This window comes from Halobacillus rhizosphaerae (assembly GCF_046719735.1).
Taxonomy (GTDB): domain Bacteria; phylum Bacillota; class Bacilli; order Bacillales; family Halobacillaceae; genus Halobacillus_B; species Halobacillus_B rhizosphaerae.
On sequence record NZ_JAUTWQ010000008.1, the window covers coordinates 57,672 to 112,261 of the forward strand.

At 42.0% G+C, this 54,590-nt stretch carries 71 protein-coding genes (2 of these 71 cut by a window edge); 59 read left to right on the forward strand and 12 right to left on the reverse strand.

Features of this window, described 5'->3' with window-relative positions; all coding sequences use genetic code 11:
* The 3 genes from mngB to Q7A53_RS09970 all read left to right on the forward strand — a co-directional run.
* A protein-coding gene (gene mngB, locus Q7A53_RS09960) for a mannosylglycerate hydrolase (RefSeq protein WP_411789012.1) crosses the window boundary here: on the forward strand, positions 1-1,134 show its final stretch. The gene continues 1,476 nt to the left of window position 1, outside the view; the window shows 1,134 of its 2,610 coding nt (coding positions 1,477-2,610); its start codon lies off the left edge, out of view; the stop codon is at positions 1,132-1,134.
* A gap of 173 nt (positions 1,135-1,307) precedes the next feature.
* On the forward strand, positions 1,308-2,099 hold the full coding sequence (locus tag Q7A53_RS09965) for a DnaD domain-containing protein (RefSeq protein ID WP_411789013.1): 792 nt from the start codon (positions 1,308-1,310) through the stop codon (positions 2,097-2,099).
* Between the two features lie 106 nt (positions 2,100-2,205).
* Positions 2,206-2,391 (forward strand): hypothetical protein, encoded by a 186-nt coding sequence (locus tag Q7A53_RS09970; protein WP_411789014.1) that lies wholly within the window; start codon positions 2,206-2,208, stop codon positions 2,389-2,391.
* Between the two features lie 82 nt (positions 2,392-2,473).
* Here the strand turns inward: Q7A53_RS09970 and Q7A53_RS09975 are convergent, their stop codons facing one another.
* Positions 2,474-2,698 (reverse strand): hypothetical protein, encoded by a 225-nt coding sequence (locus Q7A53_RS09975; RefSeq protein ID WP_411789015.1) that lies wholly within the window; start codon positions 2,696-2,698, stop codon positions 2,474-2,476.
* A gap of 346 nt (positions 2,699-3,044) precedes the next feature.
* On the opposite strand from Q7A53_RS09975, the gene Q7A53_RS09980 reads away from it, so the two are divergent.
* The 9 genes from Q7A53_RS09980 (at position 3,045) to Q7A53_RS10020 (ending at position 11,963) form a co-directional block, all read left to right on the forward strand.
* Positions 3,045-3,701, forward strand: a complete 657-nt coding sequence (locus tag Q7A53_RS09980; RefSeq protein ID WP_411789016.1) for a response regulator transcription factor — start codon at positions 3,045-3,047, stop codon at positions 3,699-3,701.
* A 1-nt stretch (position 3,702) separates the two neighbouring features.
* A complete protein-coding gene (locus tag Q7A53_RS09985) occupies positions 3,703-4,809 on the forward strand; it encodes a sensor histidine kinase (protein ID WP_411789017.1) in 1,107 nt (368 codons plus the stop codon).
* Positions 4,810-4,941: 132 nt separating this feature from the next.
* Entirely contained in the window at positions 4,942-5,877 is a 936-nt protein-coding gene (locus tag Q7A53_RS09990) for an ABC transporter ATP-binding protein (RefSeq protein ID WP_411789018.1), read from the forward strand.
* A gap of 21 nt (positions 5,878-5,898) precedes the next feature.
* Positions 5,899-7,017, forward strand: a complete 1,119-nt coding sequence (locus tag Q7A53_RS09995; protein WP_411789019.1) for an ABC transporter permease — start codon at positions 5,899-5,901, stop codon at positions 7,015-7,017.
* Positions 7,017-8,162, forward strand: coding sequence for an ABC transporter permease (locus Q7A53_RS10000; RefSeq protein WP_411789020.1), 1,146 nt, complete (start codon positions 7,017-7,019; stop codon positions 8,160-8,162). Before Q7A53_RS09995 ends, Q7A53_RS10000 begins: the two co-directional genes overlap by 1 nt.
* A 377-nt stretch (positions 8,163-8,539) precedes the next feature.
* Positions 8,540-9,580: a lactonase family protein gene (locus Q7A53_RS10005; protein ID WP_411789021.1), complete on the forward strand. Its 1,041-nt coding sequence runs from the start codon at positions 8,540-8,542 to the stop codon at positions 9,578-9,580.
* A 209-nt stretch (positions 9,581-9,789) separates the two neighbouring features.
* Positions 9,790-10,035 carry a hypothetical protein gene (locus Q7A53_RS10010; protein ID WP_411789022.1) on the forward strand — a complete coding sequence of 82 codons (246 nt, stop codon included), beginning with the start codon at positions 9,790-9,792 and terminating at the stop codon, positions 10,033-10,035.
* A 297-nt stretch (positions 10,036-10,332) separates the two neighbouring features.
* On the forward strand, positions 10,333-11,490 hold the full coding sequence (locus Q7A53_RS10015) for an FtsW/RodA/SpoVE family cell cycle protein (RefSeq protein ID WP_411789023.1): 1,158 nt from the start codon (positions 10,333-10,335) through the stop codon (positions 11,488-11,490).
* A 311-nt stretch (positions 11,491-11,801) separates the two neighbouring features.
* Positions 11,802-11,963 (forward strand): hypothetical protein, encoded by a 162-nt coding sequence (locus Q7A53_RS10020; protein ID WP_411789024.1) that lies wholly within the window; start codon positions 11,802-11,804, stop codon positions 11,961-11,963.
* 175 nt (positions 11,964-12,138) lie between these two features.
* Here Q7A53_RS10020 and Q7A53_RS10025 read toward each other — a convergent pair whose 3' ends face one another.
* Complete coding sequence (locus Q7A53_RS10025; RefSeq protein WP_411789025.1) at positions 12,139-12,483, reverse strand: DnaJ family domain-containing protein; 345 nt, start codon at positions 12,481-12,483, stop codon at positions 12,139-12,141.
* Between the two features lie 201 nt (positions 12,484-12,684).
* Here Q7A53_RS10025 and Q7A53_RS10030 point away from each other — a divergent pair, with 201 nt between their 5' ends.
* From Q7A53_RS10030 to Q7A53_RS10065, 8 genes are all read left to right on the forward strand, one after another.
* Positions 12,685-12,987, forward strand: a complete 303-nt coding sequence (locus tag Q7A53_RS10030; RefSeq protein WP_411789026.1) for a hypothetical protein — start codon at positions 12,685-12,687, stop codon at positions 12,985-12,987.
* Positions 12,988-13,537: 550 nt separating this feature from the next.
* Complete coding sequence (locus Q7A53_RS10035) at positions 13,538-14,557, forward strand: family 43 glycosylhydrolase (protein ID WP_411789027.1); 1,020 nt, start codon at positions 13,538-13,540, stop codon at positions 14,555-14,557.
* A gap of 40 nt (positions 14,558-14,597) precedes the next feature.
* Complete coding sequence (locus Q7A53_RS10040) at positions 14,598-15,680, forward strand: M24 family metallopeptidase (protein ID WP_411789028.1); 1,083 nt, start codon at positions 14,598-14,600, stop codon at positions 15,678-15,680.
* A gap of 97 nt (positions 15,681-15,777) precedes the next feature.
* Positions 15,778-17,040 (forward strand): ABC transporter substrate-binding protein, encoded by a 1,263-nt coding sequence (locus tag Q7A53_RS10045; RefSeq protein WP_411789029.1) that lies wholly within the window; start codon positions 15,778-15,780, stop codon positions 17,038-17,040.
* Between the two features lie 77 nt (positions 17,041-17,117).
* Complete coding sequence (locus tag Q7A53_RS10050) at positions 17,118-18,017, forward strand: carbohydrate ABC transporter permease (RefSeq protein WP_411789030.1); 900 nt, start codon at positions 17,118-17,120, stop codon at positions 18,015-18,017.
* Positions 18,017-18,850 carry a carbohydrate ABC transporter permease gene (locus Q7A53_RS10055; RefSeq protein ID WP_411789031.1) on the forward strand — a complete coding sequence of 278 codons (834 nt, stop codon included), beginning with the start codon at positions 18,017-18,019 and terminating at the stop codon, positions 18,848-18,850. The genes Q7A53_RS10050 and Q7A53_RS10055 overlap by 1 nt, the downstream gene beginning before the upstream one ends.
* A 16-nt stretch (positions 18,851-18,866) precedes the next feature.
* Positions 18,867-20,618 (forward strand): glycoside hydrolase family 2 protein, encoded by a 1,752-nt coding sequence (locus tag Q7A53_RS10060; RefSeq protein WP_411789032.1) that lies wholly within the window; start codon positions 18,867-18,869, stop codon positions 20,616-20,618.
* Between the two features lie 187 nt (positions 20,619-20,805).
* Positions 20,806-21,843: a YARHG domain-containing protein gene (locus Q7A53_RS10065; protein WP_411789033.1), complete on the forward strand. Its 1,038-nt coding sequence runs from the start codon at positions 20,806-20,808 to the stop codon at positions 21,841-21,843.
* Positions 21,844-21,940: 97 nt separating this feature from the next.
* On the opposite strand, the gene Q7A53_RS10070 is transcribed toward Q7A53_RS10065, so the two are convergent.
* A complete protein-coding gene (locus Q7A53_RS10070; RefSeq protein WP_411789034.1) occupies positions 21,941-22,372 on the reverse strand; it encodes a hypothetical protein in 432 nt (143 codons plus the stop codon).
* A 49-nt stretch (positions 22,373-22,421) separates the two neighbouring features.
* Positions 22,422-22,652 (reverse strand): hypothetical protein, encoded by a 231-nt coding sequence (locus Q7A53_RS10075; RefSeq protein ID WP_411789035.1) that lies wholly within the window; start codon positions 22,650-22,652, stop codon positions 22,422-22,424.
* Positions 22,653-22,985: 333 nt separating this feature from the next.
* On the opposite strand from Q7A53_RS10075, the gene Q7A53_RS10080 reads away from it, so the two are divergent.
* The 4 genes from Q7A53_RS10080 (at position 22,986) to Q7A53_RS10095 (ending at position 25,482) form a co-directional block, all read left to right on the forward strand.
* On the forward strand, positions 22,986-24,167 hold the full coding sequence (locus Q7A53_RS10080; RefSeq protein ID WP_411789256.1) for a multidrug effflux MFS transporter: 1,182 nt from the start codon (positions 22,986-22,988) through the stop codon (positions 24,165-24,167).
* 268 nt (positions 24,168-24,435) lie between these two features.
* Positions 24,436-24,807 carry a DUF2089 domain-containing protein gene (locus Q7A53_RS10085; RefSeq protein ID WP_411789036.1) on the forward strand — a complete coding sequence of 124 codons (372 nt, stop codon included), beginning with the start codon at positions 24,436-24,438 and terminating at the stop codon, positions 24,805-24,807.
* Positions 24,808-25,197, forward strand: coding sequence for an SHOCT-like domain-containing protein (locus Q7A53_RS10090; RefSeq protein WP_411789037.1), 390 nt, complete (start codon positions 24,808-24,810; stop codon positions 25,195-25,197). It begins immediately after the preceding gene.
* Positions 25,198-25,200: 3 nt separating this feature from the next.
* Positions 25,201-25,482 (forward strand): hypothetical protein, encoded by a 282-nt coding sequence (locus tag Q7A53_RS10095; RefSeq protein WP_411789038.1) that lies wholly within the window; start codon positions 25,201-25,203, stop codon positions 25,480-25,482.
* Positions 25,483-25,608: 126 nt separating this feature from the next.
* On the opposite strand, the gene Q7A53_RS10100 is transcribed toward Q7A53_RS10095, so the two are convergent.
* The 3 genes from Q7A53_RS10100 to Q7A53_RS10110 all read right to left on the reverse strand — a co-directional run bounded on the left by Q7A53_RS10100 (position 25,609) and on the right by Q7A53_RS10110 (position 28,377).
* Positions 25,609-26,562, reverse strand: coding sequence for a sugar kinase (locus Q7A53_RS10100; RefSeq protein WP_411789039.1), 954 nt, complete (start codon positions 26,560-26,562; stop codon positions 25,609-25,611).
* 147 nt (positions 26,563-26,709) lie between these two features.
* On the reverse strand, positions 26,710-27,387 hold the full coding sequence (gene rpiA, locus Q7A53_RS10105; RefSeq protein WP_411789040.1) for a ribose-5-phosphate isomerase RpiA: 678 nt from the start codon (positions 27,385-27,387) through the stop codon (positions 26,710-26,712).
* A gap of 15 nt (positions 27,388-27,402) precedes the next feature.
* Positions 27,403-28,377: a C-terminal binding protein gene (locus tag Q7A53_RS10110; RefSeq protein ID WP_411789041.1), complete on the reverse strand. Its 975-nt coding sequence runs from the start codon at positions 28,375-28,377 to the stop codon at positions 27,403-27,405.
* A gap of 360 nt (positions 28,378-28,737) precedes the next feature.
* Between Q7A53_RS10110 and Q7A53_RS10115 the strand changes: the two genes are divergently transcribed.
* From Q7A53_RS10115 to Q7A53_RS10150, 8 genes are all read left to right on the forward strand, one after another.
* The gene (locus Q7A53_RS10115) at positions 28,738-29,094 is read left to right on the forward strand and encodes a YobA family protein (RefSeq protein WP_411789042.1); all 357 of its coding nucleotides are present in this window, start codon (positions 28,738-28,740) and stop codon (positions 29,092-29,094) included.
* Between the two features lie 46 nt (positions 29,095-29,140).
* Positions 29,141-29,644, forward strand: a complete 504-nt coding sequence (locus Q7A53_RS10120) for a hypothetical protein (protein ID WP_411789043.1) — start codon at positions 29,141-29,143, stop codon at positions 29,642-29,644.
* Positions 29,645-29,757: 113 nt separating this feature from the next.
* Positions 29,758-30,210, forward strand: coding sequence for a hypothetical protein (locus Q7A53_RS10125; RefSeq protein WP_411789044.1), 453 nt, complete (start codon positions 29,758-29,760; stop codon positions 30,208-30,210).
* A gap of 155 nt (positions 30,211-30,365) precedes the next feature.
* Complete coding sequence (locus Q7A53_RS10130) at positions 30,366-30,659, forward strand: hypothetical protein (RefSeq protein ID WP_411789045.1); 294 nt, start codon at positions 30,366-30,368, stop codon at positions 30,657-30,659.
* 173 nt (positions 30,660-30,832) lie between these two features.
* Positions 30,833-31,708 carry a hypothetical protein gene (locus tag Q7A53_RS10135; RefSeq protein ID WP_411789046.1) on the forward strand — a complete coding sequence of 292 codons (876 nt, stop codon included), beginning with the start codon at positions 30,833-30,835 and terminating at the stop codon, positions 31,706-31,708.
* A gap of 367 nt (positions 31,709-32,075) precedes the next feature.
* On the forward strand, positions 32,076-32,633 hold the full coding sequence (locus Q7A53_RS10140; protein WP_411789047.1) for a DNA-3-methyladenine glycosylase I: 558 nt from the start codon (positions 32,076-32,078) through the stop codon (positions 32,631-32,633).
* A gap of 126 nt (positions 32,634-32,759) precedes the next feature.
* Positions 32,760-33,263, forward strand: coding sequence for a GNAT family N-acetyltransferase (locus tag Q7A53_RS10145; RefSeq protein ID WP_411789048.1), 504 nt, complete (start codon positions 32,760-32,762; stop codon positions 33,261-33,263).
* A 47-nt stretch (positions 33,264-33,310) separates the two neighbouring features.
* Positions 33,311-33,832, forward strand: a complete 522-nt coding sequence (locus Q7A53_RS10150; protein ID WP_411789049.1) for a hypothetical protein — start codon at positions 33,311-33,313, stop codon at positions 33,830-33,832.
* A gap of 278 nt (positions 33,833-34,110) precedes the next feature.
* Here Q7A53_RS10150 and Q7A53_RS10155 read toward each other — a convergent pair whose 3' ends face one another.
* Positions 34,111-34,479, reverse strand: coding sequence for a winged helix-turn-helix transcriptional regulator (locus Q7A53_RS10155; RefSeq protein ID WP_411789050.1), 369 nt, complete (start codon positions 34,477-34,479; stop codon positions 34,111-34,113).
* A gap of 129 nt (positions 34,480-34,608) precedes the next feature.
* Between Q7A53_RS10155 and Q7A53_RS10160 the strand changes: the two genes are divergently transcribed.
* The 20 genes from Q7A53_RS10160 (at position 34,609) to Q7A53_RS10255 (ending at position 47,729) form a co-directional block, all read left to right on the forward strand.
* A complete protein-coding gene (locus tag Q7A53_RS10160) occupies positions 34,609-35,280 on the forward strand; it encodes an MBL fold metallo-hydrolase (RefSeq protein ID WP_411789051.1) in 672 nt (223 codons plus the stop codon).
* A gap of 98 nt (positions 35,281-35,378) precedes the next feature.
* Positions 35,379-36,137 (forward strand): transposase, encoded by a 759-nt coding sequence (locus Q7A53_RS10165; protein ID WP_411789052.1) that lies wholly within the window; start codon positions 35,379-35,381, stop codon positions 36,135-36,137.
* A gap of 413 nt (positions 36,138-36,550) precedes the next feature.
* Entirely contained in the window at positions 36,551-37,456 is a 906-nt protein-coding gene (locus Q7A53_RS10170; RefSeq protein WP_411789053.1) for an ABC transporter ATP-binding protein, read from the forward strand.
* Positions 37,449-38,198, forward strand: coding sequence for an ABC transporter permease (locus Q7A53_RS10175; protein WP_411789054.1), 750 nt, complete (start codon positions 37,449-37,451; stop codon positions 38,196-38,198). The genes Q7A53_RS10170 and Q7A53_RS10175 overlap by 8 nt, the downstream gene beginning before the upstream one ends.
* A gap of 190 nt (positions 38,199-38,388) precedes the next feature.
* Complete coding sequence (locus Q7A53_RS10180; RefSeq protein ID WP_411789055.1) at positions 38,389-38,709, forward strand: hypothetical protein; 321 nt, start codon at positions 38,389-38,391, stop codon at positions 38,707-38,709.
* 142 nt (positions 38,710-38,851) lie between these two features.
* A complete protein-coding gene (locus Q7A53_RS10185; protein ID WP_411789056.1) occupies positions 38,852-39,115 on the forward strand; it encodes a hypothetical protein in 264 nt (87 codons plus the stop codon).
* Between the two features lie 134 nt (positions 39,116-39,249).
* On the forward strand, positions 39,250-39,729 hold the full coding sequence (locus Q7A53_RS10190; protein ID WP_411789057.1) for a DinB family protein: 480 nt from the start codon (positions 39,250-39,252) through the stop codon (positions 39,727-39,729).
* 148 nt (positions 39,730-39,877) lie between these two features.
* Positions 39,878-40,291, forward strand: coding sequence for a hypothetical protein (locus tag Q7A53_RS10195; protein ID WP_411789058.1), 414 nt, complete (start codon positions 39,878-39,880; stop codon positions 40,289-40,291).
* A gap of 54 nt (positions 40,292-40,345) precedes the next feature.
* Positions 40,346-40,849 carry a GNAT family N-acetyltransferase gene (locus Q7A53_RS10200; RefSeq protein ID WP_411789059.1) on the forward strand — a complete coding sequence of 168 codons (504 nt, stop codon included), beginning with the start codon at positions 40,346-40,348 and terminating at the stop codon, positions 40,847-40,849.
* A 333-nt stretch (positions 40,850-41,182) separates the two neighbouring features.
* Complete coding sequence (locus tag Q7A53_RS10205; protein WP_411789060.1) at positions 41,183-41,368, forward strand: hypothetical protein; 186 nt, start codon at positions 41,183-41,185, stop codon at positions 41,366-41,368.
* 141 nt (positions 41,369-41,509) lie between these two features.
* Positions 41,510-42,082, forward strand: a complete 573-nt coding sequence (locus Q7A53_RS10210) for a dihydrofolate reductase family protein (protein ID WP_411789061.1) — start codon at positions 41,510-41,512, stop codon at positions 42,080-42,082.
* 257 nt (positions 42,083-42,339) lie between these two features.
* The gene (locus Q7A53_RS10215; RefSeq protein ID WP_411789062.1) at positions 42,340-42,726 is read left to right on the forward strand and encodes a hypothetical protein; all 387 of its coding nucleotides are present in this window, start codon (positions 42,340-42,342) and stop codon (positions 42,724-42,726) included.
* Between the two features lie 41 nt (positions 42,727-42,767).
* Positions 42,768-42,965 carry a hypothetical protein gene (locus Q7A53_RS10220; RefSeq protein ID WP_411789063.1) on the forward strand — a complete coding sequence of 66 codons (198 nt, stop codon included), beginning with the start codon at positions 42,768-42,770 and terminating at the stop codon, positions 42,963-42,965.
* A gap of 108 nt (positions 42,966-43,073) precedes the next feature.
* On the forward strand, positions 43,074-43,601 hold the full coding sequence (locus tag Q7A53_RS10225; protein WP_411789064.1) for an NUDIX hydrolase: 528 nt from the start codon (positions 43,074-43,076) through the stop codon (positions 43,599-43,601).
* A 166-nt stretch (positions 43,602-43,767) separates the two neighbouring features.
* A complete protein-coding gene (locus Q7A53_RS10230) occupies positions 43,768-44,385 on the forward strand; it encodes a chloramphenicol phosphotransferase CPT family protein (protein ID WP_411789065.1) in 618 nt (205 codons plus the stop codon).
* 311 nt (positions 44,386-44,696) lie between these two features.
* Positions 44,697-45,302: a hypothetical protein gene (locus Q7A53_RS10235; RefSeq protein ID WP_411789066.1), complete on the forward strand. Its 606-nt coding sequence runs from the start codon at positions 44,697-44,699 to the stop codon at positions 45,300-45,302.
* Between the two features lie 166 nt (positions 45,303-45,468).
* Positions 45,469-45,726, forward strand: coding sequence for a SunI/YnzG family protein (locus tag Q7A53_RS10240; RefSeq protein WP_411789067.1), 258 nt, complete (start codon positions 45,469-45,471; stop codon positions 45,724-45,726).
* Positions 45,727-45,785: 59 nt separating this feature from the next.
* The gene (locus Q7A53_RS10245) at positions 45,786-46,007 is read left to right on the forward strand and encodes a DUF3953 domain-containing protein (RefSeq protein ID WP_411789068.1); all 222 of its coding nucleotides are present in this window, start codon (positions 45,786-45,788) and stop codon (positions 46,005-46,007) included.
* Positions 46,008-46,633: 626 nt separating this feature from the next.
* Positions 46,634-47,086 (forward strand): VOC family protein, encoded by a 453-nt coding sequence (locus Q7A53_RS10250; protein ID WP_411789069.1) that lies wholly within the window; start codon positions 46,634-46,636, stop codon positions 47,084-47,086.
* A 121-nt stretch (positions 47,087-47,207) separates the two neighbouring features.
* Entirely contained in the window at positions 47,208-47,729 is a 522-nt protein-coding gene (locus Q7A53_RS10255; protein ID WP_411789070.1) for a GNAT family N-acetyltransferase, read from the forward strand.
* A gap of 35 nt (positions 47,730-47,764) precedes the next feature.
* On the opposite strand, the gene Q7A53_RS10260 is transcribed toward Q7A53_RS10255, so the two are convergent.
* Positions 47,765-48,277, reverse strand: coding sequence for a DUF6143 family protein (locus Q7A53_RS10260; RefSeq protein ID WP_411789071.1), 513 nt, complete (start codon positions 48,275-48,277; stop codon positions 47,765-47,767).
* Between the two features lie 202 nt (positions 48,278-48,479).
* On the opposite strand from Q7A53_RS10260, the gene Q7A53_RS10265 reads away from it, so the two are divergent.
* Positions 48,480-48,920, forward strand: coding sequence for a YybH family protein (locus tag Q7A53_RS10265; RefSeq protein ID WP_411789072.1), 441 nt, complete (start codon positions 48,480-48,482; stop codon positions 48,918-48,920).
* 187 nt (positions 48,921-49,107) lie between these two features.
* On the opposite strand, the gene Q7A53_RS10270 is transcribed toward Q7A53_RS10265, so the two are convergent.
* The 3 genes from Q7A53_RS10270 to Q7A53_RS10280 are packed head-to-tail and all read right to left on the reverse strand — an operon-like array spanning position 49,108 to position 50,973.
* Entirely contained in the window at positions 49,108-49,473 is a 366-nt protein-coding gene (locus tag Q7A53_RS10270) for a GntR family transcriptional regulator (protein WP_411789073.1), read from the reverse strand.
* Positions 49,473-50,126: an ABC-2 transporter permease gene (locus Q7A53_RS10275; protein ID WP_411789074.1), complete on the reverse strand. Its 654-nt coding sequence runs from the start codon at positions 50,124-50,126 to the stop codon at positions 49,473-49,475. The genes Q7A53_RS10270 and Q7A53_RS10275 overlap by 1 nt, the downstream gene beginning before the upstream one ends.
* A complete protein-coding gene (locus tag Q7A53_RS10280; RefSeq protein WP_411789075.1) occupies positions 50,119-50,973 on the reverse strand; it encodes an ABC transporter ATP-binding protein in 855 nt (284 codons plus the stop codon). The genes Q7A53_RS10275 and Q7A53_RS10280 overlap by 8 nt, the downstream gene beginning before the upstream one ends.
* A 317-nt stretch (positions 50,974-51,290) precedes the next feature.
* Here Q7A53_RS10280 and Q7A53_RS10285 point away from each other — a divergent pair, with 317 nt between their 5' ends.
* The 6 genes from Q7A53_RS10285 to Q7A53_RS10310 all read left to right on the forward strand — a co-directional run.
* Entirely contained in the window at positions 51,291-51,599 is a 309-nt protein-coding gene (locus tag Q7A53_RS10285) for a DUF2089 family protein (protein ID WP_411789076.1), read from the forward strand.
* Entirely contained in the window at positions 51,592-51,870 is a 279-nt protein-coding gene (locus Q7A53_RS10290) for a hypothetical protein (RefSeq protein WP_411789077.1), read from the forward strand. Before Q7A53_RS10285 ends, Q7A53_RS10290 begins: the two co-directional genes overlap by 8 nt.
* A 27-nt stretch (positions 51,871-51,897) precedes the next feature.
* Positions 51,898-52,587, forward strand: coding sequence for an ABC transporter permease subunit (locus Q7A53_RS10295; RefSeq protein ID WP_411789078.1), 690 nt, complete (start codon positions 51,898-51,900; stop codon positions 52,585-52,587).
* A complete protein-coding gene (locus Q7A53_RS10300) occupies positions 52,587-53,516 on the forward strand; it encodes an ABC transporter ATP-binding protein (RefSeq protein WP_411789079.1) in 930 nt (309 codons plus the stop codon). Before Q7A53_RS10295 ends, Q7A53_RS10300 begins: the two co-directional genes overlap by 1 nt.
* A gap of 80 nt (positions 53,517-53,596) precedes the next feature.
* Entirely contained in the window at positions 53,597-54,052 is a 456-nt protein-coding gene (locus Q7A53_RS10305; RefSeq protein WP_411789080.1) for an NUDIX hydrolase, read from the forward strand.
* A gap of 79 nt (positions 54,053-54,131) precedes the next feature.
* Positions 54,132-54,590, forward strand: the 5' portion of a protein-coding gene (locus tag Q7A53_RS10310; protein ID WP_411789081.1) for a hypothetical protein. It continues 219 nt past the right edge of the window; only the first 459 of its 678 coding nucleotides appear in the window; its start codon is at positions 54,132-54,134; its stop codon lies off the right edge, out of view.

The following is a 54,590-nucleotide window of genomic DNA, read 5'->3' on the forward strand; positions in this document are numbered from 1 at the left end:
AAAACGAATGGAAATGGTACGCTTTCTATTTTTGATAGGCAAACGGAGAAAACGTTTGATCAAGTTCTCCTACTCGAAAATGGTGGTGATGATGGGGATGAATATGATTATTCTCCCCTAGAGAATGAAGACTTGATTTATTCGAATCAGGTGGCAGCTGAGGTTGCCATGACCCAGAACCAGTATGAAGCGGTGATTGATATTTCTTATGATCTTCCAGTGCCAAAGGATATTGAAGAAAGAATTAATGGTGAACATTCGAGTAAGGTGGGGGTTCATTTCGCGGTGACGATCCAAAATCATAAACCAGTGATTAAGGTCACAAGTGAATTGAACAACGAAGCAAAGGATCATCGTCTACGTACTTTAATCCCAACTGGAATTCAGTCTGCCTTTTCTGTGGCTGACACTCAGTTCGGGCATATCCAGCGTGATGTTTATGATTCGGCAATGGATGTGTGGGAAGAAGAGGAATGGAGCGAGCGGCCGGATTCGGTTTATCCGTTCCTTCATTATGTTGATGTCTCGAATGAAGAGTACGGCATGAGTCTGCTTACTAACAGCAGCCGGGAATACGAAATCGTGGATGACTCCATCGCGCTGACCCTGTTCCGAAGCATCGGGCACCTTGGGAAAGCCGACTTAATCCGACGTCCCGGCAGACCGTCCGGCATCAAACTGCCTACTCCTGACTCGCAGATGATCGGACAGATTAAACTGGATTTTGGCTTGTACCCACATGAAGGAAATGCATTTACAGCCAAAACTGCCCGGATAGCAAAGGAATATCTGACACCTGTGGAAACGTACAATAAAATCCCGCACCACGCTATGAAGCTGAACAAAGATCATATCCAGACTCCACTGAATTATCAGCTGATGGAAGAGGGAAATGATGAGGTCGTGCTGAGTACGTTGAAGAAAGCAGAGGACACAGACGCTTTGCTGCTACGCTCGTTTAATCCTTATGAAGAAGAAAAGATTGCTTCTTATCGTTTTACGGGAGAAGTTAAAGAGATTCATGAAACGAACATGAATGAAGTAAAGAAAGAGAAGATTTCTGAAGCAGAGAAATCTTTTGCAGTTCCTATGAAAGTAAACCAATCAAAATCCTTTCTGATAGTGGGACGTTAGGGACAGGAACCTTTGTCCCTTCGAGTGTGGAAGTAGTGAAGAGATTGGGCCAGTTCCGTTTGGGGACTGGTTCTTTTTTTTGAGGAAGAAATTTTTTATAAAAGAGCGACACTTATTCCTCCTTTCATTTCGATTGTGATAGAGAAGAAGTCTATTTAATAGGAGGAAGTCGAATGAATTATATTAAAGAATGCAATATGTTTTTTGACCAGCTCGAATTGAACCAGCTATCCAGCTCATCAGTAAGTCTGTGGTTCATCCTGCTGCAGTACCACAACAAGTCGGGGTGGAAGGACGAATTTTCTGTTCCTGCGTCTGCGTTAAAGTTAAAGGCAGGGTTATCTGAGGGTTCATTCCAACGGGCACGTAAAGAGCTTATGGAAAAAGGATTACTTACATATAAGTCGATGGGTAGAAATCTTGCTGCCGTGTATCAAATGATCTCCAGAGAAGCGCAATTTAGTCAAAGCATGGAAGAACAGAAAACCAGGGAGGTGGACGAAGGAGCGAACCTCAAAGCTGAACCGGTGAGCCAGCAAACAGTGAATATGGAGGAGCAGGCGGAGGAGGTCTCGGTGGAGCAAGTGATGGAGCAGCTGGAGGGTAAGGTGGAGCCTTTATTTAAACAAAAAGAAAGTAAAAAAGAAAAAACAAAACCTCTACATGATTTGGATGCCTGCAGATTTTATGAGACCAACTTCGGGGATCTGACTCCTTTTGTGGGGGATAAAATTATGGGGTGGTGCAGCGAGCTGTCAGAGGAATTAGTAATTGAGGCGATGAAGATCGCACTCCAGCAGAATAAACGCTTCTTTCAATATTGCGAAGGGATCTTAAAACGGTGGCAGGGGCTGGGGATCAAGGGGATTGAAGATACGGAGCTCAATGTACGGCCTAATCTTCCGAAACCGAAAGAAGACGTGTTCGATGTGTTTGAGGAAATTAGAATGGAGCGGGGGTTATGACGTTTAGGAAGCGGCTGAAGTGTCGGATGAAGGGTGATAAGGTATCTATTTGAGCTGTGAATGATACAATAGTCTCAGATCCCACAACATCATGAGGAGGTTGGATATGGAATTAGAGACGAAGTACAGAATCGTGCAAATTATTACGATGGCTATTGTTATTCCTGTGTTTTTCATAGTGAATAGTCATACATATATGGCCAGCGCATTGATGGCCGTTGCTATTTTACTTTCGATTTATCAGAGTATGATTAAGAGAAGGATGAGGAAGCAGGGAGTGAATGGGAGATAAATAAAAGAAGATGGCCCTGACAATTTCCCTGGGCTATCTTCTGGATTCATAATTATACTTTTTACTTACCGCTTCTTATTTATTAACTTTTTCGTTTGATTTGGAATTCAATATATCGTTTAAGTGTGAGGCGATAATGAGAGTCTTCTGGATACGCCCTATCAACCGATGCTATCAAAGAAGGAGTAAGCTCTGTTTCTCCATTATATAGACCTTTGTTAAGTATCCCGTTCCACCGACTAATATAATCCTTTACAGATTTATCTCCCAAATGATAATTCTTTCTTAAATAGTCCTCAAATTCCATACTATCCCGCCTCTCCACTAGTATCTAATATATATTCCCTACAACTTGCCTCTTTTCCTTGTCAAAGGGATCAGAAACATCATTAATAAAGAAGTATAGTGTCTAATGTATAATAGAAGAGTTAATCTTGACCGTTCCCAGAAGAGTGATCTCATTGAAAGTTAATCAATGTTTTATAAAATATTGATTTCACAACTATATTTTTATATATTTACGATACAAAAAGGGACAAAGGTACCTGTCCCCAGTGTCCCAACAAGGGACAGAGGACCGATCCCCTCCAGGCAGGAATTCACCTCCCATATGAAGAAACACTTCAAGAAGACACTAAAATAAGAAAAGGGAAATGACTATGGAAACCATTAAAATATTGCTGGCTGATGACAATTCGTTCATTAGAGAAGGCATGAAAATCATACTGAATACCTATGAAGGCTACGAAGTGGTGGCGACGGTCGACGACGGTCGTGAAGCGCTCGATTATTGTCTAACACATGAAGTAGACATTGCTCTACTCGACGTGCGGATGCCGAACATGAATGGGGTAGAGGCGACGAAGGAGATTTCGACGCGGACGAAAGCGAAGCCGTTGATTTTGACGACGTTCGATGATGATGAATACATTCTGGATGCCATTCGCAACGGGGCGAAGGGCTATTTGCTGAAGAACACGGAGCCTGAGCGGATCCGTGACGCGATTCACAGCGTCTATCATGGCAGTACAGTGATGCAGGACGTGATTCTCGACAAGCTGAAGTCCAATCTGAAGGACAAGGATGACGGTGGCAAAGAAGAAATGAAGATCGATGCTTCGCTTTTCACGGAGCGGGAGCTCGATATTATGCGGCTGATTGCTAAAGGATACTCGAATAAGCCAATTTCAGAAGAGCTGTTCATTTCGGAAGGGACGATCGCGAATTATATTTCGTCGATTCTGCAGAAGACCGGTCTTGAGCACCGGACGCAGATTGCCATTTATTATTTAAAAGGAAGCCTCGACTAACATGGAACTGTGGATGCTGCTGACGAAATTAATTTTCATCTTTTATCTCGGGTACAGCTTTGTCCAGGCGCAGGGGATTGATATCGGCTGGCATGTGTTCGCGCTGCTCGTTTATTTCAGCTTGAATCTGATTTTTTACATATTTAAAAAGCAGGCGTACAAGACGGTGGTGCTGCTAATCTCCGGAGGGCTGATTTTGTATTTACAGGCGGGTCTTGAAGAGATGTTCATCCTGCTTCTGCCGATTTGCCTGTATGAGCTGCTCTCACCACTGTCCAAATCGCGGCCGGTCGTGCTTTTGCTTGCTTTGCTGCCGGTGCTCTTTATCTCTAAGGACTTGCTAGCGCTGTACACCTTTTCCACTCTGATCAGCTTTCTCTTGTTCCAGCTTGCTGACCGCTTTTACAAAAGAAGCGGTGAATATGTCCGGCAGATGGATCAGATGAGACGGGATATGCAGCGGATGACCAGGCATCTCAATGAAAATGAGGCGTATATCAAGCAGTCGGAGTACACCTTGAAGCTTGAGGAGCGCACGCGTCTGTCGCAGGAAATCCATGACAGCATCGGCCATTCTATGACCGGTGCGCTGATCCAAATGGAAGCGGCGAAAAGCGTGATGGCCGCTGATAAAGATCAAGCGGGAGAGCTGCTGCAGAATGCCATTAACATTTCGAAAGACGGCATCGAGCGCATCCGTCTGACGTTGAAAAACATGAAACCGCACACGGAAGAGGTGGGAATCCACCGGTTGAAGCTGCTGATGGATGAGTTTTCCTCGCAGCACAGTATTCCTGCCCCGCTTACCCATCAAGGTGACATCGACAAAATTTCTCCGCTGCAATGGAAGGTGTTGGTGGAAAATACCGGGGAAGCACTGACGAATCTGTTGAAATATTCGGAGGCGACCAAGGTGTCGGTCAATCTCAAAGTGTTTCAGAAGTTCATTCGTCTGGAAATTAAAGATAACGGACGCGGAGCAGAAAAAGTCGAGAAAGGTCTCGGCATCGCGGGAATGGAAGAGCGGACGGCTTCGTTAAACGGCACGCTCATTGTCGACGGCTCGGACGGATTTTCCGTTACCACGCTGCTTCCGGTCCGCTCGTGAGGTTCCTCATCAATAAAAAGTGAATATTCTCATGTGAAAAGGATGAACTTGTGCACTGCCGCAGGTTCATCCTTTCGTCGTATAATGAATGTACAAACAAGATCCGCATGGAAGAAATGAGGAGGGTGACTGATGAAACTATTAGAATTGAAAAATCTGACCCGCAAATTCGGTGACTTTATCGCTGTTGATAATGTGACGCTCGATGTTAAGGAAGGGGAAATCTTCGGCTTTCTCGGTACGAACGGCGCCGGCAAGAGTACGACCATCAACATGATTGCTGGACTGCTGAATATCAGCGATGGCGAGATTAAAATTATGGATAATAACATTAGTAAAAATAAAAAGTTTGCCAAAAGCCACATCGGCATGGTCCCGCAGGAGATCGCCATCTATGAAGATTTGACAGCTTATGAAAATGTTCAGTTTTTCGCGGGGCTGTATGGGCTGAGAGGAGCGGAGCTGAAGGAAAGGACGGAGGAGGCGCTCGGATTTGTCGGTTTAACGGACAAAGCGAAGCACTACCCGAAAACTTTTTCTGGCGGGATGAAGCGGCGGCTGAATATTGCCTGTGCGATCGCTCACCGGCCGAAGCTGATCATCATGGATGAACCGACGGTCGGCATCGATCCCCAGTCGCGGAATTACATCCTGTCTTCGGTCCAGAAGCTGAATGAAATGGGCTGCACGATCATCTACACGAGCCACTATATGGAAGAGGTCGAGGAAATCTGCACCCGTATCGCGATCATCGACCATGGAAAAATTATTGCGGAAGGCACAAAGGAACAGTTAAAGGCGATCATCACCGATACGAAGGATATTTGGATCCACGTGGGGTCCACAGACTACCTCGATCCTGAGGCGCTGAAATCGATCAGCGGCGTCAAGGAAGTCCAGGTGGAAGAAGAAGTGGTCAAAATTAATTCCAGTACGGAAGTTAATAACCTGAATACGATTATCCAGCATTTCATTTCAGCAGGGATCGAAATTCGTGCTCTGGATGAGCAGGCCCCTAACCTTGGGACGGTCTTCCTGACATTGACCGGACGGAATCTGCGCGACTAAACGAAAGGGAGGACAGACGCGATGAACATTTTTAATATGGCGTTAAAAGAAATCAAAACGGACTTCCGGGATCTGCGGACACTGATTTTCCTGCTTGCCTTTCCGGTCATGCTGATGCTGATTCTGGGCACGGCTTTATCCAGTGCTTTCAACTCCACACCGGATGTTGATGACGTGCACATCGTTTATCAAGATACATCGAACGCTGATTTATCTCATGCTTTCCGTTCATTCACCGATAACGTCGATGACGCGGGGATCCATTTTACCAAAATTAAGGACGGGATAAACGGGAAAACAGCGGTCAAGGAAGGCGATTATGACGGCTACATTCAGGTGACCAACAGCGGGATCACCGTTTATGAAAATGAAGATAACACGCTTGCCGGCAATATCATCGAAGGCACGCTGCACGCCTTTACCGATAAATACAAGGTGATGGCTTCAATCTACTCGGTTTCTCCGGATTCTGCAGGAGAGGTCGCTGCCGGCAGCGGAACCGCTGATTATATTAAAGAAACCTCATTAAATGCGGCCAAACAGCCGGGAGCGATGGACTATTATGCCCTCACGATGACGGCCATGATCGCTTTCTTCGGCTCGATATCGGCCACTTCACTGATTAGAAGTGAGCGGACGCTCGGAACCGATGCCCGATTGATTGCCGCTCCGATTACGAAAGCGGAGATTTTCACCGGGAAGATTCTCGGCAGTATCGTGGTGAGCGCTCTTTGTACACTCGTGGTCGTGCTGTTCAGCAAATTCTTATTTCACGCGGACTGGGGCAGTCATCCCTTGATGATTTTCCTTGTGCTCGTCTCAGAAATTATCCTGGCCACAAGCCTCGGTCTCATCGTCAGCTACATCACGAAAACCGCGGCAGCTTCACGAGCGCTTATTATGGTGATTGTCCAGCTGGCGGCCTTCTTCGGTGGTTCTTTTTTCGAAGTGAATCCTACAGAGGGCATGTCTCAGTTGATCAATCTGTCGCCGCTACGCTGGCAGAATGATGCGCTCATCAGCCTGGTCTATTCGAATGAATTATCGACAGCGGTTCAGACGATTCTGTTGAACATCAGCATTGCCGCTCTCTTTTTGCTCGGTTCCATCTTCGCTATGCGTAAACGGGAGGGATTATGATGAAAGACGTTCTCTGGCTCATGAAAAACTTTTTCAAAATTATGTTCAAAAATAAGCGGCGTACCTTGATCACCACAGGGCTGCCGATTCTCGGGATTCTATTCTCCGTGCTGATCTATGGCGGAGGGAATACGGCCGAGCTGAATGTGGGTCTCATCAATAAGGAAAATACTCCTGTAGCGAAAGGGACCGTGTCCTTTATTCGTGATCTGGACCATGTGAATGTGAAAAATGTCAAGGCGTCGGAAGTAGAGCAAGCGGTCAGTGAAGGGGATCTTGATGCTGCGATTACGATCGGAGACGGATTTACGGAGAGCGTGAAAGCAGGACATCCCGATCATGTCGCCATCACTTCCTTAAAAGGGAGGGCGGTCACCGGATTCGTGAAAGCCTACTTGAATCAATACTTGGACAGTCTCGGCACTCTGGGGAAAGCATCTCATGGGGATAACGATACTTTTGATAACCTATACTCCAATTTTTCGGGTTCGGATTTCGATGTGAAGCCTGTCAGCTTGAAAGATAACACAAAGAACAGTTACATGACTTACCAGACGATTGGTTTTCTCATGATGTTCATGATGTTTGCGGCCATCAACCTTTCCGGGGCGATTTCCCTGGAGAAGGAGCAGCGGACTTACTTTCGGATGCTGTCCGCGCCCATCAGCGCGAGAAAGTTTGTGCTGTCGAATGTTCTTGCTAATCTGATCATTATGATCGGGCAGATCGTTGTCACTTTATTCTTCATGGTGGCTGTCTTCCGCATCAGTTTGAACATGCCGCTCTGGGAAATGTTCAGCACGATGGTCCTGTTCGCGCTCGTCGCTGTCGGCCTGTCGCTTGCGATCATCGCTTTTTCCACGAGCAACGGAACGACCAATGCCTTGCAGAATTTAATCGTCACACCGACATGTCTGTTATCTGGCTGCTTTTTCCCAATCAGCGTCATGCCGGACACCCTGAAGCATATCGCTCACTTTCTGCCGCAGACCTGGCTGCTGGACACCATCCAGAAGCTGCAGCAGGGACAAAGCTTTGGCGGAATTTATCTGAACATCCTGATTCTGCTTGCCTTTGCATCCGTCTTCTTCCTGCTCGCCGTCTTCAAATTCAGCCGAAACGACAGCGTCCAGACTTATTTGTAGGGGGACAGTGGGTGGGACAGTGGGGACAGGAACCACTGTCCCTTTTTTTGTCTTGAACTACGGAACTCCTTAACACCAAGATAAAGCTTGCTTCAAATCTTTCTACATATACTGTGTCTTCCATTACAACTGAGGTCTCGCTTTCATCTCTCAGGGACGAAGGTACCTGTCCCTCCTGTCCCCACCTCCCTCCGCTGAAGAAATCTATCAAGAGAAAAACAAACGGGTTTATGAGACAATAAGAACGAGAAAAAGAGTTACATAGCGTTATGGAAGAATAGATGTTGTTCAACACTAGCGGCAGGAGTTTGATCACTAATGACTCTAGGGACAGAGGAACCTGTCCCCATGTCCCTACTCAGGAGAGGAGTTTTTTGATGACGAAGTATTTTGGATATGTGGGAACGTATACGAAACAAGAGAGTAAAGGTGTTTATCAGTTTACGCTGGATACGGAAAAGAAACAGTTAAGTGATGTGAAATTAGCGGCTGAACTAGGAAACCCGACTTATGTGACGGTGAGTGACGATAAGAAGTATCTATATGCTGTCGCAAAAGACGGAGAAAATGGGGGCGTGACCGCTTTCTCCATTAATGAAAAAACGGGCGAGTTAACGAAGTTAAATAGTCAAATGGCGGCGGGTTCTCCTCCGTGCCACGTAAGTGTGGATCACCAGACGAACACCGTGGCAACGGCTAATTATCACACGACGAAAATTGCGACCTATTTAACGAATGAGGATGGCTCCCTGAACCCGGCCTCTTCTGTCATCGAACATGAAGGCACCGGTCCGCACGAGAGACAGGAGAAGCCTCACCTGCATTTTGCCGGTTTTACTCCGGATGAAAAGCATGTAGTGGCGATTGACCTCGGAAGTGACCGGGTGATCAGTTACGCAGTCGATGAAGGAAAATTAGAAGAAACGCAGGTGTTTAAAACAAAAGCAGGTGCAGGACCTAGACATATTACCTTCCACCCTAATAAAAAGTTCGCCTATGTGATGACCGAGTTGAGCTCAGAAGTCATTATGCTTCAGTATCATGAGGAAGATGGAAGTTTTACCGAGAAGCAATCCGTGCCAGCTATCCCGGAGGACTTTAACGAAACGAATGATGCAAGCGCGATCCATATTTCATCTGATGGGCAGTTTGTGTACGCCGGAAACCGCGGACATAACAGCATTGCAGTCTACAAGGTGGACCAGGATACCGGCCGCTTAACGTTTATCGAATGGACGTCAACCGAAGGGAACTGGCCTCGTGATTTTGTCTTGGATCCTACTGAAGATTTTCTAATCGCAACCAATCAGAAGTCGAATACGATGACCTTGTTTGGACGAGATAAATCTACCGGAAAACTTTCCTTGCTGCAGTCCGATGTACCTGTTCCGGAGCCGGTTTGTGTGAAGTTTTTATAAAAGCAAGATCTTATCATACGCCTTCGCAGGGGTACATGGAATGAAATGTACTTCGGCGGAGGTGTTTTTTTAAAGGAAGATGGTATAAGGCAAGGCTATTGCTCCAATCTTTATCTTTCAAAGAATTGTCATGACTATGGGGAATTCTAGCTTGGGCAGAGTGATATACTATAAAGAATAACGCTTATGCAAAGGAGCTTTGGTTAGACATGCTGCAACGTGTAAAAGAACTATTATTTCTCATAGGCTTCATTGGACTAGCTGCCGCCTTGCTAGGAGGAGGGAGCACGAACGTAACTCAAATGGAAAAAACGAACCATGTAGAAACCTCCTCTATTCCAACACTCCCTGGTGACTTAGGAGAAGGTCATGAAAGCTTAGAAAAACTTTTCCAAGCAGCGAAGGAATGGAGAAGTGATCATTCTCCATCTGAAAACCATACTTCCATTTTTTAAAAAGAAAGCGAGCGCCTCCTTCCATCGGAGGAAAGAGGTAAGTATTTATAGAAGAGAGACCATTAACCCGACCCTAAGAAAATGGGGACGGGTTCTATTATTTCCATTTAAGGGTGCGTACTTTAAACTTTTAGGTCTGGAGATCTATTTGTGCCACCAGTGAAGATCAAAACAGCCAAATGTGAGAATGGTCCATTCATCCTTGGACTAAAGATAGATTCCGTTTATAATAGGGTCTGTGCCGTGCAGGCATAGATATGGATGGATTTAGGAAGGCGATAGAAATGAGGAACAAACATGAAATTTGAAGACCGCTTTGATTGGTCGCTGTTCTTTATTCTTTGTTGTTTCGCAGCGGTTAGCTGTGTGGCCTTATTAAGCGCGCAGGAAAGTAACCAATATAGCGACAACTTTGTAGTAAAACAGTTGATTTGGTATGGAGTCGGTGGAGTCGCCATCGGGGTGATGATGCTATTCGATCCTGAGGATTATCGCAAATTAAGCCCGTATCTCTATGGATTCGGTCTCTTGTTATTAGGAGCCTTAATTCTAGCTCCATCTAGTATTGCTCCCATTATTAAAGGACAGAAAAGCTGGTTTGTCCTGCCGGGGCTCGGATCGATGCAGCCGGCCGAACTGGTTAAGATTTTTACCATATTAATGCTCGGGAATATTACTACTCTTCATCATGAAAAGTTTCAAAAAGGCACGGTTAAATTAGATTTTTGGCTGCTATTTAAACTAGTGGGGATCACTGCCTTACCCTTAGCCCTGATCATGCAGCAGCCTGACTTAGGAACAAGCTTAGTATTCATAGCGATTATGTCCGGCATGATCCTGATTTCAGGGATACGCTGGAGAATCATCCTTCCCTTATTCCTAACCATTGCAGGGATTGGAAGCTCGATTCTTTGGCTGGTCATTAAATCTCCTGAACTACTCGATAAATACTTACATGTAAAGCAATATCAGCTCGGAAGAATATATGCCTGGCTTCAGCCGGAAAGATTTCAGGACGCAGCGGGATACCAATTAATTAAAGCTATGAAAGCCATCGGTTCCGGCCAGCTATTAGGAAAAGGATTTGGCGATCGAGAAGTCTATCTTCCAGAGAGCCAGACCGATTTCATCTTTAGTATTATAGGCGAAGAATATGGCTTTTTAGGCTCATGTGTTGTGCTGCTTCTGTTCTTTTTTCTAATTTATCGGTTAACGAATATTGCCAACTCATCCAATGATGATTTCAGCTCTTATGTGATGGTCGGGATCATCAGTATGATTAGTTTCCACGTGTTCCAAAACGTGGGGATGTCGGTGCAATTACTGCCGATCACCGGGATTCCGCTTCCTTTTATTAGCTACGGGGGGAGTGCTTTGCTGGGGAATTTAATTTCCATGGGAATCGCATTCGCTATTTATTTTCACCGGAAAACGTATATGTTTGGTGATGATTAAGCCCATTTAAATCTTTCAAGAGTCTTCCTGTGTTATAGGGAAGGCTCTTTTTTTATGGCTCTGTTAAAGTTTAGTGTTGAAATGACTAACAAAAAAAGAATACATACCTCCGAAGAACGTAGTTAAAAATTCAGTTTACATATTATGGATGTGGGAATAACCTAGTAAACGCCGAGAGCAAAGCTCTCTCTATAGGGGTCATTAACAAGGCACATCTTTATATGAATAGGGTTACATCAGATAATCCATTGATTTAAAGATAATGAACCTACCGTTGTAGATATTCCTTAATCCAAAGGGAGTTATAATTTATGAAAGATACTATCTGGAATATACTTACCATTATATTTTTCCTAATTCTCCAAACTGTAGTATTTTTGATAACACCAAATAATTGGATAAGAGTGGTTGCTATGCCAATAGTTATTGGTGCAATGATTTTTGTGGTAAGTAAAAAATTCGGGATAAGATAGCTTTTAATTAAGCACACCCAATATTAGGGCGTGCTTCGGTTTCTTTTACAGACATCACTCACTTGTATTTGATAACTCTATTACAAAGAAAAACCGCTTTTCTACTACGATGAAAAGCAGTTTCCTAATCGTTTCATTCGTTTTCAAAATACCTCGCTCAACCATCGTCGAACCTTCACCAGAGCTCTCTCGCTTTCGCTACATTCTCTAAGCTGATCAAATTCTTCTGAAGCTGGGAGGGGCATTTGCGGTTGTGCTTCCGAATCTTTTCATTAATCACATCAAGTTCTTCTTCTGTTTCGCACGTTTGCAATAACGCCGCAATTTCTTTCTGCATTCTCAGCCAGTCTGGCAGGTAGCCCGCGTCTTTGGCGACTTTCTGAAAGTTCTGGTACACATCTCTCTCCGTGTAACCCTTCGGCAGGGGCTTGCCTTTGCCTGGTCCGGAATAATTATCCTTCTCTCCCGACTGTTCCAGCATATCGCCAATCAGGTCATTGTGCTTTCGGTCCATTGCCATTCCTCACTTTCTCCTAATGGATCAAACCTTACGTGATGACTTTGATGACTTGATTCAATTATTCCAATTTTAGTGTGGTTTTGCAACTTGTTGTATCAGGTGCAATCCATCCCTATGTAAAAACATTTTGCCTAAAAATGTAAAAAACTTTATACTTTTCATACGGAATCATTTACATAGTATGGAAAGAGGCGAGAGGAAATGAGTTGGGTTTCTGGCGTGTTTTTGGGAGTTTTACTACTGATGATCGTGTTAATTGGGAGCTTGTTAGCTTCTTTGGCTAAGCAAGGAGATGAAAGGAAGAATTTTATTAAACGGAAAACGATGGCGGATTCTTTTGTTCTTGTCGTGGGGATGCTAATGATTGATATTCTCCAATCCTTTTACCAGATTTATATAAAGGGAGGGGAACCCGTCCACCTGAATCCGTTTATGTTGCTCGTATGGATCTCTGTCATTTTTCTTATTGCGATGCTGGTGAATAAAAAGAGATTCGGAAATTGATAAAATACTGTGTTCTTTACTAATAAGGGATGCTGTAGCGTTGTACCCTTAATATATGGAAAACTCCAGAACGTGTGGCCGCACCGTTTCTTAATAGGGTAGCCACATGTTCAGTGATGATTAAACTTTTCATTGTGTTTATTTAAGTAATTGACTGCGGTCATATGCCCTTAGGAAACGATGTTTACGTTACCTTTATCTAATTCTTTTTTGCGGTACCTATTTTTGTATGTGCCGTCTTTAATTTTGTCTAGGATCCTTCTAATTCTGCTTTCTCTTCTTCGCGAATTTTTCCTCATCTTCTCCTGAACTCCTTCTCGCAGCTCTCTTAATTAAAAGCTCTTCCCACTAAATTCCAATTAATCACCTAACTTCAGTTAAATATAGAATGACTGCCACGCGTGTGTTTTTTCTTAAATGGTATAAACTTTTTCTTTACTGATTATATTTTTCGGAAAATTAGAAAAAAGGTTGAATTTTGGTATATATTGTTTTAACATAAAAGATAATTAAATTAATTAATAAAGTCTACAACAAAAAGGAGGCATTCATGAAAAAAGGAATCCTTTTCCTCTTAGTAGCCGTTTGTGTGGCTGGAGTCGGTATTTATTATTTCACTGCCGATCAGAATCAGTATCAGAACCCGGTCTTTGAACCTGTCCTAGCTGATCCATCTATTGTGAAGGGAGAAGATTATTTCTATGCGTATGGAACAGAGGATGCCTGGGGAGAAGATTCAGATACGAAGCTGGTCCCCATCGTGCGCTCCAAGAATCTGACCGATTGGGAGTATGCGGGCGAAGCATTTACAAAGAAACCTTCTTGGAAAGGCGCAGGGTCCATTTGGGCTCCGGATGTGACGAAGTATAAGGGGAAATATTTCTTATTCTATGCCCTGTCGATCTGGGGAGATTCCAACCCGGGTATCGGCGTGGCCACAGCTGAACATCCAGAAGGTCCATTTAAGGACAAAGGCAAACTCTTTGATAGTGAAGAAATAGGTGTCAGCAATTCAATTGATCCCTTTTTCTATCAGCAGGATGATCACCCTTATGTGTTCTGGGGGAGCTTCCACGGAATTTACGGAGTTGAGCTCGGCGAGGACGCACTAGGTGTGAAGGGGGAACCTTTTCAAGTAGCAGGGGATGCCTATGAAGCACCTTATATTATCAAGAGAAATGACTATTATTACTTATTTGTCTCTGAAGGTTCCTGCTGTGAAGGAGCTGATAGTACATACAAGGTGGCTGTCGGCCGATCCAAGGAGTTGAAGGGTCCTTATTTAGATCAAAATGGGAAGAAACTGCTGGATAATGGAGGCACGGTCATCCTTGAAGGAAAGGCAGAAGGTAAGTTCGCTGGCCCTGGACACAATGCGATTGTAGCGGATGACAAAGGTCAGGATTGGATCGTTTATCATGCGATTGTGAAAGAGGATCCGGTGCTGTGGACTGGCGCTTCCAAACGACCGCTGATGATTGATCCTATCGCGTGGAGTGACGGCTGGCCGGTGATCAATGACGGTTATCCTAGTGAACAGGAACAGCCGGGACCCTCAGTAAAGCACTGAATTTTTTATATGAATGACGGAAAAGATGCGGAGGCTGTTGATGAATATTGATAAATTACGCCAATTTCTAACCGAACACGCCTTGGATGGCATTCTATTACGAAAGCGGAATAACTTCTCCTGGGTGACCGAAGGAAAGACCAATTCTATCGTCCAAACGACAGAGCAGGGTGTGGCCGATCTGATCGTGTTTCAGGATCAAGTCTATATCGTAACTCCAGAAATCGAAAGGCGGAGAATTACTGAGGAAGAATGCAGCGATCTTCCTTTCGACGTTGAGGTCCTGTCCGCTGACTGGTTTGAAGGAACGGATGGGCTAATTGCTTCTGTCACAGCCGGAAAAAAGATGGCAGCTGATCTGCCTTATGAGGATTTCATGGTCGTAGAACCGGAGCTTGGGTTGATTCGTTCCGTGCTGGGAGAGACCGAGAGGGAAAGCTATCATGACTTAAGTCAAAAGGCAGCGAAAACTCTTGAACAAACGTGCCGGGAAATACGACCAGGCATGACCGAGAAAGAAATCGAAGCGCAGCTCACTTACAAACTGCTGCAGCAAGGAATTAACGTTCAAGTGGCGTTAGTAGCGACGGATGAACGGATTTATAACTATCGCCATCCGATCCCTACGTTAAAAAAGCTGGATAAATACGCGATGCTCGTTGTCTGTGCGGAACGAGGCGGGCTGGTTGCCAACGCTACTAGATTTGTTCATTTTGGCAGGCTGTCAGATGAGTTAAAAACGAATCAATTAAAAGCGGCAGAAATAGATGCCGTCATGAATGCAGCAACCGTTCCGGGAAAATCAGCGGGAGAAGTTATTAAAGCAGGGATTGAGCAGTATAAGCGGGCAGGTTTTCCTGATGATTGGAAGCGGTTACACCAGGGAGGACTAACAGGTTACGAATCACGGGAGTTTCTGGCTGACACAGCGACACCTCACCTTGTCCAGCGCCATCAAGCGTATACGTGGAACCCTTCGCTGCCGGGTATTAAATCTGAAGATACCATCCTGGTAGGAGAGAACGGAAACACTTTTCTAACTCACACTGGGGATTGGGTTTATCAAGAAGTAGAGGTTAATGGGGGAATTTTTCACCGACCTGGGATTTTAGAAAGAGAATAGGGCAGGAAGTAAATTTAACTATACGATTTCTTATCTACTTTGTTAATTTAATTAATTAATAAACATTTCGATCTACAAAAATTAGGGAGGCAGTAACATGTCAAATTTAAAAAAATGGTTGAGTATTCTGCTTGTCAGCTTGTTAGCCTTTACTCTGGCCGCTTGCTCAGGAAACAGTGAGAGTTCATCAGGAGATTCCAGTGGTTCTGGAACAAAGCTTACCTTCTGGGCTCCATTCTCAGGAGCGGATGGTCCGAAGATGAAGGAGATCGTGGAGAATTACAATAAGTCTCAGGATGATTACAATGTGAAACTGCAGATCGTCCCTCAATCGGAATACTACAAGACGGTGGACCTGGCCATCAATGGCGAGAAAAATATGCCGGATTTCCTTATTATGCACGAGGACCAGCTCCTTACTTATGTGAATAAAGATGTGTTGAAGGACCTTGATGATGTGGTGGGCGATGACATTAAGAAAGAAGACTACCATCCAAAAGCGTGGGAAGGCGCGACAGTGAACGATAAGCTGTATGCGGTTCCGCTGGATATTCACCCGCTGATGCTGTACTGGAACAAGGATATGTTTAAAGAAGCGGGACTTGATCCGGATACGCCTCCTAAAACGAGAGATGAGTTTATTAATTTTGCGAAGAAATTAACTGACAAAGATAAGCGTCAGTACGGCTACGTTGTTCCAACGCTTTGGCCGCAGCAGTTTATTTTCCCATCAATTGTAGCTCAAAATGGCGGTAACCTTATGAAGGATGGCGAATTACAGTATACCACTGACCCAGTAGTTGAAGCGTTACAATTCGAACGTGATTTAATTGATAAATACAAGGTTTCCCCTTCTGATGTTTCGCAGGACGGTGAAGTTACCATGTTCCTTCAAGGGAAGAATGCGATGCAGCTGAATGGTCCATGGATGATGAATCAGTTTGAAGAAGCCGGCATTAACTATGGAGTAGCTCCGGTTCCACAATTAGGCACCGAGAAGCAAGCGGTCTTCGCCAACTCTCATACCTTTGTCATTCCGAAGCAGGTGGAGGATCAGGACAAGATTGATGGCATTACCGATTTCTTAGGCTATGTAAAAGAAAACGGCATGGCCTGGGCAGAATCAGGACAAGCTCCTGCTTCTAAAGCTGTTTATGAAAGCGATGAGTTCCAGAAAATGAAACAGCAGCCGCAAGTAGCCAAGCAGTTTGACGATGTTGTCTTCTCTCCAAGAGTGGAGAACTGGGGACAGATTTCTGAGCCGCTTTACCAGGCAATCAACGAAGTTCTGCTCGGACAGAAGGATGCAAAAGAAGCGTTGAAAGAAGCCCAGCAAAAAGCTCAAGGCTCTCTAAAATAAGAGGATAAGAGGCAGGCTAAATACCTGCCTTTCTTATTTTCTACCTTATTATTATCAGAGAGAGGGAGGGAGAAACCGTGAATAGCAAACGTTCGAAGTTCACATCTGCGCTGTTTGTTTTACCTTATTTCATTATGTTCATGGCCTTTCTAGCCATTCCATTAATCTATGGATTATATATCAGTTTTCATAATTGGGACCTATTATCCAGCAGTCATCCATTTATCGGCTTGAAAAACTATATTGATATCTTCACCCCGAGTTCTTATAAAAACTCACTGTTCTTTGATGGGTTGTGGAATACGCTGCAATTCGTGCTGTATTCTGTCCCGCTGCTGGTGTTCATCGGCCTCGGTCTCGCCTTGTTAGTAAACAGTCTGCCAGCGAAAATCCGCGGATTGTTCCGAACCCTTTATTTCATCCCTTATTCCATTTCCGTATCGGTTATTGCGATTATTTGGTTATGGCTGCTGGATACCAATTCCGGATTAATTAACAACTATCTTCTGCAGATGGGACTGGATCCGATTCCGTGGCTGACGAAAATGCCTTTTGCCTGGATTTCCATTGTGGCAGCGACTGTGTGGTGGACGATCGGCTTTAACATGATTATTTTCATTAATGCGTTAAATGAAGTACCGGAAGATTTGTATGAAGCGGGTGCCCTGGACGGTGCCAGCGCCTGGCAGAAATTTGTGCACATCACTTTGCCGACGATCCGGCCGATCATGCTGTTTGTGGTCATCACCTCTACCATTGCCTCCTTTAACATCTACGGTCAGCCTTATTTAATGACTGGCGGAGGCCCTGGTGACTCCACGGAGGTTCTGCTCATGGGCATTGTTCAGGAAGCGTTCGAACAAAGGCGTCTCGGGTCTGCATCTGCGATGGCGATCGTTATGGCCCTAATCATGGTCGTTATTTCCATTGTGCAATTTAGAATTTCCAATCCAAAGAAAAAAGGCGGTGAATCCTAATGAGTAAACGGACAAAGAATATTTTACTGATTGTACTTGCCTCTATTATTGGGATCATTTTCATTGTGCCGATCTTTTGGATGTTCTCCACCTCATTTAAAAGTGACTTCGAGGCAATTGCCGGGGGCTTAAACTGGCTGCCGAAAAAGTTTACGTTTGAGAACTACTCGTACACGTTGTTTGGGCAAGGCCTGGATGTACCGGTATTAAGATGGATGTTTAACTCGTTATTCGCAGGGATTGCCGGTTCCTTGCTGATTGTATTTATTGATGCCATGGCCGCTTATGCGCTGGCGCGGCTGGACGTTCCGTTTAAGAAGTTTATCTTTCCGATGTTTATCAGCACGTTAATGATTCCCTGGGTCATTACGTTTCTTCCATTATATATGGAGTTTAGTAATGCCGGGCTGCTTAATACGTACGCAGTGCTGATCTTCCCCTACAGCGGTAATGCATTTGGCGTGTTCCTCTTGTATCAGTTCTTTAAATCATTCCCGAAAGAACTGGAAGAAGCGGCACACTTAGACGGCGCCAACAAATGGAAGATCTTCACGAAAGTCGTCGTTCCATCCGCTCGTCCGATTATGTGGACGCTGGGTATCTTCTCATTTATGACGATTTACAACGATTTCTTATGGCCATTGGTCGCGACAAGCTCTCCGGAAATGAGAACGATCACGACCGGTATTGCTATTATGCAGCAGGGAAGCTTCGTGTCTTCTTACGGAAAATTAATGGCGTTAACGTCGATTGCGACGGTTCCAATTATTATCATTTTCTTAATTGGACAGAAACAGTTGATTAAAGGAATTACTCAAACAGGAATTAAATAGAATGGAGGAATGCAGGATGAGCCAAGTGCGCCCAGAGTACCCTCGCCCGCAATTTGTGCGCGAGGATTGGATCAATTTGAACGGAGAATGGAATTTCGCCTTTGATGATCAGCAGGTTGGATTAACAGAAAAGTGGCATCAAAACTTCCCTGAGGACAGGACGATTGTTGTTCCTTTTGCCTATCAGACGGAAAACAGCGGCATTCATGACGCAGCCTTCCATGATGTGGTGTGGTATCAGCGCGATTTTACTATTTCTGAGGAGTGGGCCGGGAAAAATATTCGGCTGAACTTCGGAGCGGTCGATTATCGGGCGTGGGTATATATCAATGGCGAGATGGTCACGTTCCACGAAGGCGGGCACACCCCTTTTTCCGTGGATATTACCCCGTCGATTCAGGTCGGAGAGAATGATGTGGTGGTCCGCGTGGAAGACCCATCGGCGGATGAGACGATTCCCCGGGGCAAGCAGTACTGGCACGAACAACCGGCGTCCATATTTTACACGAGAACGACCGGGATCTGGCAGACGGTCTGGCTGGAAGCGGTGGCTCAGGAGTCGATTGATTCGATTCGCTGGACGCCGCAAGTTGACCGTGGCGATATTGAACTTGAGACGGAAGTGGCGGGGGATGTGGAAGGACTGGAGCTGCACGTGAAGATTTCGTTTAACGGAAAGACGATCCTGTCCGAAACGTCCCAGCTGTTCACCTCTTATGTGAAAAAAAGCTATAACATCCGCAACCGGTTTACTGATCGCAGCAATATCCATCACGGCGGCTGGTACTGGACACCGGAGAACCCGAATCTGTTTGATGCGGAGCTGACGCTGGTCAAGGATGGCCAAGCGGTCGATAAAGTGGAGAGTTATTTTGGTATGCGAAAAGTTTCGATTGATAACGGAACCTTTCAGCTGAATAATCAACCGTATTATCAGAAGCTGGTGCTGGATCAGGGTTATTTTCCGGAAGGGCTGCTCACGGCTCCAACGGATGAAAGCTTAAAAAAGGACATTCTGCTGGCGAAGGAAATGGGCTTTAACGGAGCAAGAAAGCACCAGAAAGTCGAAGATCCCCGGTACTTATATTGGGCGGACAAGCTCGGTTTTCTCGTCTGGGGCGAAATGGCCAATGCCGCGGAGTACAGCGAAGACGCGGTTCAGCGGATCACCGCCGAATGGACCGAAGCGGTAAAACGGGATTACAGCCATCCAAGCCTGGTCGCCTGGGTGCCGCTGAACGAGAGCTGGGGAATTTCCCGCGTTGCGCACGATAAACAACAGCAGCACCATTCTCTTGGCATGTATTATCTCACCAAATCACTGGATACGACGCGGCCGGTCATGTCCAACGAAGGCTGGGAGCATACCATTTCCGATATTTGCGGCGTGCATAATTACCGTCCGGCTGAGGAATTGGCAGAGTATTTTAAGGATATTGAGTCTGCCACCATGATGACCGCCGCGGACCGACCGGTTTATGCAGACGGGTTTAGCTATCAGGGAGAACCGATTATGGTGACCGAATATGGTGGCATTGCTTATGATGTCGGGGAAGAAGGCTGGGGCTATTCTTCCGTTTCCTCCAGTGAAGCTCTGGTAGAGGAATACCGGAAGCAGACCGAAGCACTGCTTCAATCCCCAGTGCTCCAAGGCTTCTGCTATACCCAATTGACGGATGTTGAACAGGAAATTAATGGCCTGTTGTCGTATGACCGCAAACCGAAATGTGAGCTTGCTCTGATTAAGAAAATAAATGATCAAAGATAAGGGACATGGGGGACAGGAACCTCTGTCCCTTTTCCTTTCTTTTCATTGAGTGCCTGTTCTCCACTTCTCCGATATTTTATCGGGGATGGGGGCAGGTGCTTTTTTGGGTCCTTTGTGGGACAGAGAAACCTGTCCCTAGTGTCCCATTCATTTCTTGAGTCTTGTACGCATATTCATAATCAAGCGAATGATACATACAAGGGAGAGTGGACAGGTGGGGGTTTGCAAGAATTGTGGGACATCCTTGAATGATACGCAGGCGTTTTGTATGGAATGCGGAGCTAAGGTGGAACGAAACCGTCCTGTTGTGACGAGCAGACGGAAAAACAGGAAGAAGAAATCGCAGCTTCAGATGAAATGGCTCGTCATCATTTTAATTACTGCACTAGTGGGAGCTTACGTCTCTTTCCTCATGCAAGGCGATACTCTGGAGGAAGAATTAACAATTAGTGGAACCACAAAAGAATCATCAACGCCGAATGAAGAATTGGAAACGGGAGCGGGGCATGACAAGCAGGAGGGGGAGGAGAAACCTGACGATCTGATTTCCACCTATCAAGAAAGGTTAGCCGATATCAAAATCATTAGTGGGGAGGAGTCTTACAGTTTAGGAGATTGGCAGATTCAAGAGGCAGCCAGCGGCTTGGTCGTAACGGCAAACAAGATTCCGAGTGAGGAGTTGCAGGGAATCTTTTCTCTCTATGACGACGGCGATTTAGAACCATTACTTAGGTGGGCAAAGCAGGTGTATGGGGCAGTGGAAGAGCTGGCGGACCATCAGGGACTGGCGTTTTCCATCCAGGCAGGAAATGATTGCGCCAAAGACTATCCGAAAGAGCTACCCGATTCCGTCGTAATGGAATATTCCGGGTCCTGCGGATATTCGGTTCCATTACTGAGCGGATCGGATAAAGAAAGTCTGGCCTTAGTGGTGGACACGTTCGTGTTCGCCCACCAGGATTTTACCGCCGATCGCTCCGATGAATATTTGCTTGCGGATAGTGCAACGAGAGTCCTGACGGCGGGTGATATGAAAGGGTTTTCGAAAGAGAATCTGCGTTTAGCCCGCAATGAAATTTTTGCACGGCACGGATATGTATTTAAGTCTGAAGAGCTGCAAGCCTATTTTCTGCAGCAGCCTTGGTATAAACCAGCGCTCGCTTATACAGGGGAGCTAACAGACATTGAAAAACAAAATGTAGCGATGATCAAAGCGCTGGAATAGGGACATTGGGGACAGGAACCGGTGTCCCTTTTCTTTTAGGAGAGCAGGTATTGCGATGCTCTTCTTCCTATGTATTTTCTGCTTTTTGCAGAAACTATCACTCATCCTTTGTGAAAAATTCGAATTCAGGATCTTCTGCATCTAAAACTTCAAACAACAAGCCTTCTTCGATAAAGATATAACTCGTTAAGTCTTCCGCTTTAGAAGCGTTATCCGTATTAGCATACCATTGAGCAAATTCAGAGTTAGGAATCTTCCGCACGGGCCAAACATAATGTGTTCCTAATTCATGATGATGTTCATCACGAACGGGAGAATAAATTAAATCTGTCCTATGCGCCTCATCTGAATAGCGCCCACCTAAAGGATTTTTAAATGTAAAAGTTACATATTTTCCAGTGAGGGCAGCTTTATTCATTAATTCAAACGTGAGTTCTAATTTTCTGGCCGTTTGTTTGAATTGTTCAAGCCCTAGATGAGTCGTCATTTTCATACTTGGATTCCATTTAAACTGAATTTGTTTCTTCATAATGACTCACCTTTCATGAAAATGTATTTGAAAAACCTTATGTGGTTGATCACTGAATATAATCCCCCGGCTGGTTAATAAAGTCGATCAAGTCAATGACGCCAGCCGTGATAAGGATAAGCGATAATCCAAGGAAAATCACTCGTATGATTTTATGGCTTAATTTCTCGTTTTTGAAATTCTTGATACCTTGTAAGGGGAAAAATAATAAACATAACCCAAACAGGAGAGTAAAGACAAACACAGGCAGCACCTCCGTAGAATTAACGCCTCTCCTCACATACGAATCACCTCCCTAAAGGTTTCCAAAAATCATAAGAAATGGACAGTGGGGACAGGAACCGTTGTCCCTTTTTTTATGGAGTGACATCCCGCATTTATGTACTTGGCTGGGACAGTGGAACCTGTCCCTGTGTCCCATTGGAGCAGATAGCTGGAATTATTATGTCGCCTCACTTACACTAGGTTTCATATTCTAATTCGAAAAAACACCAGGTAATAGAGGTATTCTTCTTACTTTCTTTAAGAGGAAGCAGAGGGACAGGTGTGGAAGTAAGGAAGGGGTAGGAAGATGCAAGCGAAAGCGTTGGAGCAGAATCACTCTCCATTAAATATGGACAAAAAATCAGTGCGGTTGGGGATGGCTTTATTACTAGGGGTGTTGACCGCCCTTGGTCCATTATCGATTGATATGTATTTACCCGCACTGCCGACATTGACCGATGATTTACATACCTCCACTTCACTCGGTCAGGCTAGTTTAACGGCGTGTTTGTTTGGACTCGCAATCGGTCAGGTGATCTTCGGGGCACTCAGTGATGCCAAAGGACGGCGTATGCCGCTGGTGTTCACGCTTATCTGCTATGCGGCGGTATCGGCGCTGAGTGGATTTTCGCCTTCCATCTGGGTGTTAATTGGGATGCGGTTCCTGCAAGGGATGATGGGAGCAGCAGGAGTGGTGATCTCTCGTGCGGTCGTGCGCGATTTGTTTGAGGGTTCTGATATGACCAAGTTTTTCTCCTTGTTGATGATGGTTACTGGAGCAGCTCCAGTATTTGCACCAATTATCGGCGGACAGATTTTACGAGTGACCGGCTGGAACGGTATTTTCTTTGTGCTTGGAGCGGTTGGTTTAGTACTATTCTTAATCATTATGCTGGCGTTTCCTGAAACGCTGCCATTGGAAAAGCGGAATGCGCTCGGGCTTCGAGAAACGGCTCGCACGTTTGGCAAGCTATTGACGGATCGTACGTTTATGGGCTATGTGCTATCTCAGTCTTTCATTTTTGCGATGATGTTTGCTTACATCTCTGGAGGCTCGTATGTGATCGAAGGAGTATTTGGCGCCTCGCCGCAAATGTTCAGTGTGGTTTTTGCAGTGAATGGTGCTGGGATTGTACTGGCGACCCAGGTGACTGGTTTTCTCTCCGGACGCATTACGGACAGAAGACTGTTAATCTCTGGCTTTACGTTAGCGATTATCAGCAGTCTTTGTTTGCTGGGAGTGATCCTTGCTGACACCGGACTAACGCTTGTATGGATCTTCCTATTCTTTGTGGTATCCAGTATGGGGATCGTGAACACGGCAGGCTTCTCGTTAGCCATGCAGGATCAATCCCAAAATGCAGGGAGCGCTTCTGCCTTGCTCGGCGTGGTCCGGTTTGCATGCGCCGGAATTGTCGCGCCCTTCGTCGGCATTGCCGGCAGTAACACCGCGGTACCGATGGGAGTTTTGATCGCCCTATGCGCGTTACTCGGTACAGGATTTTACTTTGGAATGGTCCGCCAGAAATAGAGGTGGGACGGTGGGGACAGGAACCCTTGTCCCTCACCTCGCATATGATCGAGTGCCTGAACCCAGTGGCGGGGGCAGGCACTTTTTTTAGTCTCTGCCAGGACGTTAGGGACAGTGGCACCTGTCCCTAACGTCCCTGATGTTGATAAAATTAATTAATGTTTAAATATATTCAATAATAATCAATTATAAAATTAACTTTATTAATTTAATTATTCCATTTATGAAATTATGGTGTATAATAGTACATATAGGAAGGGAGAGAGTTATGGCTTATCCACTTATCTCAGAGTGTCCTGTCTGCAGCAAGCAATTAAAAATTACTAAGCTGGAATGTACGCACTGTCACACCACGATTGAAAATGAATTTGAGCTCTCCACGTTTGCCAATCTAAGTAAAGATCAGCTGACCTTTATCGAAGTGTTCATGAAGTGCCGTGGGAATATTAAGGAAGTCGAGAAAGAACTCGGAGTTTCCTATCCCACTGTTCGAGGCAAGTTGGATGATGTTGTGGCTTCGCTTGGATATTCGCCTTCCAAGAAGGTTAAAACCGATCGAAACCAAGTTATTCTCATGTTGGAAAAGGGCGAAATTACCGCCGAAGAAGCAATCTCTAAACTAAATGGGGAGGAATCTTAAATGAATGAGGAAATTTCCAGAATCCTAACAATGGTAGAGGAAGGCAAGCTGGACAAAGAGAAGGCAGCTGAACTGATTGACTTAATGCAGGACAAAGGGGGATCTATTCAACAAGAAAAGCATTCTTCCACCCCTTACTTAGATAAAGTCATGAAAATCCGTGCGGCATCAGAAGGCGGAGATGATGTAAAAGTGAACGTTCCAATTAAACTCCTCAAAGCTGTACTAGGTGTAGGCATGAACATTGCCGAAAAAGTACCCGAAGCAGCGAAATACATCAAGGATGTGGATGTAAATCTTTTAATTGAAGCGATCGAAAATGAATTGGACGGTCAAATCGTCGATATTACCTCAGCAACCGGCGATAAAGTATCGGTTATCATTGAATAGGCAATGGTTAAACTAAAGATCAGAACAAGCCCAACAAGCAGGAACTATCTGATCCCAATTCCTTATCCTCTTTTACATTTGGCCATTGGGATCGCCACATCCAGGTGGCTCCGTGCCATCATTAACCGTTCCATTCGCGATCGTGAGGAAGGCGAGAAATTTCAAATCCCCGACATCAGCCGGCAAGATTTGAAACCATTGTTAAAACAGCTGAAAAAGCACAAAGGCTTAAAGCTGGTGGATATCGTCTCAGAAGATGGATCAGAAGTTTCCATAAAGCTGTAAATGAGGTGGGACATTGGGGACAGGAACCGATGTCCCTTTTAGTTGCGAACGATTAACTTTCAATTAAGGGGGCAGTACTTTCTTAAACCCCTATGGGACAGTGGAACCTGTCCCCACCGTCCCGAATTAGCGATCCACTCTTTCTTTTTCCTCTAAATCCAGCAACACATCCTCAAGAAACGGCAGACCTTCATTATCTCCCTTCACACTAACCACCTTAGAACCAATCAAGTTGGCAAAATGGAGCGTTTTTTCAAGCGGCCAACTATGGATGATTCCGTAGAGAATACCAGCGTTAAAACCATCGCCAGCGCCTACCGTGTCCACAACCTGACTCGGCGGGATCGGAGGAGCCTCAACCATTTCACCGTCGTGATAACCGACTGAGCCAGCTGCACCTTTCTTAATCGCTACATAGGAAATCCCCAGTTCTTTGGCTTGTGAGATAATCTCATTCGCATCCTTCGTCCCAAGAATGATTTCCATTTCTTCATCGCCGGCCAGTAGAATATCAACGTCCGGCAAGAGTGCGGAAAGGTGAGTTCGTGCTTCATCTTTTGTCCATAATTTCAGACGAATATTCGGATCAAAAGAGACCTTCACGCCGTGCTTCTTCGCAAGGCTGATGGCTTGTTTAATAATCGGAATATTATGTTCTGCATCCACCCCAGGCAGCAGCCCGGTAATGTGCAGAATCCTGCTTGATTTGATGTAGTCTTCGTTTAAGTCCTCAGGAGAAAGCGCTAAGAACGGAGAAGGGTGACGGTAGTAAGTAGTGTTAATCCTGCCGTCCCCACGGAATTCTTTGAAGTTCAAAGAAGTGGGATACGCCTCGGTAAAAGTAACTTCTGAAACATCTACACCTTCCCCGCGGGCAAAATTGTGAATGTAGCGGCCAAACTCATCTTTTCCTAACGCGCTGATCCAGCCAGACTGCAGCCCGAGCCTAGCACAGCCAATGGCTGTATTCAGCTCCGCCCCGCCGACTTTTCTCTCAAACGTAGAGACAAACCGCATCGGTCCTTGAGTGGCGGGGTTAAAGGCAACCATCGCGTCGCCAATCGTGATCACATCTCTCATCTATAAACCCCCTTTGGGACATGGGGGACAGGTACCCTTGTCCCTTTTCTTCATTTAAGTGGCTTTGAGTCCTGATGGGACAGAGGAACCTGTCCCTCCGTCCCAGCTTTGACTCCTGATGGGACAAAGGAACCTGTCCCCCCGTCCCTATTCTAAGATCACGCGGTCGGCTAAGCCGATGAATAGTCCGGTTTCGACGACGCCTGGAAGCTGAGACAGTGTGGCGTGGAGAGAAGCTGGATCAGAAATGAGCTCAAACTGGCAATCTAGTATGTAGTTGCCGTTATCGGAGATGAATGGCTGTTCCTGTTTCTCTCGTAACGTAATCTCGGCTCCGCATTGGGCAATTCGCTGCGCGGTGACTTCCCAGCCAAATGGAACGACCTCAATCGGCAGTGCTCGTTTTCCAAGCTGCGTGACCTGTTTCGATTTGTCGGCGATAATGATCACAGAGTCAGCGGCTGCGTTCACGATTTTTTCGCGAACGAGAGATCCGCCGCCTCCTTTAAGGAGATTAAGATTCTCATCAATTTCATCCGCCCCGTCAATCGCGAGATCAAGTTCCTGTACATCGTGAAAAGTGGTCAGCGGAATGCCAAATTCCTTGGCCCAATTTTCCGTCCGCGTCGAAGAAGGTACGCCTTTGACATTCAACCCTTGCTTTACGCGTTCTCCAAGCTTCTTAAGAGCCCAATACACGGTAGAGCCCGAGCCTAACCCGAGCGTCATCCCGTCTTTTACGTAGTCGACGGCCTTTTCACCGGCTGCTTTTTTTCCGCGGTCGCTTGCCGTGGATAGTTTTTCGTAATTGCTTTGTTCAGACATAAGTTCCCTCTCTTTCTAGGCGTGGACGACGTCCTGATTTACGAGGTAAACTGGTACTTTACCAGATATCGCATCGGCCACGTTCTGCGCCGTTTTCTGCTTTAATTCTAGTTCGGATTCTACGGAATAGTAGGCTGAGTGCGGGTTGATGATCACATTAGACATGGAAAGCAAAGGGCTGTCTTGCGCGATCGGCTCCGTTTCAAGCACATCGAGTCCGGCGCCGGCAATTTCATTCTCTTCAAGCGCCCGGATTAACGCCGCTTCATCAATCACCGCCCCGCGAGAAGTGTTAATAATATAGGCTGTTTCTTTCATCGCCTTAAATTGGTTGTCACTGATCATACCCTCTGTATGTTTGTTCAGCGGTGGATGCACGGAAATGTAATCGGACTCCGCACACAGCTCATCTAGTTCCACAAGCTTCACGCCTAGTTCTTTTGCTAAGTCAGTCGATACAAATGGATCATAAGCGAGAATGTTGAGCCCGAACGCTTTTGCCTTAACAGCGAGGGATTGTGGAATATTACCTAAACCAATTAACCCGAGGGTCTGTCCGTTAAGCCGGTAAATCGGCTTGGCTATTTTCGAATCCCACGTGCCATTTTGCACGGATTCATGCAGCTGAACAACTTTTCGAGCACAAGCCATTAAGAGAGCGAACGCATGGTTCGAGACTTCATCAAGGCAGTAGTCCGTCACATTGGTGACCATGATGCCTTTTTCCGTAGCGGCGGGAACGTCTATCGTGTCAAAACCAACCCCGTAACGGGCCACAATTTTACAGTTGTCCAACTGGTCAATCACTTTTTTCGTAATCGGAGCATACTGGCAGATGATTCCGTCTACTCCCTGGGCCGCTTCAATGACATCTTCTTCGGTACGGCACTGGGCCGTGATCATTTCGGCGTCTGCGGTTTCGAGAATCTTCTGTTCAGGCTCTAACGTACTATAAGTGTAATCGGCGATCAAAACTTTAAATTTACTCAAGATTATCTCTCCTTATAGGGATGTGTAGGTTTTTCTATGGCAGGCAGGTGGTTCAGAAGTTAAAAAAAATCTCATTCAACTGTAAGCGGATACAAAAAATGGTGTAATTAAACAAAGTTCATTTACGTTTATAGCTGAGAACTATCTTTTACTTAATTTTTGAAAAATTATTTCTTCTTAGTTTGTATTATACATAAATATTTTTTCTTGTGAAAGCAGAAAGGACTTTCAGCGGCAAACGGGGCTTAGTGATCAAGTACTATATTACATAAGGTTCGCTTGAGTATCTGTAAATAATTTGAAATAATTAGGGGAGAGGAAAGTATGAAATGATCGAGCTCTATTAAGGGATGGTTTTTTATGAAGAAAGTCCTTCTTATTGCCTCATTAGTAGTCCTCTCTTTTTCTGGATGCGAGCAAAGTAGCTCGTCCTATGCAGAACCTCCGACGATAGAAGGCTACATTATTACCGTAAATGATCATGACCTTTTAGTTTCTGGTAATGTTTCAAAGCAGCAGGCAATAACGATGACGCTCGATGACCTGCGTCAATCCAAGCTTAACGAATGTGATGCCATCATCTTTCATCCAAACGGTATGTTCGATTCTTTCTCAAACTATAAGGAAGGTCAACGAGTTAAAGTGTGGGGGGAAAACGGACTTAATGATTCTTGTCCAGCCCAGGATACAGCGGGAAAGATAGAATTAATCGAATAGAAATCATCGGGTAAGGCTGGCGTACATGAAAGTAAGGTGATTTTAGATGAAAAGAATTCTTTTGCTCAGCGCTGTTTTGCTGTTCTTTTTCCTTAGTACAGGCTGCTCGAATACAAATACTTTAAACATTACAGATCAGAGCAAGGTGGTCCTTATTCCTGATGGAAAAGGGGGACAAGCCCTAACGTTTTCCACCTTTATAAAAAATCATTCACCCAAGTCTTCTGAACCTTTTTATATAGAATTCGAGATTAATAGCAGCCAACTGCAATCCAAGCTGGAAACTTCTAAAAGTAAAATGATTGTGGGTGAAAATACTTCTGGGAATGCTCCAGGAGAGATCTATGAAGTAAAACCACATACGGTTCTGCAAGCTGGCAGTACAATTCGGGTGGAAGGAAAAGGAGAGGAAGTGGCGCTGGAGAAGTTGATAACTCAGAGTAACGCGGTAAAAGTAAGGCTCTTAAACAAAGAGCACAAAATTATAACATCAAGTTCTATAACTAGTTTCGGCAAGGATCTAACTGCCGATGGAATAGATAATTCTTAAGCGTAAGACCTTCAAGAGATTAAGCTTTGTTATTGATAAAGTGTAAATTTATCATAGTTAGTACTAACTTATATTGGTAAATTGCTTACAATTGAAATTATTAAAAGGAGAAGATGACTATTAAAAAGTTCATCAGTTATTTTTGTTACACATTAGTAATGATAGGTGCTTTAATCGTTTTTTTACTTATCTATAAATCACTAAATAAGCAAGCGGAAATGAATTATAACTTTATACCTGTCGTGACTTTTAGTTTGTTATATCCAATACTATTGGGGGTTCTATTTGCGCTGCCTGGTTTGTTGAAACGGGTCAGGAAAGATAACGCAAAAGGATTTAATCTTGGGAAATTTTTAGGAGTTGGAATTCCAGCTGTTTATGTGATGGTCGCTCCACTATTAAGTTTCACTAATATTATTTCTATAGATTTACCTCTCACCCATGTACTGTTAAGCCAATATACAGGGGGAGTAATGATTTTCAGCTTTGTGTTTGGATACATAACCATTGACTGTATTAGAAGGGACAGAGGGGACAGGGAACCTGTCCCCAACGTCCAGTCGTAGTATAAATAGTAGCTTTAATTTTGTGATGGATATCCAAAATAACGTGGAAGGGAGAGACGGGTGAATGGAAGTTTTTTTCTAATTATCAGGAAGTTATTTAACATAGTACATAGACATCAATGTAAACTCATGTAATTGAAGGAGAAGGGGATCTAATGAAAAAATGGAAAATCATTTCTCTAACATTTATACTCACTGCCGTTCTTATGTTAATTCTTTCTCTATTCTCTCCATATAATTTTATTATGGATATAAACCCCGCAACGATATTAAATGAAAAAGGAATCAAAGCAGAAATTTCTAAAGAGGACGTGCAGTCAGTAGAGTATAAAGGAGATCATACCTATATCATTAAAACAAGTAATGAAGACTATGTAGTTGTGAAAGATTATTACACATTTATGAACTACAAATTAAAGATCTATAAGCTTGATAAAGAATGGGGCTAACATGCAGGTGGGACAGCGGGGACAGGTTCCCTGTCCCCGCTGCTTAATCGTAATTTATACCAAAATGGATCTAGAAAATAAGGACATCTTTTATCTAATATTCTGCCATGTCTCTCACTACCCCTGGGGACAGAGGTACCTGTCCCTAGTGTCCCATGAAAGGATCTATAATCATGAAAAATTTAAAGCATATTCTTCTATATTTTCTTATGCTTCCCGCTATTTTAATAGGAACTCTTGCCATGATTTCGTATGGAGTTCCTGTTAGTATTTGGATTCAGAACCTATTCATCTGGCTAATAGGAACTGTTGTGTGTTCTATTCTTTTAATTAAGAACAAGAAGAACGCAAGGAAAGCTCGCGTTTATCCGGCTTTGGTGATCGCAGCTTTATTAATTTTACCCTTTTGTTTTGAGGGGATAGACGGCGTCCATCGGTGGCTATCGTTTGGACCGCTTACTTTTTACATAGCAAGTATCCTTCTGCCTTTGCTGATTATTCAATTAGGGAGATTATCAAGGAGCCATCACCCGGGTTATCTCATTGGAATCATCTTATTCACGTTTATCATTTTGTTACTTCAACCAGATGCTGGCCAATTAACGTCATTTGCCTGTGGGATGGCCATCATTCTGGTGAAACAGGTGAGTAATAGTTTTATAAAATTATTAAGTCTTACCCTTACCGCAGTATTCGTGATCCTGTCGTGGATTTTTCTTGATGACTTAGCTCCCGTTCCTTATGTTGAACGGATTATCTTTTTAGTTGGAGATATGGGGGAGTTCTGGCTGGTCGCAGGAATTGTGTCTCTTATTTTGTTATTCATTCCCTTTGTTATTAGAAGAAATATGATCTCCTATTCATTGGGAGTTTATTTCCTAATGACTATAATTGTAACGTTCATGGGTAATTTCCCGGTGCCTATTATGGGGTATGGAACCTCCCCTATCATAGGGTACTTCATTGCCGTCACTTGGATTAACAGGGACAGGTACTCTGTCCCAGTTTCCAGGGACAGTAGGGACAGGAACCCTGTCCCTACTTCCTGAAAAAAGTAATTTTGAACCTACTGGTTTCGGTTTCAAGTGTATGTAAACTATCCATTGTGCCTTATTCTTCACTGGGTATCTGTGGGGACGGAGGTGCCTGTCCCCAATGTCCCATCTATATTCAACGCTGGATTACTTACTCAAAAATTCATTTCCCATAACAAGTAAGCAGCTGCTGTATGTACGATTTAGGAGTTTAAAGGGACAACAGGGACAGGTTCCCTGTCCCATTTTTGAGTTTATATCGTTTCGTTTTCAAAAGAACACAAACAAAGTCGATGCTCTTATCAAACTACAAATGTATACTTGGTACATGAAGGGACAGTGGTACCTGTCCCCAGTGTCCCATAAAGGAGAAGTGGAGTAAGTGAGTACATGTTTATGGCCTGGTAATAATGAACGTATGCGAGAATATCACGATAAGGAATGGGGCGTCCCTTCCTATGATGATCGTTATCTATTTGAAATGCTCACCTTGGAAGGCGCTCAAGCAGGCTTATCGTGGAGTATTGTTCTGTCTAAAAGAGACAGCTACAAAGAAGCATTTAATAACTTCGATATCAGCTATTGTTCGTCATTAAACGAAACAGAGTTAGAAGATATCAAAGAAAATTATCAAGTGATCAAGCATATGGCAAAAATTCGATCCGTGAAAAATAATGCGAACTGCGTCTTAGAAATACAAAAGGAATTTGGGAGTTTTTCTAATTATTTATGGGATTACGTTGATTTTAAACCGATCATCAATGACTGGGAAATGAATGACTCTCTCCCAGCCCAAACAGATTTATCCACACAATTAAGTAAAGACCTGAAAAAACGAGGGTTCAAATTTGTCGGTCCCGTAACAATCTATTCTTTTATGCAAGCGGTTGGAATGGTTGATGACCATATTAACAGCTGTTTTCGTCACACAACTATATAGGAGAGGGACAGTGGGGACAGGTACCACTGTCTCTTTTTTGTTCCGCTCTAGTAATCCTTGTTATGTTTACAACAGGTTTCTCTAAGGAATTGATATAATTAGAAAAAAATGGATGGAGGAAAGTATATGGTTGATATTAGACGAGCATCCGTAAAAGATATTGAGGGAATTTCCAGAGTATGCTGTGAAGGTTGTTTAGATACCTATGAAGGAATCCGAAACATACAAAACATAAAAAGAAATAACCAGCGCTTTTATAATTATGAGCGTATTTCTACAGAGTTGGATGAAGCTGATGGCTGGGATGGATATATCGTAGCCGTTGATGGAACCGATGTCGTCGGTGCAATCGGTGGAGGCATGATTGAAGATGACAAGAGTGAAGTATTTGTTTTATATCTGGACCCTGACCGACGTGGCGAAGGTATAGGGACGAAACTCTTGAATTTTTTAACGGATATTCAGCGGGATAAAGGTGCGGAAGAACAATGGGTATCGGTACAAAAAGGGAATAGGAAGGGGATTCCTTTTTATGAGAAAAGAGGCTTTAAGAAGGTAGCCGAGAAACTTGCCTATTCTAATACTGAAGAAGAAAATTACATCTCCTTAAGATATTCACGGAAAATATAAACCTAAAAAAACTGGGGTTTTTACTTGTTATTAAGGAGGCAGGAACAATGAAAAAAACACTATATGTGCTGCTGTTGTTATTATTAGCTGCCTGCCAATCTAATAGTAGCAACGAGGCAGCGGATCAAGAGCCATTAAGTAACGATTCTTCAAATCAATCTACCAGCCTCAGTGAGTTAAAAGAAAAGCCGGAGATTATTCTGAAAGCAGGTGGAGAAAAAATAAATAAGCAAATCATATCGGAGTGCTGGGCCGAACAATGCAGCGAAGATTCCTCTTTTCCTAGAGGAACAGTAGACATTAATGAAGATACACAAGGTATTCAGCCCGTCCGTGTAACTTCTCAACAAGATATCTATATAAAAATAAAAGGGAAATCACCGGATAAAGTTAGTTATATGATGTTAAAGAATGGTTCAAGCATTGTAGATGCCACGGTGGATAAGGATACGATTCCAGTCCATGGGCATGGCACTCATAAGATTTTACTTAGTGCTCATTGGTATAGCCAGGGAGGCACGTTTCTTGGCTCGAAAACAATAGGGTTAGTTATAAATATCAAAAAATAGGGACGATTCCCCGATGTCCCACCAGGAAAGGAGTTTGTTTAAATGAATCCACTCGTTTCCATACTCCTATGTTTAGGAGCCGTTTCAATCCCTCTTGTAGGATATTTTTATCCTTATTGGAGAAGTACACAAGGCAAACCTTTATCAGAAGGTCAGTTATATGCCGTGAGAGCATTAGGCATAGGTATATTGATCGTAGTATTTATCCTCTGCAAACTTATAATTTAAAAGCGGGCGTAGGGAGAAGCATCGTCGTATTCCCTTATTCTGTGGCATTTTTAGTTCAAATCGAGGTCAATGTTCGAATCTAAATAACGAGTCCCCCAATTCCTCATCCCTTCAATGACAGGGAATAAAGCTTTCCCTTGTTCTGTTAATGAATACTCCACTTTTCTTGGAACCGTGTATTCGACATCTCTATTTACAATGCCATCTTCCTCTAGTTCCTTTAATTGTAAAGTTAATATTCGTTGAGTAATGCCTGGAATCAATCGCTTTAATTCATTAAATCGAACTGCTTGCTCCGACAAAATAGAAATGATAATCCCCTTCCATTTCCCCTTGAGAATACTTAAGGTGGTTTCAATAGGACAAGCTTTCTTTACTTCGATACTACAAACCTCGAATTTAGTCACTCGATTTCCCATTCATCACGCCTCTTTTCATAGAGTTACAAAATTGTGCCTACTATTAAACTCTCTTATTTTATTCTATAGTATCAATAACTTCGAAATGAAGCTCGAATACGGCTTGAGAATTTAAAGAGGAGGGATCGCATGAATCTAGTCCAATTAACGAAAAATGTATATAAAGTTGAATCCTTTATAGAATTGCCGGTAAATAACATCAAATTCCCTGTAAACACCTGGCTTATTAAAAATGGAAGGGATATTTATATTGTGGATACTGGTGTGGACAGCTTAGTAGAAAATCAAATGAAAGCAGCTGAATCGCTGGGCAGTCCAAAAGCTGTTTTCTTAACCCACGGTCATAGTGATCATATTCAAGGTGCTTGGAAGTGGGTGGAAACCTACAATCTACCAATCTATGCTCATCAAGATGAACTCATTTATATTAATGGCCAGGCTCCTTATCCCAATAAAGATCATCTTGAACAAAATCGTGTAGCAAATATCGTTCAACCCTTAACGAACGCTATACTAAATAAAAGTGGACTCAGCTATTATCTAACACCCGGTCACTCCCCAGGTCATGTTATTTTTCATCATGAAAAGGATAATGTGGTTTTGTGTGGGGATCTTTTTATTACGAGTAAAGATGGGCTGCATCCACCGATTCGAAAATTCAGTGTGGATATGAATGAAAATATAGATAGTGGTCTCCTTATTGATGAGATTGAACCCAACATCCTGAGTTCATCCCACGGAGAGGACCTACATTATCATCCGGACCTGTACAAAAAATATGTATTCCTGTATAGGGATTAGGGACAGGTATTCTGTCAATTATTTGCAGGAAAATCAAAGTGAAAAGAGAAGTAATGATAGTGTCACAAAAAAAGTTTGTAAGGAGGTGAACTCGATCGTTGGTAAGAAAACCAAGAGTGAAAAGCGCAAACGGTATTTATCACATTGTAATGAGAGGAATCAACAAACAGACGATTTTTGAAATGGAAGAAGACAAGCACAAGTTCCTCGAAACACTGCTCAGGTATAAGCAAGTAAGCAGGTTCGAACTGTATAGTTTTTGTCTGATGGATAATCATGTGCATCTTCTTCTAAAAGAGTCTCACGAGACAGTGTCTCAATTCATGAAGCGGATCTGCTCGAGCTATGTGTACTGGTATAACCAGAAATATGACCGCTGCGGACACCTTTTTCAGGAGCGGTATTACAGCGACTGTGTCCAAACGCTTTCTTCATTTTTCGCCGTTCTGCGTTACATTCATCAAAATCCTTTAAAAGCAGGAGTAGTAGAGGATGTATGGGAGAGCAAATGGACAAGTATCCATGATTATCTAGAGAATGGAAATCGAATTGACAAGGAAAAGGTGCTGAAATTGTTTTCGACAGAGAGGAAGGTGGCTATTGAAAAGTACTTGGCCCTTATGGAAGAAACGAAGTCTGAGCCGAAAATTAGGTATGAAAAGCCTGTGAAGCTCACAGATGATGAAGTTAGAAATCGTCTCCTGCTTCAAGGGATCCCAAACAGCAGCATGCTTCAGCGGATGGAGAAACGGAAAAGGAACCAGTTGCTCGTTGATTTAAAAGGAGTGGAAGGAGTGTCCATCCGGCAAATAGCAAGGATTACGGGTCTATCAAAAAGTCTTATTGGTCGTTTGTAGGAATCTTCAAGAAATCTCCCCTCAACTATCGTATCCCTCTTTATAGTTTCCCCACCCATTAATATATTTCATCACTCGAAGGGACAGAAGTTCCTGTCCCCCCAGCCCCCACTCCAATGAAATTATCTGAATCTTTTTCAAAACTCACTCGTAAAGATAATCAGAGGCAAAGGAACATACATCAGCAGAGAATGAATTACTATGGGAAGGAACACGTCTTGCTTACAATATTAGTGGCGCATACCCTAACACAGTTGAATCCTGCAAAACGACAGTATTGAGGCGCAGGGATCGTCTTTACTATGGATGTATTTCGATATCCGAAGGGACAGAGGTTCCTGTCCCTCCTGTCCAACCCCTATAAAAATGTGGGACATAGGGAACGGTCCCCTGTCCCGGATAAGGAGATTGCCATGCTGAAAGTTGAAAAGCTGAATAAATATTTTGGTGCGTTTCACGTGTTAAAAGACATTTCCCTGGAGATCGAGCAAGGAGAAATCGTTGCTTTAATCGGTCACAACGGAGCGGGAAAGAGTACCTTGATTCATTGTTTAACTCAGGTTCACGGAATTGACAGCGGGGAAATTGTTTATGATTTCGACCGGAAGAAAATCTATGATCATATTAGCGTACAGTTTCAAGAAAACTATTACGAAGACAACGGCAAAGTCTATGACATTTGCAAACTGTATAAAAAGCTGACGAAAAGCAAGAAAAATATCGATGAGGTACTTTCCCAATTTGACCTATACGAAAAACGCAATCTCCTGGTGAAGCATTTATCCGGGGGTCAGAAGCAGCGCTTGTCGATTCTGCTTACGTTGTTTAACAGTCCGAAAATCATTTTCTTTGATGAACTCACGACAGGTTTAGATCCCGTCGCAAGAAGAGAAATCTGGGCGATGATCCGGAAGATCAACAAGGAAGAGAACGTCACGATTTTCTTGACGAGTCACTTTCTGGATGAAGTGGAGTTCCTCGCTGATCGTCTTTTTGTGATCAAGCATGGCGAAATCGTTCTCGAAGGAAGAATCAAAGACTTGCTGGACCAATACTCCAAGGATGACAAGTGGATAGAAATTGAAGTGACAAGCGGTGCGGACAAACTGAAATTCCTCCCTTTTGAACGCGTTTCAGAAAAAGGAGACGTCCACCGTTTTAAAGTAGAAGCCGATCGAGAATACGCTTTTTTCGAATTTCTAGTCCAAAATCATATCGTTTTTCAAAATGTGAAAATTAAGCAGATGACGCTCGAGGAAATCTTCATCCAAATTGGCGGATACGCGATGAATGATGAGGGGGATATCGTGAATGGGTAATATGATGGCGTTAGCCAGCTACCAATTTCGGCTGTTTCGCAGAGACTTCCTGACGTTATTTTTTGCGCTTGCCTTTCCCGTTTTGATGTTTATTATTTTCAGTAATTTATTTGGCAGTCAGGAGGCAACAGGGGGCGTGGCCATTCAGCAGTACCTCGTTCCTTCCTATATTCCAATTATTATCATCAATACTCTGTTCATGAGCTTCGGATTATTGATGGTTACTTACAAGGAACACGGCTATTTCTTAAAATATAAAGTCATGGGGCTGAATCCGATTCAAGTGGCCATCTCCATTTTTCTAGCTGTGATTATTCTGCAACTGTTTGGAATTGGTCTGCTTGCGGTAATGGCTGTCATTACCAAAGGCATTACGATCCCCTTTGGCAACATGGTGAATGTAACGTTAACGATTGTGCTAATTAATCTGTTCGAATTCGCTATCGCCTTTTTCCTGAGCGCCTTATTTTTAAAAGCACGGACCTATCAGGCACTTGCTCTCATCCTCTTTTATTTCCAAATGTTCCTCGGAGGCTTAACGTTCCCGCCGGAAATGTTCGGCAATGTGCTGCGGAGCGTGATGGAGATTATCAACCCAGTCATTTATGGCTTGTATATGATGCGAGGTGTCTGGGTGGAAGGAGCTTCATTCATTTCTTATGGAAAAGAAATTCTAATCTTAACCGCCATTAGTGTAGTCTTCATTGCAGCAGGAACAAAACTATTTCGCTGGAATGGGTGAGGGACAGGTTCTCTGTCCCTTTTCACTATGCCCCCCTATTTCACTTATAGGCGGGGGCACGCTCTTCCGTGCTCCTCGAGACAATGGTACCTGTCCTTCATGTCCCACTTGTCTTGATCCTGTATGAAACTGGCTATGGCAGCGGTTCAGGGGCATCCAATTACAAATTTTCACTGGGAGGCGGTCTACAGTGGCACATGCAGCTAATATCATCATCTTTTTACTCCTGTTTTCCGCTATCGTTTACGTATTTTATGTCGTATTACAAGGCTATGGAAAAGGCCGCATTGTAATCGACCTAGATCAAAGGTATCGAGATTATAAAGCATATATGCAAGCCATCAAGGTAGAGCTGGAGGAACAAGGCAGAGAAGTCAGCTATGTAGGAAATCAAGAATTCATTATCGATGGGAAGAAGTATGTGTTTATTGAAAGAAATGTAGTTATGGGAGGAGCCCCTCTGCAGAAAACGATTTTAAAGCCTAAAAAAGACAAGAGAAGCAATGAATGACCTGATCTTTACGGTGCTTTTTATAAAGGGAGCTGACAATGATTCTATTTAGGAGGGACGAGCCATAAAGCTTTTATCGGTGATTTCAACGTTACTTATCTTGCTTGTATGTGGGTGCTCCCCAGGGTCCCATCAAGGCGGAATGTTGTCAAAAAGTCAGGTATTAACGATGAATCCTCATGCTGACCTTATCGAATTAGAGGATGGATCCGTCTATGTCCATGGTATAGATTGGATAGAAGAAAAAGAATATGAAAAAGGAGAAAAGATAGGCGAAGTTAAAAAAGGAATGGCAACGAAGGCGCCCCGTGGTGCTGAAATCTATCAAACAAAAGAAAAATCTCCTATCCTAATCGTGCAGCATAATGGGATTTCAAAGAGGTATTTAGTAGCAATGGGCGAATGATGAAACGCTGCTTCTCCCGGACAATTCGAAGATATCAGGGCCCGGATGACTTTTTAAAGAAGGAGAATGGCACTTTTTATGGAAGTATAAGGAGTACTATGAATAACCTTAACTTCTAGAGGGAGAGTGTGAAAATGGATCAATTCGCAATCCAATATGACTGGATCAAACGCACAAGAGAAACTTTATTTGAATACTGTGAAACGATGTCACCATCCGATTATGTAAAAGAGCTTGAAAGTTTTGCGGGAGATTCCATTTGCAGTCTTCATGCTCATGTAGCCGGTTGTTATCGTGTCTGGATGGGGAAGCGTGCCCTTGGAAAATCCCTTCCCAAAATAACGCCAGAGTCCATTACCACTGTTCAGGACATGCGCGAGCTGTTTAAAGAAACGGATGAACTCGTCGAAGAATTCCTGAATGAATTTGAAGGCAATTGGGATCAAACCGTTCAAGTATCCTTTGCAAGTGGTCATAGCATGCAGTTCACCTCCTTATGGCTTTTCACCCATCCGATTACCCACGAATTTCATCACAAAGGACAAATCGTCAAGATAGGCAGACAGCTTGGGTATGTCCCGCCTGAAACGGATCTCATTGAGCTTGATGAATGAAATCTTAAAGCATCTGAAGATAGGAGTGGAAAGCGGCTCATTTCTTTCCATTCACAAGTGCTGTTACGTAAAGAAAACAACCTAACCCCTGATTCGTCAGGGGTTAGGTTGTTTTCCATATCGAAGTTTGAGACCTTTCCTATTTTTAATGGTAGAACTGCCTTTGACACTTCGGGGAGGGATAGCGATTAAAAAATTTATTCTCTCAATACTTAGCATTTTATGGATTATTATTTTGGTTGGTTGTTCACAGCAAGGAGAATCCAGTAATAGTTGGGCGTATGACTTTGTTAAGTGGAAAGGGGAAAGTTATGTAGTTACTGAATCCGAACAGGTGGAAAAACAAGATATCGGTAAACCCTTAGGGGAAGTAGAAATCTATCTGGAACAAGAACAGAATGAAACAACTAAAAATTCTTCCAATCTATTCAAGGAAGGAACTGAATATTTTATGATCAAAGGGATAAACACCTCTGAAGCCATAGCGGTACGAAGAGAAAATGGGGATTATATAAAAGCCATTCATTCAAGCATTTGGAAAGAAAATCAACAAGAAAAATAAGCTTTACACTAAGGGAAAAGGTTCAAATCAAATTTGAGTGAGGAAGGTCGTTTCATGAGAGAGGAAATTTATATTGAAGAAATGCTTCCAGAAGACTGGGGCCAAGTGAGCCAAATTTATAGGGAAGGAATAGAGACGGGATATGCAACCTTTGAAAAAGAAATTCCATCATGGAGAGCTTGGGATAACAGTCATTCACCTGAATGCCGAATCGTTGCCCGTTCAAAAGAGGGGATATTAGGCTGGGCCGCTCTAAGCCCTGTCTCAAAGAGAAGTGTTTATGCAGGAGTTGCTGAAGTGAGTGTATATGTAAGCAAATGTAGTATGGGAAAAGGAATAGGAGGGTTACTATTAAACGCACTTATTCAAAAAAGCGAGGAAAATGGATTTTGGACCCTGCAAGCTGGGATCTTACCAGAAAATAAAGCAAGTCTCAAAGTTCATTATAAAAATGGATTTCGAGAAGTTGGACGGCGGGAACGATTAGGGAAAATGGACGGAAGATGGCATGATAAGATTTTATTAGAAAGAAGAAGTGAAAAAGTCGGGGTTGATTAAGCTCATCGTATAGACTCTGAAAAAGCGGGGGATGGTTATCGGTGATAATAAAAAGGTTAGCTTAAGTGAGGAAAAGTTTCACTATTTAATGGCTGGAGCGTCTCTGGTATCCTGGCTGCTGTATTTCGCAGCAAATCTAGATCGATATGATAAAGAAGAGTTATATTCAGGCATGATTTTCATTTGTTTAGCCGCGCCTTGTTACGCCGTTTGCGTTTTCCTCTATTACCGTTTACATATAAACAATACATAAGGGTCGATAGTTATAGCAATCCAGGTTGATTCTTAAAAGTAGCGATTTAGCAAACTTTCCATGCACAAAGGAGTGATCGTATGAACAAATTGGTGCCAGCCATTTACCTATCTGTTTCCATTCTTTTGTTTACATTATTAGGGATTGCTCAAGGTTTTCCTCATGTTCATTTTAGTTATTCTCATAGTGTTGTACCTTGGTTTCCGTGGCTTGCTCTTGGATTGGGGATATTTAGTCTCCTGAACAATGAGAGTCACGAGAAATAACAGTTAGTAGAATTAAACTTTTAGTTCATCTCATTGATCTATCATCCTACTAATTATTAGTAGGTGGAGGAACAGTAATATATTCACCAAACAGTTTTTTCTATAACTTGTACAAAAAAATAATTGAAAAGAAGGTTTGCTATGGGAAAAGTAATTGCTGGTATGACCATGTCTTTGGACGGTTTTATTAATGACAGAAACGGAAGCGCCAAACATCTTAATCCAGATTTCTCTGAACTCCTTGAGGCATTTTCTTTTAAAGAAATGACTAAAGAAACGGGTGCAGTTGTTATGGGGAGACATGTGTATGAGATGGCTGATCCATTTCTGTGGGCAAATGAGGACTATGAATTTCAAGTTCCCATCTTTGTCTTGACACACGCACCTCCAGCAAATTATCCCAAAGAAAATGATCGACTTAGCTTCACCTTTGTAACGGATGGGATTAAGAGTGCTGTTTCTCAAGCAAGGAAAGCAGCGGGTCATACTATTGTTCAAGTTATAGGTGGGGCAAGCACCATTCAGCAATGCCTTAATTCGGGGCATTGTGATGAATTACACATAGATATTATGCCGATTCTTCTTGGGCAAGGACTAAAACTATTCGAGAATATTGACACTGAAAAGGTAAGGATTGAAAGAATTAAAGTTGAAGAAACTACTTCTATTAGAACAAGTATTAGATTCAAGGTTACCACGAGCCCTGGTAGATAAAGGGTCAGAAGGTTGAAGCAGCATCTCACGACTTTCACGGGAATTTAAAGTAAGCAACATTTACTGAAATCGAGTTTTATACAATCAAGGGCGATTGCTAAAATGCAATCGCCCTTGATTGTATAAGTAGAGGAGCTATTATCTAAAGAACAGAGGTGCCAGAAATAATCATTTGATGATAGTACTTCTCATATTAATGAAACTTTCAAAGTAATACATCGTCTAATTTAATACCTGTACACAAGGAGGAAAATCCTATGAAAAAAATAGGGTTGGTCATAGTTATTTCGATTGTAAGCATTACTTTGTCTGCTTGTTCAGATCAAAATGAACAAGCAAGTAAAACCGACCCAAAAGTTACTCATAACCAAACAAAAGTCACAAATAAAGATGTCAGAGAGGATGTTTGGGAACAACTTACAGAAGAGAAGAAAGAACATATCGTAGGCTCTGGGAAGGAAGCAAGTATTCAGCAGATCACTCTTAGAGAAGGAATGGGAATGATTAAAGATAACAACTTTATTGGAAAAGAAGTTTATTTAGTGGATTTTCCTTCAGACGAAGATAACCCTACATTAGGTGGTATTGGAGTTTATGCAGATAGCAAAAGTCATAAAATCATTGGATTCGGGTACAGAGATTAAAAGGCAGTAGCTTTATGTAATTCAATGATTGGAGAGAACGCATGAGTTATAAAAAAAGATTACTATTTGCGTTAGGGATGGCCGCATTAATGGCTGGAATCTCCCTTTTTCTAAGCTTTCTAAACAATGAAGGAATGAACAAAAATCATTTAATAGGCAGTGTAATAGCAGGAGTTATTATAGGTTATTGGTTTATACCATCTGCCTTAAAGAAGAAGCCTCGGAAGTCTAATAATTGATTTCAATGTAAAAGGGATAGTTCTGGTTAAAAATTAATTCAAATTTGCTTAATTAATCTAGGAGTCTAGATAAGCGGGTACATAAAAGAAGCGTTTAGGAGTGGGAGCATGGAAAAGTGGGACATTTACGACAAGGACAGAAACCTGACGGGCAAGCAGATGTACCGTGGAGATCCCTTTGAACAAGGTGCTTATCATGTAGTCATTCATGTTTGTTTTTTTAATCAAAAAGGTGAAATGCTGATTCAACAGCGTCAGCCAGATAAGGAAGATTGGAAGAACATGTGGGATATTACCGTAGGAGGCAGTGCTATCGCAGGTGAGACCAGTCAACAAGCAGCGGAACGAGAGGTGAAAGAAGAACTTGGGTACACACTGAACCTTCGAAATTGCCGCCCTTCTCTTACTGCTAACTTTGAAAATGGTTTTGATGATTATTATCTTATGGAAAGCGATGTAAAGATCTCAAACCTTCCCCTGCCGACTGAAGAAGTAAAGCAGGTAAGATGGTCGTCAAAGGATGACATTGTCCAGATGATTTCAGAAGGTATCTTTATTCCTTATCATGCGTCGTTGATTGAATTATTGTTTGATATGAGAAAGAACATGGGAGCACATAACGAAAGAAAAGAATAAGCTTGTTTTCAGGTTCCAGACATACATATGAAAAATAAGGAAGCTAGATTATAAAATCGCTTGATGCAATAAGAGGGAGTCCCTTTTCTTTTAGGGTTAAAAAAAATAGCTGCGTTCCACAGTTAGATTAAATGGATAGTAATCTTCAGAGAGAGGAGAAATTCTAGTGCCAAATACAAACGGACTCGGTAAAGTTGTGGTTCTAAATGGAACTCCTCGGTCAGGAAAATCAAGTATAGCTTCAAGTGTCCAGGATACTTTTGATGGTGTTTGGATCAATCTAGGCGTGGATTCATTTATGAAAATGACACCTCAGCGTTACCAGCCGGGGATAGGGTTAAGACCAGGTGGAGAACGTCCCGACCTAGAGCCGTTAATTGTTACTTTATATCAAGCCATGTATGAGTCAATTGCTTCACACAGTCGACTGGGATTAAACGTAGTAGTGGATGTTGGTCATCATGATTTCTATTCAACTAAAACGGGGATCCTTTCTAACTGTGCAAAGATTTTAAAAGACTTCCCGGTGTTGTTCGTAGGTATCCACTGCCCCTTGGATGTAGTCATGAAGCGACGTATTGAAACATGGGATTCAGGCTACACGGAAGATGGAAGTATACCTCAGCCTGTGATGCTATGGCAAAAGTTCGTTCATTTACCTGGTATTTATGATTTGGAACTGGATACATCTGTTTTATCCCCTAAAGAATGTGCAGATGTCATTAGAAAGCGATTAGAAACAGATCCATATGGTCATGCATTTAGGCGAATTGCAGATAAATAAATTGTTCATGTAGTAACCCTAATAGAACAGAGTGTTATCTCTAATAACAGGAAGATCATTGAAACTTAAGTGACTTAACAACGTAAAACATAACAAGGAAACTCATTTCAGGAGGAGTGTAGAGGATGGGTTCTTTAATCGGCGTTGGGATTGCAATGGTTATTGCTCTCAGTATTTTTGTAAAATCAAGCAAGAAATAACTTGATGACTTGGATGCAACCGGATGAAAACAAGGGATATTAAAATCGAACTTGAATAAGTTCAGAAGGAAAAGAATATCAGTTGTAGTGAAACGGGGAGGTATTCGAAACTTGGGAAGAGCCATCTCTAAAAATGAAGTGCGTGGAACTGCTTCAGGTGTATTTTTTATGGCATTTTTCGGAACAGCATGGGCAGGGATAGGAATGGGGGGACTTCAAGGGTGGGGATCGAACTGGGTGTTACCCATTGTTTTACTGATTGCGATTGCGTTGTTGGTTAGCTGCTTTATGTTGGTGGCGGTTTCAAGAGGTCTTTCGAAATCTGTAAGTGAAGAAGGGGCACGTCAAGGAAAACGTATCGGTATTGGTTTCGGGATTACTTTCGGCGCTGAAGGTTTCTTGATTGCAATGGCCAGCATTATTTGCAATGCAACAGACCACTTCGAATATTTTTTCCCAGTGATGGCACTAATTGTAGGTGTTCATTTTTTTCCTTTGGCCCGCCTTTTTCGGGTTAACGTTCACTATGTGACAGGCACTTTGATTTGTCTTCTAGGTATTGTCACCTTCTTCATACCTGAGATCATGCACATAGGACAGCACGAGATTATTGCGAGCTGGGCATTCCTTGGTTTTGGCACTGCGCTCATTTTATGGGGAACGGGATTTACTATTTTCCTTATGGGGCAGAGATTACTAAGAATGGCAAAAGTTTAGGAATGGAATACATTTGGAGCGATTGTTCAATTCGAGCAATCGTTTTTTCGTTCATGGGCAAGGTAGTGAAAAGTTCAGGTTAGAGTACATAAGTTTTTTTGAAACAAATCAGGACCTTTTTCGTATAGATAGTTGGAAATAAAATGTAAGCGATGGAGGATTATTGATGTTAGGAATAAAGGTGAAAGAGGAGAGCGGAAGTGTCATTATTTCGTGGCAGCTTAGCAGAGTGGAGATACCAAAGAATGAAATTACAGAAGTCTTAAATGATAGCACTTATGGTGGAGAAGAGCGAACCGCGGTTAGAATCGGGTACCCTTATGCTACGACGGAAAGGGTTGTAATAAAAACAAGCAGCCAGAGTTACATACTTTTTACGAACGACACCTCGATTAGAAATAAAGTAGAGGGCATGATTAAATAATTTCATAGAAGAAACGGTTCGGATATTACAGGAATTTATTATTAGTGGGGGGACTACTTGTGAAAATACTTAAAATCATTTTGGCAACTGTTGGAGTTGCTATGTCCAGTTATGGTTTGATAACTGGAACAATTGGAATAATAGTACCTTATGTTCTGCTAGCAATGGGCGGAATGCTTCTTGTTACGGGTGTTAAAGAATTTCAAAAAAGAAAACCAAATGCTTTCACATCCCTCATTGCCGCAGGGTTTATTATTTTCGTAGCGGTTTATACTTTATAACCGGGTACATGGGCGAGTGCAGATTGAAATTTAAAGTAGAAAAAGTAAATTAGAATATTAACCTATCGAATTAATAGCTGCATGGTGACTATCGCTTATTGAAGGCAGGGAGAAGATCGTCAATTTATATGGAGGATACAAGGAAATGGAAAATAGATTCATATTAATCATAGTATTATTTTTTGTTTTAGGTTCAGCAGCGTTAAGTAGTTTGAATACGCTTAGCTATACTTACAAGTCAGTATTTTATGGTGTCGGCATGCCCGTTTTAATTGTATTAGGGTTAGTAAGTCTATTTAAATCTTTCAAAAAGAATTCATGATTTCTATGTTAATCCGAAATCTATTGCAGGTTATCTGGTAATCAGGCTGAATGAGATGGGGCAGCTCTAACAAAAGAGTTCGCTCCATTTTTATTTTGACTGGAGAAGGTAAAAGAGAGCTGGATACCTGCATTGAATCCATAAAACGAAGAGTTAGATAAAAGCAGGAATCTTTATAATTAAATCGAATGCTTAGTTAAACCCTTACTCTTGATATCTGCCTCCATTGTAAGGACGTTGTAGCTTATTGCTCATAATGATGAAGTTAATTGGATGAAAAATTCTCTAATAAGGAGTCAATAAGATGGGGAAAAACAAATTACTAAGAATGGACAATATTGGGATCGCTGTAGAATCCCTTGATGACGCCATCTCTTTCTTCAAGGAAATTGGATTAGAGCTTGAAGGGAGAACCACAGTGGAAGGAGAATGGTCGGGGAACGTAACCGGTTTGGGTTCTCAGAGCGTTGAGATTGCGATGATGGTTACTCCAGATGGCAACAGCCGAATTGAACTTTCACAATTTCTCACCCCGCCAACGATATCAGATCACCGGAACGCTCCAGTCAACTCCCTTGGTTATATGCGCGTCATGTTCGCCGTTGAAGACATTGACGAAATGGTAGCGAGGCTCTCTAAGCATGGGGCTCAGCTCGTTGGGGAAGTGGTTCAGTATGAAGACTCATATCGGCTCTGCTACATTCGTGGAGTCGAAGGACTTCTAATCGGTTTAGCGGAAGAACTCGGTAACAAGTAACCTCCAATGCTGCAGTCCTAGAAGGTTTATCCAAAGAACCTGTTCGATCTTAAGAAAAAAACATACTGGGAATTTGTAAAAAGGGAAACAAGAGAAATTATTGATGAGAGAGGGGGTTTACATGCATATAACTATGACACGATGTACTTTGGAAGATTCCCAAATGCTTCAAGAAATTGGCTGTGAGACGTTTAAGGAGACCTTTGAAGATCAGAATTCTCCAGAAAATATGAAGTCCTATTTGGAAGAGGCATTTAACATAAAGCAAGTAGAAAATGAATTATCTAATCCTTCATCGCAATTCTTTATTGTTTCTGTTCATAATGAAATCGCTGGATATTTAAAGGTTAATACTGGGGATGCTCAATCTGAAGAAATGGATGATGACTCTCTTGAAATCGAGCGGATTTACATTATCCATAAATTTCAGAAACTTGGACTTGGTAAATATCTGTTTAATACAGCCTTGGACATTGCTTTTAAAGAGAATAAAAGTAGGATCTGGCTTGGTGTATGGGAAAAGAATGAGAAGGCTATTTCTTTTTACAGTAGATTGGGCTTTGTTAAAACAGGAGAGCACTCTTTTTTTATGGGGGATGAAGAACAAACGGACTTCATCATGGTTAAAAGGCTCCGATCTTAAAGTAAAGAAGTTAGATTCGATACAAATCTGCTTCGTTAAAAAATGGCTTCACTCTCAAACCATTCGAATTCGATTTGAGATTCAGCAGAAGTGCGACTGGTTAAAAAGAACATGGCATTCGTTCCTGGTTCTATAATTAATCGACCGTCAACTCTAAAGCCAAGCTCGGTTCTTAGTGGGCTAAGCGCCCGTGTACCTATGACCGTTCCTCCTGAAAATGAACCTGAAACATGAGGGTTAAAGAAAATTTGTCCTACAGGTTTATGATTCGAGGCCAATTTCAGCACACTCACATCTGATGATAATATAGGAGTCCCAGGGGGGTCAGCATTAACCACGAAATCTGCCTTTACTAGTTTTGTCGAAAAGTTTGTCAAAGCAAAAAAAGAGACATATAAATTCACATGGGAATGCAGCGGATTGACAAGTTGTGCCCATGCATTTCTAGTAGAACTCGTTTTCAGTACCCCGGAAGTTCCAGCAAACAACCTTCCTTTAGTACTTTGAAAAACAGGGTTTATAATATCTACAGTTGGCTTGATATCCATGTAAAGTCTGCCTCCTTATAGGTCTACTTTATAACATATATATCCTTTACCTCAGTCATTATGTCTTTATTTTAAGTCTTTTGAAGATATTGGATGGGAGCATGTTTAGAAAAAAAGCTTGATATGGAGTAACCTTTTTATCTAGTATTAATCAGTTAAATGAAAAGGATGGAAACGCGCTTATTATACAGGAGGGGACTATATGAAAAATCAAAATAGTACAGTTCAAGAAGTACTTGAAATTTACAAGAATGCCGTGCAAGAGAGAAATGTTGAAAAATTTATGGCCGCCTACGCTTCTGACATCCACATTTATGATTGCTGGGGAAGCTGGGAATGTAAAGGGAAGGACTCATGGAGAGAAAATGTAGCCGCTTGGTTTAACGGTCTAAAGGAAGAGGATGAGGTGCTTCAAGTAGAATTTACTGATCTAGATATTGAAGAAGGCGTGAATATCGGATTTGCCTATTGTGATGTTACTTACGCCGCTTACCCTAATGGATCAGAAGAGAAGCTTCGCCAAATGACAAATCGCTTTACATTCTGCTTGAAAAAGGCAGACGACTCTTGGCTTATTACCCATGAGCACTCTTCTTTGCCTATCAATATGGAAAATGGAAAGGGTATGTTCAATCTCAAGTAAGGGGAGAAGTGGAAACAGAATAAAATGAGTTTCAATCAAAGATTGTTTTGCTCTCTTGGTTAGAAATCAAACCTGGACCTATGGAGCAACAGGATAGTTTATTTACATGCATTTTTGATGCAGAAACAAACTCTGCAATGGGACTTTTGTGAAAAAAAGGTGCAATCCAACTGTGATTGCACCTTTTTTAATATACCTTCTTCAAAAGCTCAACAACCTCTTCTAAAGTCAGACCAAAAGATTTGTAATAAGATATGTCCATAGCCATCTGCTTTTCGACCATTTCGTTACGCTTTTGAAGAATGTCCTCATCTGAAAGTTCGGCTGCGAAGCATCCTTTTCCTGTTACAGTATAGATCAAACCACATCGTTCAAGCTCTTCCCAAGCTTTTTTTATGGTTATGATGCTAACACGCAGCTCCTTGGCTGCTTGCCGTATGGAAGGTAGGCTATAGCCTTTTTCAATTTCACCCTTGAGAATTTGAGCACTGATTTGTTCAAAAAGCTGTTGATAGATCGGTTTTTCAGATGTATTAGAAATTGCTATATTCATTAGATATCCACTTTCTTAAATTGTTTGATGGCAATATGATAAGCAATGATCGTAAATACTGCAAATAGTGCCATTCCTGTGAACAGGATAGGTAAGTGAATGGCTAAATTATCAGAACCACTGCCTTTAAATAGGTCATACAACATAGAATTTTTAATTCCTAACCATTCTGAACCTCCTGCAAATAGCATAGCACCCGTAATGGCAGCTATGATGGGAGCCCCATATTTATAGGCGGTCTTAAAATACATAGATATGAATATTAAATTGAAGATGGCCAGCATGATAAATCCCAGCCCCCAGAAACCTACAGTTGGGCCAAAAAAATAGTAGTTCATATTAGGATATACGTGAGTATTAATGATGCCGAAGATAACGGCTATTACAATATGCAATAATTCCAGGATGACAATAACCGCTATTTTCGATTTTACAATATCCTTTTTAGTGACAGGCATCATAAACGAAAACAATAAATCATTCTGTGATTTATAAGTTCCGCACATATTAGGGACAGTTATCCAGCAAAAGTACAGAAGGACAATGAAGTATAACCATCCTGGAATTAACATGAGCGCTCCAGTCAATAGGGGTAATATATAGAAGAAAGGACTTACACCCAGCTTGAGTTCTTTCATAAGTAAGTTATACATACATATCCTCCCTTTTTGAAAAATAGATCATGATCTCTTCAAGATTAGGACGTACGGAGTTTATATCTGACTTCGGATCAAAGTCTTGATCATGGATCAGTCCTGTAAAGCCAAATGAATTTTGTTTGTAGGAAATTAATTGGTCTTTCACCTTTGCGAGCTGACTATCGTCTCCACTTAACAATCGATAAGTGTTAATAAAATCCTCTTTCTCCGAACTATTGATGATTTCTCCGTTATGGATATAGGTAATGTAATCCGCACATTTCTCTAAATCAGAAGTGATATGAGTGGAGAAAAGAATACTAACTTCGCCTTCTTCTACCAACTCTTGAAATAACTCCAGGAGATTGTCTCTTGCTACTGGATCAAGTCCACTTGTTGGTTCATCAAGGATGAGAAGCTTGGAACCATGGGATAAAGCAAGGGCCAAATTGTATTTTACTTTCATGCCTTCTGACAATTCAGCAATTTTTTTATTTTCATCTAAATTAAATCTTTTAAGATAATTGTAGTAGGTTTCTTCCTCCCAATTCTCGTAAAAATTCTTAATCACATTCGTTACTTTCTTGATTTTGCTTCTCGTATAATAATTGACTCCGCCAAATGCATATCCAATCACCTGCTTCATTTCCAGTTCGTGTTCGATAAAATTCTTACCCAAAGTACTAATTTCCCCACTATCAATAGTAGTCAAATTTAAAATTGATTTAATCGTGGTCGTTTTCCCTGCACCATTAGCGCCGATAAAACCCATAATATATCCTTTTTTCACTTGAAAGGAAACATCTTTTAATTGGAAATGCTCATATTTCTTATTTAGATTTCTAACATCCAAAGCCAACATAGGAAAGCTCCTTTCTAAACTGTGTATAATGTATATACACAATATACCCTCAGGATGTGATGTATGTCAATTTATTTTTTTAACGAGGTAGGATGGGACCGAAATTTGGATAGTACAACTTGATACAAAACTTTATTGATTAGCGAATCTTAAATATAAGATTTGCTTTTTTTGGTTTGGACAGAAATTCTTGAAGAATCAGCTTAAATAAATTTATTTAATCACAATCTACCTTTTATTTTTAATAATGTTAAAATTATGTTTAACTTTATTCAATCGTGTGGTAATATATGGATGGTGAAAGGTGGAGATGACTAATGGCTGGCAATTATCTGCCTAAATGGATTTTGGATCTGGATAGTGAAGATTTGGAGTTTATTAGGAAATTTGTATTGTCTTCTGGTTCCTTAAAGCAAATAGCTAAAAGTTATGAAGTATCGTATCCCACTGTCCGTACAAGATTGGACAGATTAATTCAAAAAATTCATTTGAATCAAGATATGGAAGAAGAGGGGTTTGTTAATTTTATAAAACAGCTAGCCATCGATGACCGTATTAGTTTAGATGAAGCGAAATTAATTATTGAGAAGTATAAAAGTGAAAAGGAGGAAGAAAAGAATGAATGACTTTGTGACACTTATTATTACCGTGCTTATACTTGGATTTCAGTATTTCTTATCTCTAAGGAACAGTGTGTATTGGGGTGGAATAATCCCAGCGATAACCGTTCTTGTAATGGCTTATCTCGTCATAACTGGGAAAAGTGATTTGCTTAGATCTTTGCTAATCACAGGAGTAGGTCTGCTATTCATGGCTGCAGAATGGAGGAGGGGGAGAGAAGAACTGCAAAAGAAAAAGAATAAAGAATTAAATAAAATGAGAACCCAAGATCTTTAACCTACATAGTAAAAGGTGGTAGTAAGGATGTTTCCAATATGTTTAAGAGAGTTTAAGAGTTTATTTAAAAGCATACGTTCGATCATCATCATTATTGTACTTTTCAGTGTAACTATAGGGGCAGCCAAGCTTATTAGTAATTTTGAAACTCAATTGAGAGAACTCGGTTTAGGTAATGATACATATGCAGCGGCATTAATGATCCTTCTATTTATAGCTGGTCCTCTTTTCGTAACCAGTTTAGCTAACAGTGTCGTAAACAAGGAGGTTACATCTAGAACGATAAGATTTTTGGCTACTAAAACCTTAAGAAAAGATATAATTCTTGGGAAATTTTTGGGCCATCTTCTTTTCTGGTCTATTTGCTTAGTATCAGCTGTACTTCTAATGTTCCCTTTTTCGCACACTTTTTATTTTTCTGAGCTGGTCCAATTCATAGTGTTTGTTTCCTATTTCATAGGATTGACTGTTTTACTATCCACTACAATGAATAGTCCATCTTTGACTATGTTTTTAGGTATTACCATTTCCATAGCTTTACCTATACTAGGATTATGGAGTTTGGCCACAGAAAATATATTCGTTAAAGGGATCAGTTATATCACTCCCTACTTTTATTACTCTCAGGATCAAACCTATTTCTCTTACATTGTGGCGCTCTTCACTTGTCTTTTCTTGCTGCTCAGCTTATTGATTTTTAGAAAGAGGGATTTGTAATGGAAGCACTTAACACATATGGACTATCTAAAAAATTCGGCAAAAAAACTGTAGTTAACGGTATTGATCTGAAGGTTGATAAAGGGATTATATTTGGTTTCCTCGGTAAAAACGGTGCGGGTAAGTCCACTTTTATTAACATGCTTACGGGTCTACTAGAGCCGACAAGTGGTTCTTTTGAGATTCTGGGGCATAAGGGGAACGATTTAAAAGCAGTACAGCCAAAGATGGGTGTATTACCTGATTACTCTTCCTTTTATGACGATCTTACCGCATTGGATCACCTCAAGTATTTTAGTAAGGTACTGAAACTATCTTTAACTAAAAAGGATTTAATAGACACCTTGAAAAGAGTAGGGTTAGAAGACGCTATTCATGTAAAAACGAAGAACTTCTCCTTTGGAATGAAGAAAAAACTCGGAATTGCCCAAGCCATAATCAATAAACCGGAAATTTTGTTTTTAGATGAGCCTACATCTGGTGTGGATGCTAATTCTATCTTAAATATACATACCTTAATTAATGAGATAGCAGCCAAGGGGACTACAATTTTCTTAACCTCTCATAATTTAGATGAAGTTGAAAAATTGTGTGATGAAGTTGCGATAATGAATAATGGCATGGTCCAAACACAAGGAAATATGAAGCAGTTAAGAGCCTATTATAAAAAAGATATTACGCTATATATTAAACACAGTTCTGGTCTAGAGGAACTTCAAGAAAAAATGAAGAAGGACTTGAGTGTTTGGGTGAAAGATGTGAAGTTAGGAGATACCTTTTCTGAGATTTCTATTGAAGAGGAAAATTTCATACCAGAGATCAATAAAATTTTTGTGAACAATAATATAGATGTGTATAGACTGGAAGTGGATGAGCCATCTTTAGAAGAAATCTTTCTTAACTTGAATGAAAAGAAGCATAGTGCTTAATTCCTCTTATCGGCAAAATAGAGCAGTTTCACCCTTAAGAGTTAGCAATGTCAGATACCAGTCAAAGCGGGGGATCTTAAATGGAATACTATAAATATCTAAGACAATACGTGGGGCATAAGCCTATTATTTTACCTGGTTCTGTGGTTATTATGACAAATGAACAAAATGAAGTGTTATTACAAAAAAGACGCGAAGGACATTGGGGACTGCCGGGAGGTTTAATGGATTTAGCAGAAAGCTTTGAAGAAGTAGCGAAGAGAGAGGTTTATGAAGAAACAGGCTTAATCGTTGAGAATTTAAAATTACTTAATGTATTCTCTGGCGCTGGATATTACGTGAAAGTTCCAAATGGTGACGAATTATATTCTGCCACAGCTGTTTATTATACGAACGATGTACATGGAGATTTGGTGATTGATTATAACGAATCAGAAAAAATGCAGTATTTTTCACTAAATCATCTGCCAAATGAATTATCTGATGAGCATAGAGGGTTTATTGAACAATACATAGATTTTAAAGACTTTAGTTAAAGTGAGGCAGCGGAGTGGTTAATAGAGACCTGCTCTTATGGCAAAGGTGTAGGGAAAAGTTAATAAATGAGGGATAGAATTGAGTAAAAAAAGAGTGATGATTTCGGTGATTATTGGTTTAATTGCCGCTATAAGTATGATTTACATAGGTAAGAATAGAGTTAAGCAAGTGCCCCTATATAATCATGAAGATTTTAATACGATCAACAGCAGCCAGAGTTGGGGGGAATTTAGAGAAAAACTTAAAATTTCAAAGCAATATTCAAAGATTGAATACTTCAAATTAATAATCGATAAAAATCAAGAAATCCATTCTTTAAATCTTGAAGTAGTTGATAAGGTGGATGGAAAGTATAAAATTTATCATTATCAAAATTGCTTTTCCTGTGAACGGGAGGAGGAAAATCAAGTTTATATTAACAAGACCACATTAGATACTTGGTCACAGTACGAAGATTTGGTAACAGCAAAGGAATTTTTCTCGAAACTGGACGAATTAAAAAAAGAAAAGTTCTTCGGTAATCACGAAAATGAATTT

Bases quoted from the DNA above. Each gene is read 5' to 3' on its own strand.
- Q7A53_RS09965 (WP_411789013.1), top strand. From the start codon at position 1,308: ATGAATTATATTAAAGAATGCAATATGTTTTTTGACCAGCTCGAATTG.
- Q7A53_RS09970 (WP_411789014.1), top strand. From the start codon at position 2,206: ATGGAATTAGAGACGAAGTACAGAATCGTGCAAATTATTACGATGGCT.
- Q7A53_RS09975 (WP_411789015.1), bottom strand. From the start codon at position 2,698: ATGGAATTTGAGGACTATTTAAGAAAGAATTATCATTTGGGAGATAAA.
- Q7A53_RS09980 (WP_411789016.1), top strand. From the start codon at position 3,045: ATGACTATGGAAACCATTAAAATATTGCTGGCTGATGACAATTCGTTC.
- Q7A53_RS09985 (WP_411789017.1), top strand. From the start codon at position 3,703: ATGGAACTGTGGATGCTGCTGACGAAATTAATTTTCATCTTTTATCTC.
- Q7A53_RS09990 (WP_411789018.1), top strand. From the start codon at position 4,942: ATGAAACTATTAGAATTGAAAAATCTGACCCGCAAATTCGGTGACTTT.
- Q7A53_RS09995 (WP_411789019.1), top strand. From the start codon at position 5,899: ATGAACATTTTTAATATGGCGTTAAAAGAAATCAAAACGGACTTCCGG.
- Q7A53_RS10000 (WP_411789020.1), top strand. From the start codon at position 7,017: ATGAAAGACGTTCTCTGGCTCATGAAAAACTTTTTCAAAATTATGTTC.
- Q7A53_RS10005 (WP_411789021.1), top strand. From the start codon at position 8,540: ATGACGAAGTATTTTGGATATGTGGGAACGTATACGAAACAAGAGAGT.
- Q7A53_RS10010 (WP_411789022.1), top strand. From the start codon at position 9,790: ATGCTGCAACGTGTAAAAGAACTATTATTTCTCATAGGCTTCATTGGA.
- Q7A53_RS10015 (WP_411789023.1), top strand. From the start codon at position 10,333: ATGAAATTTGAAGACCGCTTTGATTGGTCGCTGTTCTTTATTCTTTGT.
- Q7A53_RS10020 (WP_411789024.1), top strand. From the start codon at position 11,802: ATGAAAGATACTATCTGGAATATACTTACCATTATATTTTTCCTAATT.
- Q7A53_RS10025 (WP_411789025.1), bottom strand. From the start codon at position 12,483: ATGGCAATGGACCGAAAGCACAATGACCTGATTGGCGATATGCTGGAA.
- Q7A53_RS10030 (WP_411789026.1), top strand. From the start codon at position 12,685: ATGAGTTGGGTTTCTGGCGTGTTTTTGGGAGTTTTACTACTGATGATC.
- Q7A53_RS10035 (WP_411789027.1), top strand. From the start codon at position 13,538: ATGAAAAAAGGAATCCTTTTCCTCTTAGTAGCCGTTTGTGTGGCTGGA.
- Q7A53_RS10040 (WP_411789028.1), top strand. From the start codon at position 14,598: ATGAATATTGATAAATTACGCCAATTTCTAACCGAACACGCCTTGGAT.
- Q7A53_RS10045 (WP_411789029.1), top strand. From the start codon at position 15,778: ATGTCAAATTTAAAAAAATGGTTGAGTATTCTGCTTGTCAGCTTGTTA.
- Q7A53_RS10055 (WP_411789031.1), top strand. From the start codon at position 18,017: ATGAGTAAACGGACAAAGAATATTTTACTGATTGTACTTGCCTCTATT.
- Q7A53_RS10060 (WP_411789032.1), top strand. From the start codon at position 18,867: ATGAGCCAAGTGCGCCCAGAGTACCCTCGCCCGCAATTTGTGCGCGAG.
- Q7A53_RS10065 (WP_411789033.1), top strand. From the start codon at position 20,806: ATGATACATACAAGGGAGAGTGGACAGGTGGGGGTTTGCAAGAATTGT.
- Q7A53_RS10070 (WP_411789034.1), bottom strand. From the start codon at position 22,372: ATGAAGAAACAAATTCAGTTTAAATGGAATCCAAGTATGAAAATGACG.
- Q7A53_RS10080 (WP_411789256.1), top strand. From the start codon at position 22,986: ATGGACAAAAAATCAGTGCGGTTGGGGATGGCTTTATTACTAGGGGTG.
- Q7A53_RS10085 (WP_411789036.1), top strand. From the start codon at position 24,436: ATGGCTTATCCACTTATCTCAGAGTGTCCTGTCTGCAGCAAGCAATTA.
- Q7A53_RS10090 (WP_411789037.1), top strand. From the start codon at position 24,808: ATGAATGAGGAAATTTCCAGAATCCTAACAATGGTAGAGGAAGGCAAG.
- Q7A53_RS10095 (WP_411789038.1), top strand. From the start codon at position 25,201: ATGGTTAAACTAAAGATCAGAACAAGCCCAACAAGCAGGAACTATCTG.
- Q7A53_RS10100 (WP_411789039.1), bottom strand. From the start codon at position 26,562: ATGAGAGATGTGATCACGATTGGCGACGCGATGGTTGCCTTTAACCCC.
- rpiA (WP_411789040.1), bottom strand. From the start codon at position 27,387: ATGTCTGAACAAAGCAATTACGAAAAACTATCCACGGCAAGCGACCGC.
- Q7A53_RS10115 (WP_411789042.1), top strand. From the start codon at position 28,738: ATGAAGAAAGTCCTTCTTATTGCCTCATTAGTAGTCCTCTCTTTTTCT.
- Q7A53_RS10120 (WP_411789043.1), top strand. From the start codon at position 29,141: ATGAAAAGAATTCTTTTGCTCAGCGCTGTTTTGCTGTTCTTTTTCCTT.
- Q7A53_RS10125 (WP_411789044.1), top strand. From the start codon at position 29,758: ATGACTATTAAAAAGTTCATCAGTTATTTTTGTTACACATTAGTAATG.
- Q7A53_RS10130 (WP_411789045.1), top strand. From the start codon at position 30,366: ATGAAAAAATGGAAAATCATTTCTCTAACATTTATACTCACTGCCGTT.
- Q7A53_RS10135 (WP_411789046.1), top strand. From the start codon at position 30,833: ATGAAAAATTTAAAGCATATTCTTCTATATTTTCTTATGCTTCCCGCT.
- Q7A53_RS10145 (WP_411789048.1), top strand. From the start codon at position 32,760: ATGGTTGATATTAGACGAGCATCCGTAAAAGATATTGAGGGAATTTCC.
- Q7A53_RS10150 (WP_411789049.1), top strand. From the start codon at position 33,311: ATGAAAAAAACACTATATGTGCTGCTGTTGTTATTATTAGCTGCCTGC.
- Q7A53_RS10155 (WP_411789050.1), bottom strand. From the start codon at position 34,479: ATGGGAAATCGAGTGACTAAATTCGAGGTTTGTAGTATCGAAGTAAAG.
- Q7A53_RS10160 (WP_411789051.1), top strand. From the start codon at position 34,609: ATGAATCTAGTCCAATTAACGAAAAATGTATATAAAGTTGAATCCTTT.
- Q7A53_RS10170 (WP_411789053.1), top strand. From the start codon at position 36,551: ATGCTGAAAGTTGAAAAGCTGAATAAATATTTTGGTGCGTTTCACGTG.
- Q7A53_RS10175 (WP_411789054.1), top strand. From the start codon at position 37,449: ATGGGTAATATGATGGCGTTAGCCAGCTACCAATTTCGGCTGTTTCGC.
- Q7A53_RS10185 (WP_411789056.1), top strand. From the start codon at position 38,852: ATGTTGTCAAAAAGTCAGGTATTAACGATGAATCCTCATGCTGACCTT.
- Q7A53_RS10190 (WP_411789057.1), top strand. From the start codon at position 39,250: ATGGATCAATTCGCAATCCAATATGACTGGATCAAACGCACAAGAGAA.
- Q7A53_RS10195 (WP_411789058.1), top strand. From the start codon at position 39,878: ATGGTAGAACTGCCTTTGACACTTCGGGGAGGGATAGCGATTAAAAAA.
- Q7A53_RS10200 (WP_411789059.1), top strand. From the start codon at position 40,346: ATGAGAGAGGAAATTTATATTGAAGAAATGCTTCCAGAAGACTGGGGC.
- Q7A53_RS10205 (WP_411789060.1), top strand. From the start codon at position 41,183: ATGAACAAATTGGTGCCAGCCATTTACCTATCTGTTTCCATTCTTTTG.
- Q7A53_RS10210 (WP_411789061.1), top strand. From the start codon at position 41,510: ATGGGAAAAGTAATTGCTGGTATGACCATGTCTTTGGACGGTTTTATT.
- Q7A53_RS10215 (WP_411789062.1), top strand. From the start codon at position 42,340: ATGAAAAAAATAGGGTTGGTCATAGTTATTTCGATTGTAAGCATTACT.
- Q7A53_RS10220 (WP_411789063.1), top strand. From the start codon at position 42,768: ATGAGTTATAAAAAAAGATTACTATTTGCGTTAGGGATGGCCGCATTA.
- Q7A53_RS10225 (WP_411789064.1), top strand. From the start codon at position 43,074: ATGGAAAAGTGGGACATTTACGACAAGGACAGAAACCTGACGGGCAAG.
- Q7A53_RS10240 (WP_411789067.1), top strand. From the start codon at position 45,469: ATGTTAGGAATAAAGGTGAAAGAGGAGAGCGGAAGTGTCATTATTTCG.
- Q7A53_RS10250 (WP_411789069.1), top strand. From the start codon at position 46,634: ATGGGGAAAAACAAATTACTAAGAATGGACAATATTGGGATCGCTGTA.
- Q7A53_RS10255 (WP_411789070.1), top strand. From the start codon at position 47,208: ATGCATATAACTATGACACGATGTACTTTGGAAGATTCCCAAATGCTT.
- Q7A53_RS10260 (WP_411789071.1), bottom strand. From the start codon at position 48,277: ATGGATATCAAGCCAACTGTAGATATTATAAACCCTGTTTTTCAAAGT.
- Q7A53_RS10265 (WP_411789072.1), top strand. From the start codon at position 48,480: ATGAAAAATCAAAATAGTACAGTTCAAGAAGTACTTGAAATTTACAAG.
- Q7A53_RS10270 (WP_411789073.1), bottom strand. From the start codon at position 49,473: ATGAATATAGCAATTTCTAATACATCTGAAAAACCGATCTATCAACAG.
- Q7A53_RS10275 (WP_411789074.1), bottom strand. From the start codon at position 50,126: ATGTATAACTTACTTATGAAAGAACTCAAGCTGGGTGTAAGTCCTTTC.
- Q7A53_RS10280 (WP_411789075.1), bottom strand. From the start codon at position 50,973: ATGTTGGCTTTGGATGTTAGAAATCTAAATAAGAAATATGAGCATTTC.
- Q7A53_RS10285 (WP_411789076.1), top strand. From the start codon at position 51,291: ATGGCTGGCAATTATCTGCCTAAATGGATTTTGGATCTGGATAGTGAA.
- Q7A53_RS10290 (WP_411789077.1), top strand. From the start codon at position 51,592: ATGAATGACTTTGTGACACTTATTATTACCGTGCTTATACTTGGATTT.
- Q7A53_RS10295 (WP_411789078.1), top strand. From the start codon at position 51,898: ATGTTTCCAATATGTTTAAGAGAGTTTAAGAGTTTATTTAAAAGCATA.
- Q7A53_RS10300 (WP_411789079.1), top strand. From the start codon at position 52,587: ATGGAAGCACTTAACACATATGGACTATCTAAAAAATTCGGCAAAAAA.
- Q7A53_RS10305 (WP_411789080.1), top strand. From the start codon at position 53,597: ATGGAATACTATAAATATCTAAGACAATACGTGGGGCATAAGCCTATT.